This window comes from Chitinophaga sp. 10T418 (assembly GCF_056394125.1).
In genome coordinates this window covers 115344-173014 of record NZ_JBFTHG010000010.1, presented here as the reverse complement: position 1 = coordinate 173014, position 57671 = coordinate 115344, and the positions used below count along the sequence as shown (strand labels likewise).

Annotated in this window: 52 protein-coding genes (2 of these 52 cut by a window edge); 26 read left to right on the top strand and 26 right to left on the bottom strand. The window is 45.6% G+C overall.

Annotated features, from left to right (window positions below; translation table 11 throughout):
- Positions 1-678, top strand: partial view of an acetyl-CoA C-acyltransferase gene (locus tag AC1DCV_RS26180; protein WP_477025941.1) — the 3' portion only. It extends 495 nt beyond the left edge of the window; only the last 678 of its 1173 coding nucleotides appear in the window; its start codon lies off the left edge, out of view; it ends in the stop codon at positions 676-678.
- A gap of 105 nt (positions 679-783) precedes the next feature.
- Here AC1DCV_RS26180 and AC1DCV_RS26175 read toward each other — a convergent pair whose 3' ends face one another.
- A complete protein-coding gene (locus tag AC1DCV_RS26175) occupies positions 784-1395 on the bottom strand; it encodes a hypothetical protein (protein WP_477025940.1) in 612 nt (203 codons plus the stop codon).
- A 150-nt stretch (positions 1396-1545) separates the two neighbouring features.
- On the opposite strand from AC1DCV_RS26175, the gene AC1DCV_RS26170 reads away from it, so the two are divergent.
- Complete coding sequence (locus AC1DCV_RS26170) at positions 1546-2577, top strand: pyruvate dehydrogenase complex E1 component subunit beta (protein WP_331969309.1); 1032 nt, start codon at positions 1546-1548, stop codon at positions 2575-2577.
- 116 nt (positions 2578-2693) lie between these two features.
- Here AC1DCV_RS26170 and cysM read toward each other — a convergent pair whose 3' ends face one another.
- The 3 genes from cysM to AC1DCV_RS26155 all read right to left on the bottom strand — a co-directional run bounded on the left by cysM (position 2694) and on the right by AC1DCV_RS26155 (position 5306).
- Positions 2694-3575 carry a cysteine synthase CysM gene (gene cysM, locus AC1DCV_RS26165; RefSeq protein ID WP_477025939.1) on the bottom strand — a complete coding sequence of 294 codons (882 nt, stop codon included), beginning with the start codon at positions 3573-3575 and terminating at the stop codon, positions 2694-2696.
- A 9-nt stretch (positions 3576-3584) separates the two neighbouring features.
- Entirely contained in the window at positions 3585-4397 is an 813-nt protein-coding gene (locus tag AC1DCV_RS26160) for a serine O-acetyltransferase (RefSeq protein WP_477025938.1), read from the bottom strand.
- Positions 4398-4748: 351 nt separating this feature from the next.
- Entirely contained in the window at positions 4749-5306 is a 558-nt protein-coding gene (locus AC1DCV_RS26155; protein WP_477025937.1) for a GrpB family protein, read from the bottom strand.
- 104 nt (positions 5307-5410) lie between these two features.
- Between AC1DCV_RS26155 and AC1DCV_RS26150 the strand changes: the two genes are divergently transcribed.
- On the top strand, positions 5411-6595 hold the full coding sequence (locus tag AC1DCV_RS26150; protein ID WP_477025936.1) for a sigma-54-dependent transcriptional regulator: 1185 nt from the start codon (positions 5411-5413) through the stop codon (positions 6593-6595).
- Between the two features lie 8 nt (positions 6596-6603).
- A complete protein-coding gene (locus tag AC1DCV_RS26145; protein WP_477025935.1) occupies positions 6604-7251 on the top strand; it encodes an alpha/beta fold hydrolase in 648 nt (215 codons plus the stop codon).
- Here the strand turns inward: AC1DCV_RS26145 and AC1DCV_RS26140 are convergent.
- Entirely contained in the window at positions 7246-8124 is an 879-nt protein-coding gene (locus AC1DCV_RS26140; protein WP_477025934.1) for a MerR family transcriptional regulator, read from the bottom strand. The two genes, AC1DCV_RS26145 and AC1DCV_RS26140, sit on opposite strands and share 6 nt — an antisense overlap.
- Positions 8125-8301: 177 nt before the next feature.
- On the opposite strand from AC1DCV_RS26140, the gene lepB reads away from it, so the two are divergent.
- The 3 genes from lepB to AC1DCV_RS26125 all read left to right on the top strand — a co-directional run bounded on the left by lepB (position 8302) and on the right by AC1DCV_RS26125 (position 10581).
- Entirely contained in the window at positions 8302-9498 is a 1197-nt protein-coding gene (lepB, locus tag AC1DCV_RS26135; RefSeq protein ID WP_477025933.1) for a signal peptidase I, read from the top strand.
- A 112-nt stretch (positions 9499-9610) separates the two neighbouring features.
- Positions 9611-10099 carry a cytidine deaminase gene (locus AC1DCV_RS26130; RefSeq protein ID WP_441577485.1) on the top strand — a complete coding sequence of 163 codons (489 nt, stop codon included), beginning with the start codon at positions 9611-9613 and terminating at the stop codon, positions 10097-10099.
- An 80-nt stretch (positions 10100-10179) separates the two neighbouring features.
- Entirely contained in the window at positions 10180-10581 is a 402-nt protein-coding gene (locus tag AC1DCV_RS26125; protein ID WP_477025932.1) for a hypothetical protein, read from the top strand.
- 185 nt (positions 10582-10766) lie between these two features.
- On the opposite strand, the gene AC1DCV_RS26120 is transcribed toward AC1DCV_RS26125, so the two are convergent.
- From AC1DCV_RS26120 to AC1DCV_RS26105, 4 genes are all read right to left on the bottom strand, one after another.
- Positions 10767-12695, bottom strand: a complete 1929-nt coding sequence (locus tag AC1DCV_RS26120; protein WP_477025931.1) for an arginine--tRNA ligase — start codon at positions 12693-12695, stop codon at positions 10767-10769.
- Between the two features lie 138 nt (positions 12696-12833).
- Positions 12834-13415: a porin family protein gene (locus AC1DCV_RS26115; RefSeq protein ID WP_477025930.1), complete on the bottom strand. Its 582-nt coding sequence runs from the start codon at positions 13413-13415 to the stop codon at positions 12834-12836.
- Between the two features lie 83 nt (positions 13416-13498).
- Positions 13499-13984 (bottom strand): GNAT family N-acetyltransferase, encoded by a 486-nt coding sequence (locus AC1DCV_RS26110; protein WP_477025929.1) that lies wholly within the window; start codon positions 13982-13984, stop codon positions 13499-13501.
- Between the two features lie 81 nt (positions 13985-14065).
- On the bottom strand, positions 14066-15439 hold the full coding sequence (locus tag AC1DCV_RS26105) for an OmpA family protein (RefSeq protein ID WP_477025928.1): 1374 nt from the start codon (positions 15437-15439) through the stop codon (positions 14066-14068).
- Positions 15440-15719: 280 nt separating this feature from the next.
- Here AC1DCV_RS26105 and dnaK point away from each other — a divergent pair, with 280 nt between their 5' ends.
- The 4 genes from dnaK (at position 15720) to AC1DCV_RS26085 (ending at position 22909) form a co-directional block, all read left to right on the top strand.
- The gene (dnaK, locus tag AC1DCV_RS26100) at positions 15720-17627 is read left to right on the top strand and encodes a molecular chaperone DnaK (protein ID WP_477025927.1); all 1908 of its coding nucleotides are present in this window, start codon (positions 15720-15722) and stop codon (positions 17625-17627) included.
- Positions 17628-17999: 372 nt separating this feature from the next.
- Positions 18000-18743, top strand: coding sequence for a hypothetical protein (locus tag AC1DCV_RS26095; protein ID WP_477025926.1), 744 nt, complete (start codon positions 18000-18002; stop codon positions 18741-18743).
- A gap of 512 nt (positions 18744-19255) precedes the next feature.
- Positions 19256-21883, top strand: a complete 2628-nt coding sequence (locus AC1DCV_RS26090) for a 4-alpha-glucanotransferase (RefSeq protein WP_477025925.1) — start codon at positions 19256-19258, stop codon at positions 21881-21883.
- 12 nt (positions 21884-21895) lie between these two features.
- Positions 21896-22909 carry a dipeptide epimerase gene (locus tag AC1DCV_RS26085; protein WP_477025924.1) on the top strand — a complete coding sequence of 338 codons (1014 nt, stop codon included), beginning with the start codon at positions 21896-21898 and terminating at the stop codon, positions 22907-22909.
- Here AC1DCV_RS26085 and AC1DCV_RS26080 read toward each other — a convergent pair.
- From AC1DCV_RS26080 to AC1DCV_RS26050, 7 genes are all read right to left on the bottom strand, one after another.
- Positions 22898-25549, bottom strand: coding sequence for a hypothetical protein (locus tag AC1DCV_RS26080; protein ID WP_477025923.1), 2652 nt, complete (start codon positions 25547-25549; stop codon positions 22898-22900). The two genes, AC1DCV_RS26085 and AC1DCV_RS26080, sit on opposite strands and share 12 nt — an antisense overlap.
- Positions 25540-27921 (bottom strand): hypothetical protein, encoded by a 2382-nt coding sequence (locus AC1DCV_RS26075; protein ID WP_477025922.1) that lies wholly within the window; start codon positions 27919-27921, stop codon positions 25540-25542. Before AC1DCV_RS26075 ends, AC1DCV_RS26080 begins: the two co-directional genes overlap by 10 nt.
- On the bottom strand, positions 27914-28669 hold the full coding sequence (locus AC1DCV_RS26070; RefSeq protein WP_477025921.1) for a hypothetical protein: 756 nt from the start codon (positions 28667-28669) through the stop codon (positions 27914-27916). Before AC1DCV_RS26070 ends, AC1DCV_RS26075 begins: the two co-directional genes overlap by 8 nt.
- Positions 28642-29781 (bottom strand): AAA family ATPase, encoded by a 1140-nt coding sequence (locus tag AC1DCV_RS26065; RefSeq protein ID WP_477025920.1) that lies wholly within the window; start codon positions 29779-29781, stop codon positions 28642-28644. Before AC1DCV_RS26065 ends, AC1DCV_RS26070 begins: the two co-directional genes overlap by 28 nt.
- A gap of 75 nt (positions 29782-29856) precedes the next feature.
- The gene (locus AC1DCV_RS26060; RefSeq protein ID WP_477025919.1) at positions 29857-30471 is read right to left on the bottom strand and encodes a hypothetical protein; all 615 of its coding nucleotides are present in this window, start codon (positions 30469-30471) and stop codon (positions 29857-29859) included.
- A 339-nt stretch (positions 30472-30810) separates the two neighbouring features.
- Positions 30811-31086 carry a hypothetical protein gene (locus AC1DCV_RS26055; RefSeq protein ID WP_477025918.1) on the bottom strand — a complete coding sequence of 92 codons (276 nt, stop codon included), beginning with the start codon at positions 31084-31086 and terminating at the stop codon, positions 30811-30813.
- Positions 31067-32620 carry a C25 family cysteine peptidase gene (locus tag AC1DCV_RS26050; RefSeq protein ID WP_477025917.1) on the bottom strand — a complete coding sequence of 518 codons (1554 nt, stop codon included), beginning with the start codon at positions 32618-32620 and terminating at the stop codon, positions 31067-31069. The genes AC1DCV_RS26055 and AC1DCV_RS26050 overlap by 20 nt, the downstream gene beginning before the upstream one ends.
- Positions 32621-32762: 142 nt before the next feature.
- On the opposite strand from AC1DCV_RS26050, the gene AC1DCV_RS26045 reads away from it, so the two are divergent.
- The 9 genes from AC1DCV_RS26045 (at position 32763) to AC1DCV_RS26005 (ending at position 42855) form a co-directional block, all read left to right on the top strand.
- Entirely contained in the window at positions 32763-33986 is a 1224-nt protein-coding gene (locus AC1DCV_RS26045; RefSeq protein ID WP_477025916.1) for a DUF6807 domain-containing protein, read from the top strand.
- Positions 33987-34127: 141 nt separating this feature from the next.
- On the top strand, positions 34128-34436 hold the full coding sequence (locus tag AC1DCV_RS26040; RefSeq protein ID WP_477025915.1) for a hypothetical protein: 309 nt from the start codon (positions 34128-34130) through the stop codon (positions 34434-34436).
- Between the two features lie 34 nt (positions 34437-34470).
- Positions 34471-34998, top strand: coding sequence for a hypothetical protein (locus tag AC1DCV_RS26035; RefSeq protein ID WP_477025914.1), 528 nt, complete (start codon positions 34471-34473; stop codon positions 34996-34998).
- Positions 34999-35011: 13 nt separating this feature from the next.
- Positions 35012-36061: a DUF3137 domain-containing protein gene (locus AC1DCV_RS26030; protein ID WP_477025913.1), complete on the top strand. Its 1050-nt coding sequence runs from the start codon at positions 35012-35014 to the stop codon at positions 36059-36061.
- Between the two features lie 357 nt (positions 36062-36418).
- Positions 36419-38860, top strand: a complete 2442-nt coding sequence (locus tag AC1DCV_RS26025; protein ID WP_477025912.1) for an AAA family ATPase — start codon at positions 36419-36421, stop codon at positions 38858-38860.
- Positions 38861-38896: 36 nt separating this feature from the next.
- The gene (locus AC1DCV_RS26020) at positions 38897-39343 is read left to right on the top strand and encodes a hypothetical protein (RefSeq protein WP_441574626.1); all 447 of its coding nucleotides are present in this window, start codon (positions 38897-38899) and stop codon (positions 39341-39343) included.
- A 39-nt stretch (positions 39344-39382) separates the two neighbouring features.
- Positions 39383-40750 carry a DUF5458 family protein gene (locus AC1DCV_RS26015; RefSeq protein WP_477025911.1) on the top strand — a complete coding sequence of 456 codons (1368 nt, stop codon included), beginning with the start codon at positions 39383-39385 and terminating at the stop codon, positions 40748-40750.
- 114 nt (positions 40751-40864) lie between these two features.
- Positions 40865-41764 carry a hypothetical protein gene (locus AC1DCV_RS26010; RefSeq protein ID WP_477025910.1) on the top strand — a complete coding sequence of 300 codons (900 nt, stop codon included), beginning with the start codon at positions 40865-40867 and terminating at the stop codon, positions 41762-41764.
- Positions 41761-42855, top strand: coding sequence for a lytic transglycosylase domain-containing protein (locus AC1DCV_RS26005; RefSeq protein WP_477025909.1), 1095 nt, complete (start codon positions 41761-41763; stop codon positions 42853-42855). The genes AC1DCV_RS26010 and AC1DCV_RS26005 overlap by 4 nt, the downstream gene beginning before the upstream one ends.
- Before the next feature lie 147 nt (positions 42856-43002).
- Here AC1DCV_RS26005 and AC1DCV_RS26000 read toward each other — a convergent pair whose 3' ends face one another.
- From AC1DCV_RS26000 to AC1DCV_RS25990, 3 genes are read right to left on the bottom strand one after another with little or no spacing between them, the layout of a single operon-like run.
- A complete protein-coding gene (locus AC1DCV_RS26000) occupies positions 43003-44829 on the bottom strand; it encodes a hypothetical protein (protein WP_477025908.1) in 1827 nt (608 codons plus the stop codon).
- A gap of 23 nt (positions 44830-44852) precedes the next feature.
- Positions 44853-45284, bottom strand: coding sequence for a GPW/gp25 family protein (locus AC1DCV_RS25995; protein ID WP_441574621.1), 432 nt, complete (start codon positions 45282-45284; stop codon positions 44853-44855).
- Between the two features lie 9 nt (positions 45285-45293).
- The gene (locus tag AC1DCV_RS25990; RefSeq protein WP_477025907.1) at positions 45294-46349 is read right to left on the bottom strand and encodes a PKD domain-containing protein; all 1056 of its coding nucleotides are present in this window, start codon (positions 46347-46349) and stop codon (positions 45294-45296) included.
- Positions 46350-46562: 213 nt separating this feature from the next.
- Between AC1DCV_RS25990 and AC1DCV_RS25985 the strand changes: the two genes are divergently transcribed.
- The 5 genes from AC1DCV_RS25985 to tssD all read left to right on the top strand — a co-directional run bounded on the left by AC1DCV_RS25985 (position 46563) and on the right by tssD (position 50797).
- Positions 46563-47525: a hypothetical protein gene (locus AC1DCV_RS25985; protein WP_477025906.1), complete on the top strand. Its 963-nt coding sequence runs from the start codon at positions 46563-46565 to the stop codon at positions 47523-47525.
- 106 nt (positions 47526-47631) lie between these two features.
- A complete protein-coding gene (locus AC1DCV_RS25980; protein WP_477025905.1) occupies positions 47632-48486 on the top strand; it encodes a TssN family type VI secretion system protein in 855 nt (284 codons plus the stop codon).
- A gap of 10 nt (positions 48487-48496) precedes the next feature.
- Positions 48497-49672 carry a hypothetical protein gene (locus tag AC1DCV_RS25975; protein WP_441574617.1) on the top strand — a complete coding sequence of 392 codons (1176 nt, stop codon included), beginning with the start codon at positions 48497-48499 and terminating at the stop codon, positions 49670-49672.
- Between the two features lie 60 nt (positions 49673-49732).
- On the top strand, positions 49733-50257 hold the full coding sequence (gene tssO / locus AC1DCV_RS25970) for a type VI secretion system TssO (RefSeq protein WP_477025904.1): 525 nt from the start codon (positions 49733-49735) through the stop codon (positions 50255-50257).
- A 153-nt stretch (positions 50258-50410) separates the two neighbouring features.
- On the top strand, positions 50411-50797 hold the full coding sequence (gene tssD, locus AC1DCV_RS25965; protein ID WP_441574615.1) for a type VI secretion system tube protein TssD: 387 nt from the start codon (positions 50411-50413) through the stop codon (positions 50795-50797).
- Positions 50798-50890: 93 nt separating this feature from the next.
- On the opposite strand, the gene AC1DCV_RS25960 is transcribed toward tssD, so the two are convergent.
- From AC1DCV_RS25960 to AC1DCV_RS25935, 6 genes are all read right to left on the bottom strand, one after another.
- The gene (locus AC1DCV_RS25960) at positions 50891-51358 is read right to left on the bottom strand and encodes an ankyrin repeat domain-containing protein (RefSeq protein ID WP_477025903.1); all 468 of its coding nucleotides are present in this window, start codon (positions 51356-51358) and stop codon (positions 50891-50893) included.
- Positions 51359-51471: 113 nt separating this feature from the next.
- Positions 51472-52230, bottom strand: a complete 759-nt coding sequence (locus AC1DCV_RS25955) for an MBL fold metallo-hydrolase (RefSeq protein ID WP_477025902.1) — start codon at positions 52228-52230, stop codon at positions 51472-51474.
- A 34-nt stretch (positions 52231-52264) separates the two neighbouring features.
- The gene (locus AC1DCV_RS25950; protein WP_477025901.1) at positions 52265-52594 is read right to left on the bottom strand and encodes a DoxX family protein; all 330 of its coding nucleotides are present in this window, start codon (positions 52592-52594) and stop codon (positions 52265-52267) included.
- A 180-nt stretch (positions 52595-52774) separates the two neighbouring features.
- Complete coding sequence (locus tag AC1DCV_RS25945) at positions 52775-53359, bottom strand: Crp/Fnr family transcriptional regulator (RefSeq protein WP_477025900.1); 585 nt, start codon at positions 53357-53359, stop codon at positions 52775-52777.
- On the bottom strand, positions 53359-54315 hold the full coding sequence (gene coaA, locus AC1DCV_RS25940) for a type I pantothenate kinase (protein ID WP_441574610.1): 957 nt from the start codon (positions 54313-54315) through the stop codon (positions 53359-53361). The genes AC1DCV_RS25945 and coaA overlap by 1 nt, the downstream gene beginning before the upstream one ends.
- Positions 54316-54432: 117 nt before the next feature.
- A complete protein-coding gene (locus AC1DCV_RS25935) occupies positions 54433-55788 on the bottom strand; it encodes an NAD-dependent succinate-semialdehyde dehydrogenase (protein WP_477025899.1) in 1356 nt (451 codons plus the stop codon).
- 108 nt (positions 55789-55896) lie between these two features.
- Here AC1DCV_RS25935 and AC1DCV_RS25930 point away from each other — a divergent pair, with 108 nt between their 5' ends.
- Entirely contained in the window at positions 55897-57072 is a 1176-nt protein-coding gene (locus AC1DCV_RS25930; RefSeq protein ID WP_477025898.1) for an MFS transporter, read from the top strand.
- On the opposite strand, the gene AC1DCV_RS25925 is transcribed toward AC1DCV_RS25930, so the two are convergent.
- Positions 57062-57671, bottom strand: the 3' portion of a protein-coding gene (locus tag AC1DCV_RS25925) for an MFS transporter (RefSeq protein WP_477025897.1). It continues 797 nt past the right edge of the window; only the last 610 of its 1407 coding nucleotides appear in the window; its start codon lies off the right edge, out of view — the gene reads right to left on this strand; it ends in the stop codon at positions 57062-57064. The two genes, AC1DCV_RS25930 and AC1DCV_RS25925, sit on opposite strands and share 11 nt — an antisense overlap.

The window sequence follows — 57671 nt, the reverse complement described above, 5'->3', positions numbered from 1 at the left end:
ACAGAGTATCACATCACCCGGGAAGACCAGGACGCCTACGCTATTGAAAGCTACAAGCGTTCGGCAGCTGCGTGGGAAAAAGGTTATTTTAAGGAAGAAGTAGTACCGGTGCAGGTACCTGGTAAACAGGTGGTAACGGTGGCAGAAGATGAGGACTATAAAAAAGTCATCTTTGAAAAAGTGCCTACCCTGAAACCAAGTTTTCAGAAAGATGGTACCATTACCGCCGCCAATGCTTCCAATATCAATGATGGCGCAGCTGCTGTAGTTCTGGTAAGCGGTGAAAAGCTGAAAGCACTGGGATTGAAGCCACTGGCTAAAATCATCAGTTTTGCAGATGCTTCCCAGGCGCCGGAATGGTTTACCACTACACCAGTAAAAGCCATCAACAATGCCTTGGCCAAAGCCGGTTTGCAAATAGGGGATATGGATTATGCGGAAGTAAATGAAGCGTTTTCCTGCGTACCTATTGCCAATGCAAAAGACCTGGGTCTGCCACTGGATAAAGTAAATGTATGGGGCGGTGCCGTAGCCTTGGGACATCCTATTGGTTGCAGTGGTGCACGTATCGTGGTGACCCTCAATTCCATCCTGCATCAGCAGAATGCCCGTTACGGCGTAGCTGGTATCTGCAACGGCGGTGGTGGAGCAAGTGCGATTATTATTGAAAAAGTATAGTTTTTTAGCTTTTAGCCATTAGCTGTTAGCTTTTAGCAAAATGCAGCGGAGATAAACATATATTATGTTCTCCGCTGCATTTTGCTAAAAGCTAAAAGCTAACAGCTAATTGCTAAGCGCAATCACCGTATCCCGGTTGTTCAACCTGATCCAAACACTGTCCTGCCCGCGTTTCAACATCTTCAGGGAATGAAGGGTGGTCCTGGGCGTCACTACGTCAGGCGTTATCTTCTCAAAAAATAAATATTTGTCTTCTACCAGGCTATATGCCGGGTAGGTGGATAAGATGCTGGTGGTTTTTGTTTGCAGGGCATAATCATCATCAATATTATAGCGCTGAAACTCACTGTCGGAGAGCAGGGTTATAGCCGCCACCAGGGTAATGGTACGCAGGGGAGGAATCAATAATCCGAGTAGTAGCACAAAAGGAAAACCAAAGAAGCATAGCAGGTAGGCATACCTGGCATCATTGTCTGGTTTCGTTAAGCCATATAGCAGCATGCCGGTTCCGGCGTAGAGGGTAAAGAAAATCCTTTCTGTCTGGGTGCCCTTAAAACCGTAATTATTCAGCATCAGGAGCAGACATAGTCCGGCAAAACAACCAAAAACCAGGTGGAGATACCATAAAAGTACCTGGAGGACAGGAGAATGAGCCTTTTTGATTTTACAGGAAAGGGCTGCTAAAAAGCATAAGGTCAGGATAGTGATGGTAATCATGACAGCGGGAAATTGTTGGCAGGCTTCAATAATGTTATAAAATATAAATATATATAATTATTTTAATTAACTACCAACAATGTGTATGTCAGGGGCATAATAATTATTAATCGGGCGTTTACTTTGCTTTTTCGCTAACAAACAATATTTTTGCCCTGCCTTTCGATAAAGGCAATTAAACTTTCAATTAAGAATAGCATGCGTCAGATAGCTTTCAGACAAGCCTTAAGAGAAGCCCTGCAGGAGGAATTTCGCCGTGATGAACGGGTATTCCTTATGGGGGAGGAAGTAGCCGAATACAATGGTGCTTATAAAGTGAGCCAGGGAATGCTGGATGAGTTTGGTCCAAAACGCGTAATTGACACGCCGATCGCAGAACTTGGATTTACTGCCATTGGCGTAGGTGCTGCTCAGAACGGCCTGCGTCCGGTTCTTGAATTCATGACCTGGAACTTCGCTGTACTGGCGTTGGATCAGATCCTCAATACCGCTTCCAAAATGCTCGCGATGAGTGGTGGACAAGTGGGTTGCCCGATCGTTTTCCGTGGACCTAACGGTTCTGCAGGACAGCTCGGCGCTCAGCACTCTACTGCTTTCGAAAGCTACTATGCCAATATCCCCGGGCTGAAAGTAATATCCGTTTCTAACCCTTATGATGCAAAAGGCTTGCTTAAAGCGGCTATCCGCGATGACGATCCGGTTGTTTTCATGGAAAGTGAGTTAATGTACGGTGATATGGGCGAAGTTCCTGAAGAAGAGTACATCATCCCGATTGGTAAAGCAGATATTAAACGTGCAGGTAAAGATGTAACCATCGTTTCTTTCAACAAAATGATGAAAGTAGCACTGGGTGCAGCAGAAGAACTGGCAAAAGAAGGTATTGAAGCAGAAGTAATCGATTTGCGTACAATTCGTCCGTTGGATTGGTTTACCATCCTGGAATCTGTCAAGAAAACCAACCGCCTGGTAATCGTAGAAGAACAATGGCCTTTTGCGAGCATCTCTTCCGAAATCACTTACCGTATCCAGAAAGAAGGTTTCGACTATCTGGATGCACCTATCCGTCGTATTACTGCACAGGATGCTCCTATGCACTATGCGCCTAACCTGGTTAAACAGTACCTGCCTGATGTTGAGCGTACCGTGAAACTGGTGAAAGAAGTAATGTATATGAAGAAATAGTTGTTAGCTATTAGCATTTGGCTTTTAGATAAGAGCGAAGATTATAAAAAGAAAGGAGCGAAGATTTTCTTCGCTCCTTTCTTTTATGCTGATAGCTAACTGCTAAAAGCCAATAGCTAAGAAAATAAATCACTCGATAAATACCTGTCCCCGCGATCGCAGATGATACTAACGATAATGCCACTACGCAGTTCCTGAGATACCCGCACTGCCGCTGCTACAGCGCCTCCGCTGCTCATTCCACAGAAAACAGCTTCTTCTTTTGCCAGTCTTTTGGTCATGATCCTGGCTTCTTCTTCTGATATATCCATGATGCGGTCTACTCTTGGTCTTTCAAATATTTTAGGAAGATATGCCTCCGGCCATTTGCGGATGCCGGGAATTTTGGAACCATCTGTAGGCTGGCAACCTACTATCTGTACCTCCGGATTTTGTTCCTTTAAATAACGCGATACGCCCATAATTGTACCGGTAGTACCCATCGCGCTCACGAAATGAGTGATGGCGCCTTCCGTATCCTTCCATATTTCAGGTCCGGTAGTCTTGTAGTGCATGCCGTAGTTGTCAGGATTGGCAAACTGGTTCAGCATAAAATAACCACCCTGGGCTACTTTGTTGTTGGCATAGTCTATAGAGCCTTCCATTGATGACTCCTTCGGTGTGAGTGTTACTTTGGCGCCGTATACTTCCATCGTGAGTACACGCTCCCTGGTGGCATCAGACGGCATTACCAGTTCAATCTCCAGTCCAAACAGGCTGGCAATCATGGCCAATGCAATGCCGGTATTACCACTGGTAGCTTCAATCAGTTTCATGCCCGGCTTAATATCACCCCTGTCCAGCGCCCCTTTGATCATACCATAAGCAGCCCTGTCTTTCACGCTGCCCGCGGGGTTGTTGCCTTCCAGCTTGGCAAATATTTTCACCGCCGGATTCACCGAAATATTTTTTAATTCTACCATCGGCGTATTACCGATGAGATCTATGATGGAAGCCATTGTATTCTATTAATCCTGATTTGTGTCTGAAAATTTATGTTCTGCTTTGTAATAGATCCTGGAAAATGGTTCTACACTTTTAATGAGCCACACATTACCACCAATCACACTGTGATGGCCTATTATAGTATCTCCGCCCAGTATAGTGGCGCCGGCATAGATCACTACATGTTCTTCAATAGTAGGATGCCTTTTGCTGCGCGCCATGCTCTTTTCTATGCTCAGCGCTCCCAGGGTAACGCCCTGGTACAGCTTTACATGCGGTCCTATGACGGTTGTTTCCCCGATAACGATGCCGGTTCCGTGATCTATACAACACCAGGGCGCAATCACTGCTCCCGGATGAATATCCACACCGGTACGGGAATGTGCCAGTTCTGTAATCATACGCGGTAACACCGGTATTTTCAGGTTGTACAGGGCATGCGCAATGCGATAAAAAGCAATGGCATAAAAACCCGGATAAGCCCGGATCACTTCATATATACAGGATGCAGCCGGGTCACCCTGGTAAATGGCGCCTGCATCTTTGGTCAGTTCGTCATAAATAACCGGGACTTTACTCATAAAAGACCCACTCAAAGCAGCTGCATCTGTGGGCAACTGATGCACCATAGATTGCAATAACTGCTGTAACTGTGCTTCCAGCTGATGGCTGTATTGCTCCAGTACTACCGGATCGGCCATTACCTGACCTGTGTGCTCCGGAAAAAGCCAGTTGACCAGATTGCTGACGAAATCATCTACTGCACCGGTAGCCGGATAGGCATTCGCCGCTGCCAGTTGGTGCCGCCGCTTCAACTCTTCCAAAAAATCATTCATATGCGGATGGATATTACAGGTATTGGCACTTTATATATGATGAAATTACGCATAAATCCTGTAAAGGTAGTAGACTGTTTGCTGAATTTCAAGAGCTTTTAGCTTTTAGCTGCCAGCTGTTAGCACAATGCAGCGAAGATGAGCAATACCACTGTATTACACTAACAGTTATATCGCTATCTATCAACGTTAACCGCTATCCCAATCGGCAAAAGACCCAAAGCTAATGGCTGTTAGCATAATGCAGCGAAGATGAGCAATACCACTGTATTACACTAACAATTATATCGCTATCTATCAACGGTAACCGCTAAAATCCCCTCGCTATCCCCATTCGCTAAAGACTAACAGCTAACAGCTAATGGCTAACAGCTTCCTCCACTCATAGGCCCCTTCCATGATCAGATCAAATACCGGATCCTTGATATCGTAGTACGCATCTGCGTTATGCGGAAAATATTTAGAGAGTTGTTGTTTCACTACAGCATAGGCTTGGGCAGCATGTGGGTGTGTACGCAGATAATCCCGGCACAGCAATGCATACTGCTGATTAAACCTGCCGGCTACCCGCACATGCAGATTGATTCTCCTGTTATTCCTGAAATAATAATCTTTTTGTAGTTCTATGTCTGCCAGGTCATCCCTGCCTGGTGGCCGGTGATCTGTCAGGTGCGCCTTTCTCGTATATCCCAGCTGTTCCAGTGCCGGCTGTAATGGTAAGTCCAGTGAGGCTACGGTTACCTGTACGTCAATCACATCCTTCGCAGGCAAACCCGGCACACTGGTAGAACCAATATGATCAATGGCCAGCACATATTCCCCCAGGGCATTTTTCAGCTGCAGGGCAATCTCCCGGTACTCTTCCGGCCAAAGGGAATTATAGGACACAATCTCAATTGTTTCCGACATGTTAAATGATATTAGATATACTGCAATTTTAACTGATTAATCTTTATTTTTGCCCGTTGTATAAATGGCAGCTAATTGCTGGTAATACAAAATCAAACTCGATTATGGCTAACATTCTAATAATAGACGACGAAAAAAGTATTCGTAAAACGCTCACGGAAATTTTAAGTTATGAAGGGTATAAGGTAGATGAGGCCGCAGACGGCATGGAAGGATTTAAAATGTTCCAGGCAAAGCCATATGATGCCGTTTTGTGCGACATCAAAATGCCTAAAATGGATGGACTGGAATTTCTCGAGAAAGCACGGGAAGTGAACGGTGACATTCCTATTATCATGGTGTCTGGCCACGGCAACATTGATACTGCCGTAGATGCTGTGAAAAAAGGCGCCTACGACTATATTTCCAAACCACCGGATCTGAACCGCCTGCTCATTACCCTGCGTAATGCCATGGATAAAACCAACCTGGTCACCGAAACCAAAACCCTGCGCCGCAAGGTAAATAAGGTGCCGGAAATGATAGGCCAGTCAAGCCCGCTGCTGAAGATCAGGGAAACCATAGAAAAGGTAGCCCCTACAGATGCCCGGGTATTGGTGACGGGCGAAAACGGAGTAGGTAAGGAGCTGGTAGCCCGTTGGTTGCATGAACGCAGCAACCGCGCCGCCGGCCCTATGGTAGAAGTAAACTGCGCTGCTATTCCAAGTGAATTGATAGAAAGTGAATTGTTTGGTCACGAAAAGGGGTCCTTTACTTCCGCGGTTAAGCAACGCATTGGTAAATTTGAACAGGCCAGTGGTGGCACCCTTTTCCTCGATGAAATAGGGGATATGAGTCTCAGTGCTCAGGCAAAAGTATTACGCGCTTTACAGGAAGGGAAGATCACCCGCGTAGGTGGCGATAAAGAAATCAGTGTGGATGTTCGTGTAGTGGCAGCTACCAATAAAGACCTGCTGCAGGAAGTAGAAGGCAAAAATTTCCGCCTGGATTTGTATCACCGTTTAAGCGTGATCCTGATTCACGTACCTTCCCTGAACGATCGGAGAGATGATATTCCTTTACTGGTAGATAGTTTCCTGGACAGCGTTTGCAGTGAATATGGTATTTCCCGTAAAGCAATAGATAAAGAAGCGATGAAAGCCCTGCAAAATCACAACTGGACCGGTAATATCCGCGAACTCCGAAACGTGGTGGAAAGGTTGATCATCTTATCCGGTAAAACCATTACTGCAGATGATGTGGATGATTTCGTAGTACCTGCCCGCGATAAGAAAAAAGTAAGTTCTTAATCAGCTATATGCAAAAACACCTGTATCTGATCAGTGGACTTGGAGCGGATGAACGCATTTTTAATAACCTGCGTTTCCCTACCAACTACCAGGTGCATCACCTGCAGTGGATCGCTCCCCTGCAGGATGAACCCATCAGCCGGTATGCCGCCCGTATGGCAGAAGGCATTACGGCTGATGGGCCTGTTTCCCTGATGGGTGTATCCTTTGGAGGTATGATGAGCCTGGAAATAGCCCGGCATATCCCCGTAGAAAAGAATATCCTGCTTTCCAGTATTAAACTCAGCTCGGAAAAACCACCTTATTACAATTGGGTAAAACGACTCGGCCTGCACAAACTCCCCGATCAGATTCTTTACCAGCGCAGGAATGTCATCGTCAGAAAATTTCTCAATATAGAAACCGAAGCAGAGCGGACACTGGTAAATGAATATCTCGCGAAGCGGGATTATACCTATATGCGTTGGGCTGTAAATGCCATCCTGCATTGGGAAAATGACGAAGTGCCCGAAGGACTGGTCCATATTCATGGCGCCAAAGACCTGCCTTTCCCCGTTAAATACCTGAAACCGACCCACCTGATCCCCGATGGTGGCCACTTTATGGTGCTGAACCGCGCCCGCGAAATCAATGAGATATTAGCAGGCGTACTATAACTGATTACTAAAAGACAACAACTTTTCCAGGCTTTCCGCTATTACTACATTCGCCGGCAATGGGTGTGTCAGCAACTTCGTCTGCGGACCAGCCACCAACAACTTTATATCCGGATATTGCTGGCTGAGTTTTGTCGTCAGCTCAGTGATGGTAGAGGAAGAAAGATTGGTGAGTAAATGGGTATAAATATGGGTTACCTTCTTTACAGCCAGGTAAGCATGCAAATCGTCCAGTGGCACATTGGCCCCGAAGCTGGTCACCAGTTTACCCTGTTTTTTCAGCAGGTATTGTGCATATAACAGCGGAATCTCATGAAATTCCCCCTCCGGTAAAAACAACAGGAAATGTTCTGTAGCAGAAGGATTCATGGGCTGCCCGTCAATCGCTGTCATTATTTTGGTGCGGATAATGTTGGAGGAAAAATGTTCCTGCGCGGGTATTACGTTCCCTGTTAACCATAATACGCCTATCCTTTCAAGAAAAGGATACACCACCTGGGTAATACATTTTTCAAAGCCCAGGTGTAATACCTGGTTATAAAAAATGCGCTCAAACTGTTGATGGTCATAGTCGAGGGTGGCAGCAATCAGGTCATTTACGGGTAACAGGGTGGATTTGCCTTCCACCGCAATTTCCAATGACAATTTGTTTTGTTCCGTTGCCGACAAAGCAGCTATGCGCGAGATCTTTATCCCGTGATGGTATAAATAGGCTATGCGCAATAACGTTTTCAGATCATCGCTATCATATGTTCTATGATTAGTGTCCTTTCTCCTGGCCTGAAAAAGCGGATAACGTTGTTCCCAGATCCTTATTGTATGTGCCTTTATACCGGTAAAGTTTTCAATATCCTTAATGGTAAATGTATTCAACGCAGGTATAGTAAAAAGTCAAATTTAGGCAATTCATTTGTCGTGGCACCATATGGGCGAAAATTATAATAAACTATCTTTTAATCTATTTTTAAGAAAACTTTTGTAAAGTAATAGCTACTGGCTAACAACAGAATATTATATTTGCCTTTTTAAGCATCTAATAAGCGTAACTGAATGAACCTGGCATTTTGGAAAAAAAACAAAGACAGTCAGCCAAAGAAAAAGAAATCTGCGGTTAGAGAATGGTTAGACGCTGGTATCTTCGCTATCATAGCAGCCACGCTTATCCGCACCTTTATTTTTGAGGCCTATACGATCCCGACCCCCTCTATGGAAAAGACCTTACTTGTGAACGATTTTCTGTTTGTAAGCAAGATCAGTTACGGTCCACGTATCCCCATGACTCCCCTGGCAGTGCCTTTTGTGCACCATACCCTGCCCTTCACTAAATCTGCCAAAGCTTATTCTGAAGCGGTAAAATGGAAGTACAGACGCTTACCCGGCTTTTCCGACATTAAACGCTATGATGTAGTGGTATTTAACTTCCCGGAAGGTGATACCGTGGCCATAGATTCACCCGATCCCAGTTACTATAACATGGTAAGGGCAAATGGCTGGCAGGCAGTACAGAACTCATTCCAGATTATTCAACGCCCGGTAGATAAGCGCGAGAATTATATTAAACGTTGCATGGCACAAGCCGGCGATACCTTACAGATCATTCATAGCGCTGTATATATCAATGGTAAGGCAGCACCTGTTCCTGCCGGTAGTCAACATAAATACATTGTAGAAACCACCGGTGATCAGCTGAATTCCAGCAGACTGGAAGAATTAGGCATTGCTACTACACCGCCAGACTTCTACCAGATTGATGGTAACAAATTTCTGTATAACCTCACACCGGCAAATGTTACTGCGCTGAAACAATTCCCGATCGTTAAAAGCGTGACGACCTACGAGGAATCTAATTTCGCAGACTTTAATTACAACAGCGTTTTCCCGCATGATACCGCGCATTTCAAATGGACGGATGAAAACTTCGGTCCTATGTATGTGCCTAAAAAAGGAGCTACCGTTAAACTGGAAGAAAGCAATATTGCCTTATACGACCGTATTATACGTGTATACGAAGGCAATACATTGGAAAGAAAGGATGGTAAATTCATTATCAATGGTCAACCTGCTGATTCCTATACTTTCAAAATGAACTATTACTGGATGATGGGTGATAACCGGAATAACTCCCTGGATTCCCGCTTCTGGGGTTTTGTACCGGAAGATCACGTAGTAGGTAAGGCGTGGCTGATCTGGATGAGTTACGGAGAAGGCGGTATCCGCTGGAGCCGTATCTTCAGAAATATTAAGTAAGTAATTGTACCTAAATATAATTTAAAGTAAATTACGGACCGGCATATCGCCGGTCCGTAGTTGTCTTACCCCGACAAGCCCACGGCCGTAAGTACTACCCAAAAACGCTGATATGGAAAAACAATCGCTGCATATTGAATACCTGGTTTACGATGAAATTACTGGCCTTGATGATGCGGATGCATGGCTGCTCAAGGAAGCCCGCGAAGTAACAGCATATGCCTACGCGCCTTATTCACATTTCCAGGTGGGAGCCGTCATCAGACTGGCTAATGGTGAAATAGTAGCTGGTTCTAACCAGGAAAATGCATCTTTTCCGATTGGTTTATGTGCAGAAAGAGTAGCGCTGGCTTCTGCAGCTTCTGTATATCCCAATATTGATATTGACACCATTGCTATCAGCTATCATAATATCAATGGTGATAGTTCGCATCCCATTTCACCCTGTGGCATGTGCCGGCAGGCGATATCTGAATATGAAGCGAAACAGGATGCCCCTATCCGGCTTATTTTGGGAGGCCTGAGTGGTAAAATATATGTTATTAACCGTGCAAATGACCTGTTACCGCTGTCTTTCAGTGGAGATGAACTTAACGGCTAGAAAATAGTATATATAATTTATTGCATATAAACTATATATACTCTATATTTGTCCGGCACCCACTTTAAGTGCCGCGATTCATGAAACCCTGCCAGCTCATAATCAGTATAGGTACCATTATACTATTTACTGCAATCTATAGTGAACCGGCAGCGGGTTACTTTGATAAGAAACAGCGGATAACGGTAAACTATCGGCCAGGTCTATACGTTGTTAAGGATACGCTGGTAATAGCAGCCCGTTATCAACAGCAGGCGCACGACCTGTACGACAAACGTCTTTTTAAACAGGCAATTGTGCAATGGAAAAAAGTGTTGCACTTGCAACCTGCCAATGCTTTTGCTATGTTTATGCTCGGAAAATCGTATATGGGTGCAGGTGAGCAGGAGAAAGGGGAAGCCCTCTGTGATAAAGCTATCCTGATAGGAGAAAAAGAAGTGACTACTGATAAAATTATTTGCCACAGTGTAGAAGGGTTTTAAACAGCGCATAAAGGATAGGCAAGCTCCTTTTTTCGTTGCTGCTTACTGTGGTATTTTCTTCGGCAGTTTCGGCCACGGCGGCCGCAAGCTGCTAACGCTGTGATTCGTAAGGCTTGCAGCGTTTATTTAAAAAAAGAAAAGGAAGGCAAATCGCCTTCCTTTTTCTATTATATAAAAAATGCTTTTTACATCCGTTCTGGTACCCTGATCCCCATTAATTTCATACCCTGCTGAATGATGTTGGCAGTGAGCATGATAATTTGCAGGCGCAGTTTTTTCTTTTCTTCTGTAGCCGCTCTTACAATGGAATAGGTAGGTACCCCATCTACTCTTTCTCCATAGAAGGAATTGAATAACTGTGCAATGGAGAAAATATAATTGGCAATAACAGAAGGACTCAACTCACGATAAGCTTCTGCTAGCACGCCTGGGAATTGTTCGTTCAGTATGATCAGTTCTTTTTCCAGCGGTAACAATTCACCGGTATAACTGAATGTAGCCAGATCTGCTACCGGACCTGCTTCCCTGATAATGGATTTAATACGCGCATGTGCATACTGGATGAACGTGGCGGTGAATCCATGCAGGTCAATAGATTCTTTAGGATCAAAGATCATTTTCTTTTTTGGATCTACACGCAGCAGGAAGAATTTCAAACCACCCATACCTACAGTATCGTATAGTTCATGGAGTTCTTCTTCAGAAAAAGTATCCAGTTTTTTACCGAGTTCTTTGGCATTTTCTTCCGCAGTCTGTATCATTTCAGTGATCATGTCATCTGCATCCACTACAGTGCCTTCCCTGCTTTTCATACGACCATGTGGTAACTCTACCATGCCATAGCTGAGGTGCAGGAGACCCGGAGCTGAGGGCTCGCCCAGTTTTTCCAGGATCAGTTGCAGTACTTTGAAATGGTAGTTCTGTTCATCTGCTACTACAATCACACTCTGGTCCATATGGTAATCCTCGTATTTCAAACGGGCAGTACCCAGATCCTGTGTCATATATACAGAGGTGCCATCTCCACGAAGCAGCAGTTTCTGATCAAGTCCATCGGCAGTGAGGTCTATCCATACAGAATTGTCTTCTTTTCTGAATAAAACGCCTTTCTCCAGTCCTTCTGCTACGAGGTTTTTACCTAACAGGTAGGTTTCACTCTCATAGTACATCTTGTCGAAATTAATGCCCAGGCGATGGTAGGTTTCTGCAAAGCCTTCATACACCCAGCTGTTCATGGTAGCCCACAGTTCCCTCACTTCAGGGTTACCGGCTTCCCATTGCTGCAGCATAATTTTGGCCTGCTGCATGATCTCTGTCTTATTCCGCGACATCTCTTTGATGTCGTCCATAATCTTGGCCGTTTTTTCTTTATCTTCTTTTACTTCCGGCTTGTGCAGCGCAGTAACGAGTTTCTCCAGTTTTTCCACTTCAGCACCTTCAAAATCGGAAAAGTCGTTTTCCAGTACCCGGTCGATAATAGGTTCGGCCTGTTCTTTTACCACAGACTCAAACTTCACATAGTAGTCACCTACCAGGTGATCGCCCTTAATACCGCTGGATTTCGGTGTATCACCGTGTGCAAAAAGTTGCCATGCCAGCATAGATTTGCAGATGTGAATACCGCGGTCATTTACCAGGTTGGCCTTGATCACTTCAAAGCCATTTGCTTTCATAATTTCAGCAATGGAAAAGCCCAGGAAATTATTACGCAGGTGCCCCAGGTGCAAAGGTTTGTTGGTATTGGGAGATGAATACTCCACCATGATCTTTTTACCATTGGCGGGCTGTATCCCGATGTTTGCGTTACTATAATTTGTATGCAGAAATTTAGTCCAGTAGGCATCGTTGATGCTCAGGTTCAGAAAGCCCTTTACTACGTTGAAACGGGAAACCAGTTCCGGGTTATGAGCCGTCAGGTATTCGCCGATGCGTTGCGCTGTTTCTTCCGGTTTTTGTCGGCTGAATTTTGTGAAAGAGAAAACTACAATGGTATACTCACCTTCGAATTCAGGTTTGGTCGTATTGATTGAAATGTCTGCTTCAACTAACGGCTGATCGTAAAGTGATTTAATGGCGGCCACGGCGGCCGTTCTGATGGTTTGTACAACACTCATGCTGAAAATGATTAATGCGAGGGGCAAAGATAGTCAATTAGCAGAAAGCATAAGGCATAAAGCAAAAAGCTATTGTGTAGAATATCTGCTGATATCTGCTACACAATAGCTTTTTGCTGTATGCTTTTCGCCTTATGCTTAGAATTGGTAAGACAGGCCGACCTGTGCTACTGAATTTTTGTGATTGAAATTGTCGGAATCAAATACATTGGTCAGGCCAAAATTATACCGGGCATTCACACCCAGTCCCATATCAAATGTATAACCGCAACCAAAGCCCAGTCCGAAATCGATAGATTTCACATCGTCTTTAACATCTGTAGTGTTGTTATTGACTCTGTACTTTGCACTGGCAAGGATGCCAAGCTGCGGACCCGCTTCTACATAAAATGCGTCTGCGATCGTGTATTGAACCATTACCGGCACATTCACATAGTTCAGCTTCACAGTGCTGGGAATATGGCCCAATCCAAAAAATACACTGGAATTCAGTTTTGTTCCCTGGGCAGAATATACTACCTCAGGTTGTATGGCCCAGCTTTTATTCAGTCCAATGTTGATGAAACCACCTGCATTAAAACCTGCCAGGGTTTTAGACTCATCAAAGGCGGTGAGTTTGGAAATATTCAAACCCCCTTTAATACCAAATTTTACGTTTTGTGCTTGTACTGCCAGCATAGTTCCGATGGCTAACACGCCAGACAGAATAAGTTTTTTCATGATATGTTCTTTTATGTACGGCCCAGTTTGCAATAAGTATGCCGTTTTTATACAGTAGCAGCCACATCTCTCCTTGTAGAAAACTACAAATCTTTCAACATCCAGCTGTCACAGCCAAAATGGCCGGTGTTACCCATCGGTCCTGTCAGGTACCTGAAACCGAATTGTTCATAAACTTTTCTTGCACGGGCTAATTCGGGGCTGGTTTCAAGGTAGCACTGCGTATAGCCATTTTGTTTAGCATAGTCGAGGCACAAGGTAATAAGCTTGCCTGCGAGGCCCTTACCGCGGGATTCCGGAAGCAGATACATTTTTTGCAATTCGCATATATGTGCTTCTCCGCCATCCAGTGGATGAATACCAGCGCCTCCAATAACGCGGCCTTCCATTTCTGCTACGTAATAAATGGCGCGGGGAATATCGAAGAGTACAGATAAGTGGTCGGTGGTAGGATCTGAAAATGCGGTACCGGCCTTGTTCATACCGAATTCTGTCAGGGTGGTTTTTACTATGCTGGCTACCACCGGATCATCTGATGCCACTATCGTTCTGATTGTTATTGGTTCCATAAAATGAAAGTAGGGATTTTTTTAGTTTTCAGAAACCTTACTGAAAATTAAAAAAATCCCTACCATTTTATAGTATTATTCCTAGAATATGGTAAACTCTACTCTTCTGTTCTTTTGTCGGCCTGCGGCGGTTTTATTGCTGGCAATAGGCTGTGACATGCCATAACCTACGGCTTCAATTTTGGAGGCATTGACGCCTTTTTCCACCATGTAAGCTTTAACGGATTCCGCTCTTTCTCTTGACAGGGCAAGGTTCCGGTCCTTACTACCTACATTGTCGGTATGTCCGCTCAGTTTCAGGTTAAGGTTTTTGCGTTTCAGCAGATCTGCGACTCTGTCCAGTGCAGGATAGGAGTGCGGCTTGATGCTGGCTTTGGCAAAATCGAATTCCAGGTTGCGGATCGCTTCTTTTACAATACGGGTATCTTCTTCGGTAATTACTATTTTTTCTTCTTTCTTTTCTATTACCGGTACTGGCAGCGGGCAACCGGAGCCATCTACCTTGGTATTGGCAGGAGTTCCCGGGCATTTATCGAAGAAGTCAGAAACGCCATCTCCATCACTGTCTTTTGTCAGTTTATCTACATCAGCCGTCAACCTGGCATTGTTTTGATTGGCAGCATCCAGTGAGGCGGCAAGGGTGGCTTTTTGTGCCTCCAGCTCATCGTACATGGCGCTGGCAGGGTTATGAAATTGCAGTTGTTTCTTTCCTTTCTTACCCAGTGCGAATTCCAGCCCGGCGTAGCCATAGGAGTATTTATCCTTGTTGGGGCCATGTGGATAGCCATCCAGGTTATCCCCATCCGTATAATACATCGTGTATCCCAGATCCAGGTTGATCACCTCTGACAATTTGAACTTCAGCCCGGCCCCTACAGGAATAATCAGTTCCTTAATAGCTTTATCGTCTGATTTATAATTTACCTGGGTACCATTGTTTAACTCCATTGTTGGCTTGTATCCAGCCAATCCGCCACCCACAGAGGCATACAGCGAAACGAAGTTTTGCCTGAATAACCAGTTGACGGTAGTAATATTAAACACGGCATTTAACGTGGCAGACCAGGGAAGTTTGGTTTCAAAAGATTTGTAAGGGCTCACAAGCGGCTTTCCATTCCCCAGGCTTTTACTGTTGTCGGCCTGCAACTTACCACCCACATAATCAGCCCTTAGAGCCAGAAAGTGGAGTATCTGGTATTTTACATAACCGCCATAACCGGCAGCTCCCTTCCATTTAGTGAAGTCATTACTGCCACCAGTGGGGACTACAGGTGCCAATACGCCGCCATTGATGCCAATGGACCAGACTTTGTAGTCACCGGGGCCACGGAATAATCGTACAGATGGAGTAGCACTAACGGCAGAAGTGGCGGATGGTTGATCCTGAGCCTGGCTCATCATCGGGGTGGTTGCTAACAACAGGCATGCAACCCTCCATAGAATGGATTTGTTCATAAGAATAACGGTTAGGTTATACAATTTTATACCAATAAAAACCGGTAGGACAGGAATGAAATAGCTTAAAGGAAGGCGAGGCTATGAACAATTTTGTGTTTTGGGTTATTTAGTTATTAACGTCTTTGGGAATAGCTGACAGGCTTAATAACTAAATACTATCATCAAATATAGGGTACCTGACTGACATAATTTCATATTTTTTTGCTTGGCATAATCATTGACAAACCAACGACAAACACGAAAACATACTTACAACTAAAGGATAATCTTTAATACTATGGGAAAAATAATAGGCATTGACTTAGGAACTACCAATTCATGCGTTGCCGTAATGGAAGGTAACGAACCGGTAGTGATTGCCAATGATGAGGGCAGGAGAACAACCCCATCTGTAGTGGCTTTTTTGAAGAACGGAGAAAGGAAAGTAGGTGACCCTGCAAAGCGTCAGGCTATTACCAACCCCGTAAACACTATTATGTCAGTGAAGCGTTTTATGGGCCGTCATTTTGACGAAGTTGCCAGTGAAGTGAGTCACGTTACATATAAAGTGGTAAAAGGTGATAACAACACCACACGTATCGATATTGACGGCAGATTATATACGCCGCAGGAGATTTCAGCGATGATCCTGCAGAAAATGAAGAAAACAGCTGAAGACTATTTGGGTCAGGAAGTAACAGAAGCGGTGATCACCGTGCCTGCTTACTTTAATGATGCACAACGTCAGGCAACCAAAGAAGCCGGTGAAATTGCCGGTCTGACGGTTCGTCGTATTATCAATGAGCCTACTGCTGCTGCACTGGCTTATGGTATGGACAAAAAGCACGTTGATAGCAAAATCGCTGTATTTGACCTTGGTGGTGGTACCTTTGATATCTCCATCCTGGAATTAGGTGATGGCGTATTTGAAGTAAAATCTACCAATGGTGATACCCACCTGGGTGGTGATGACTTCGATAAAGTGATCATGGACTGGCTGGCTGACGAATTCAAAAAAGATGAAGCAGTAGATTTACACAAAGATCCAATGTCATGGCAGCGTTTGAAAGAGGCTGCTGAGAAAGCAAAGATCGAATTGTCTTCTTCTCAGGAAACTGAAATCAACCTTCCTTATATCACTGCAGTGGATGGCGTTCCTAAACACTTAGTGAAAAAATTAACCCGCGCTAAATTTGAGCAGCTGAGCGATAGCCTGGTGGAAAGAACACTGGAGCCTTGCCGCAAAGCACTGAAAGATGCCGGTATGAATACTTCTGAAATTGATGAAATAATATTGGTAGGTGGTTCTACCCGTATTCCTAAAATCCAGGAAGTAGTTGAAAAATTCTTCGGTAAAAAACCTAATAAAGGTGTAAACCCGGATGAAGTAGTAGCTGTAGGTGCTGCTATTCAGGGTGGTGTACTGACAGGTGAAGTGAAAGACGTACTGTTACTGGACGTTACGCCACTGTCACTGGGTATCGAAACAATGGGCGGTGTAATGACCAAACTGATCGAATCCAATACCACTATTCCTACCAAGAAATCTGAAACTTTCTCTACCGCAGCAGATAGCCAGCCTAGCGTGGAAATCCATGTACTGCAGGGCGAAAGACCAATGGCCAACCAGAACAGAACACTGGGCCGCTTTATCTTAGGTGATATTCCTCCGGCTCCGCGTGGCGTTCCTCAGATCGAAGTAATCTTCGATATTGATGCCAACGGTATCCTGCACGTAACTGCAAAAGATAAAGGCACTGGTAAAACACAGAACATCAAAATTGAAGCTGGTAGCGGCTTGAACAAGGACGAAATCGAAAAGATGAAAGCCGAAGCCAAAGCCAACGAATCTGCAGATAAAGAACAACGTGAGCAGATCGAAAAGCTGAATAAAGCGGATAGCCTGATATTCCAGACTGAAAAACAGATCAAGGAGTACGGTGATAAACTGCCTGCTGACAAGAAAGAAACCATCGAAAACGCACTGAATAAGTTGAAAGAAGCACACAAATCTCAGGACGGTGCACAGCTGGATACAGCTACTGCTGAACTGGAAGCTGCGTGGACTGCTGCTTCTGAAGAGCTGTACAAAGCTTCTCAGGGTCAACCGGAAGGTGCTCAACAGCCTAACGGCGGTCAGCAACAGGGTCAACCTAACGCTGCTAACGATGGCGTAACTGATGCTGAATTCGAAGAAGTAAAATAAGCGTAGTTTGTCTTACTCAGCATGACGCTGATTAAGATGATTACCCGGATTTTCTGATATAATTGGCGAAGATGGAAACAGATGTATCTGTTTTGTCTTCGCCAATTTTTTTATGACTTATTAAGAATCAGGATAATCATCTAGTCCTGAGTAAGACAAGCTATTTTTGGATTAAGTTGAAAACGGGGGGAATATCTTTTTCAATATGCTCTAAATGCCAATACACTCACGTTTGCCATTCTCAAATCCCTCCCGAACTATCGTTGAATATTAAACAATACCCATTACACTCCCTTTAGCTAATCTTCCATCTGTCCCGTAAACAGCTTCCCCGGGATTATCTTATATTTATAGTAATCAAAATTATCTCTCATGGCAAAACAAATGTCTATCATTCCCTTTACGGGAAAACTCGGTCCTCTCATTGGGTATAAGCGCAATGGCAACTACTTCCTGCGCTCCATGCCTGAAAGCGTGCAGCAAACGGCTGCTACCCGCCGCGCATCCCGGCGCTTTGGCATCGCCAGCAGGAAAGGCGCTTTTATCCGTCATGCTTTCTACGGTCACCTGGATATCCCCTGTGACAGCGGCCACATCAATCGGCTAAACAGACTGCTCATTGCTGCCGGCGATCATCACGCCGCCATAACAGGCTTCCGCTTCCATCAGCATACCGGGGTAGATCGTTTTTTTCCGGTGCCTCCCCGGCTTTTGAGTAACGGAGTATTACATATTCCCGCACAAACCATCGCCGGGTATAAAGGTATGGCTGCCCTGGAAGTAAAAGTGATCGCAACGCGCATTGATTTTAGATCACGTCAGGTGGTGGGTAGCGAAACGGTTACACTCATGATAGAATCGGATACCACTTTCCAGGAAACAAATGTTTCGCTCGACGTACCCGGGGAAGGTTCACTGGTAGTAGTTTTCCAGGTAAGAGCGATGTACAAAGACGGCCAATCGGGCAACAGGCAATACATGGCCGCCGATATTATTGCGGTGACAGCGCCACAAGCACCCAAATATGCTAATAAACGTACCTACCCAAAGCGGACGAAATTGCTTCCCAAACTTGCCTATACATACGCACATCCAGCCGTCATTCAACTGGAATAAAGCTATTTTGCCTCCCGGAGATATTTTGATAAATAATCCCTTTATACCTGCTTCCTTTCAATAGTATATTTCTTTCCGCAGCTACCCCTGGTAGGGAAGCGGCCCTGCTATGGCCAGTTCTGACCTCCATCCTTCTTCTGATGCAATTTCATCCCGGTTATACATCCGAAACTCACCCCCGCATCAAGTCCACCTCTGCTCCACTGCTTCTATAGGTACTTAGCGGGTGTTAAGCATAGGATCAACGGAGCCAACATCATCACAATACACTTCTGCAGGTAATGATGGGTGTTCTGAATACCCTATATCTTAAAAGCGTATTTAGCGACAACGAAATAAAATTCCTGCTAAAATATCCATGATGCAGGCTTTCGGGCAGTTGGCAGGCTTAGATCTGCAGCATTCCTCCTTTATAGATTGACTAAACTTTATGCTTGAAATTTACACTATCCCTCAGGTTTTCAACTTGATCCCTATTTTTTCTTACTTTGTTCCGGTTTAGCCGGGACAAAATGAATTATAGACTACGTTTTTATCTCCGTTACCATACTTATTACGGGCAGGAACTTTATCTACTGGGTAATATACCTGCACTGGGCAGTGATGTGCCCAGGCATGCACACCGTATGCAATGGTTGAATGCAGATTGGTGGTATACCGATATTCAGCTGGCTCCCGGAGAAGTGTTTACCCTCCAATACCAGTATATTTTAAGAGAACTGGAAGACGTAGTATACGAAGGCGCCGTACGGGAATTTGCCTTCATCCCCGGAGAGCATACTGAAGTGGTTTTTACAGATACCTGGAATGATGCAGCCCGCCCGGAAAATGCCTGGCTCACTGCCCCATTCTCCCGCGTATTTTATCCCAGACCCTCCGCTGCTATCAGCGGGCTACTAACGGCCACGCATATATTCCGCGTACAGGCGCCCCTGTTAGATCGTCATAAAACCATTTGTTTACTGGGTAGCAACGCACCAACCGGTAACTGGAATATTTTACAGCCATTATTGCTGCAATACGATGCCCAGGGCTGGTTTTCTGTGGCACTGGATCTCTCCGGATCACCGATGCCGCTTTATTATAAGTACGGTATTTATGACCTGGAAATACAAGAGTTTGTACAGTACGAAAATGGAGATAACAGGGAACTACATACGGTAGCGGTAACAGGCAGACAGGTAATTCTGCACGATGGCCTCCTGCGCATAGAGTATACCCCCTGGAAAGGCGCCGGCATTGCGGTGCCGGTATTCAGTCTGCGCAGTACGGAAGGATTTGGCACCGGGGAATTTGCAGACCTGCCTCAACTGGCGCAATGGGCTCACCACAAAGGTTTTCAACTCATACAGGTACTGCCCGTAAATGATACCATTCAAACCAATACCTGGAAAGATTCCTATCCCTACGCAGCTATTTCCTCTTTCGCATTGCATCCACTATACATAAGATTGCAGGAGGTAGGTAGCCTGCCGGATACGCATCCGTTGCAACGGCAATTCGGTCGGTTACGGCAATGGCTGAACGAAAAGGAAACAGTGGACTATGAAACGGTCATGTCTTTTAAACTGGCCTATCTCAGAGCATTATACGAAGCAGAAGGAGAGAAGCTGCAAACACGCGATTACTGGCAGTGGTTTGCTTCCAATGAACACTGGCTGCTGCCTTATGCAGTATATTGTTACCTGCGCGATCGCTATCAAACAGGGGATTTTACCCAATGGCCGCTCCATAACGTTTACGACTACACAGCTATCAACAAGCTTATTATAGCAGATGAAGCTGCTGCTGCGGCATCACATTATCACTTTTTTGTTCAATATCATCTCCACAAGCAATTAGCGGCTGCCACAGCAGCGGTACACCAGTACGGCGTAGCCCTGAAAGGAGATATTCCTATTGGCGTAGCCCGTCATAGCGCAGATACCTGGATGAATCCCGGATGCTATCACCTGGATATGCAGGCAGGTGCTCCTCCGGATAGTTTTACCACAACAGGACAAAACTGGGGCTTTCCTACTTACAACTGGAAACAAATGGCGGTCAATGGCCTGGAGTGGTGGCAGCAAAGGCTCCGGCATATGTCCGTTTACTTCGATGCCTTTCGTATCGATCATATTCTCGGCTTTTTCCGCATCTGGCAAATACCAGGAGATGCTATACAGGGAATACTCGGTTATTTTCATCCAGCCGTTCCCGTTAGCCGGGAAGAAATGCGGCTGCGTGGAATAGATTTTGAAGAAGACCGGTTCTGTCAGCCCTACATTACCAACGCCATCCTGGAAGATATTTTTGGTAATTATGCCGGTATGATGAAAGAGCAGCTGATGGAACCCCTCACAGATGGTCGTTATAAGCTGCTCCCTGCATTTGATACCCAGCGAAAAGTGTTGGAATCTACCCTATCGGAAGCGGTGAAAAATATGCTGTATACCCTCCTGGCAGATGTACTGTTTATAAAAGTGACAGACCATAGCAGAATGTTGTATCATCCCCGTTATGATATGGCAGCTACCTATTCTTTTGCTGCGTTGGATAGCAGTACCCGTAAGCATCTGCAGGCATTGTATCACGACTACTTCTACGTACGGCAGGAGAGTTGCTGGCGCAAAGAGGCGATTCATAAACTGCCGCTGATCAAAAGAGCTACCAACATGCTTATTTGTGGAGAAGACCTGGGCATGGTACCAGCATGTGTTCCCGGCGTAATGCAGGCACAAGGTATTTTAAGCCTGGAAATAGAACGCATGCCTAAAGCAGGAGACGTCACCTTTACAGCCATATCAAAAGCGCCGTATCTTTCTGTATTAACGCCTTCTACGCACGACATGAGCACCTTGAGAGGATGGTGGCAGGAAGACGTTCACATCACCCGAAAATATTACCAGCAGGAACTACGCCATAAAGGCCCTGTACCTGCGGAAGCCAGCCCGGCGCTGATCCGGGAAATTATCGCCCGCCATATGAAGGCACCTGCCATGTGGCGTATTTTCCAGATACAGGATCTGCTGGCCGCTGAAGGACGCTCAACGGGCCATCCGGACACGGAAAGGATCAATATTCCTGCGGTAGCATCGCACTATTGGCGATATCGTATTCCACAAAATGGTCTTAATCGTGCACAAGAAAAAAAATCGTAGTATTTTCAGGATATGAAGCTCACCCTTTACCCCTTTGAACTGAAATTTCGTCACACCTTTACGATTTCCCGTAAATCGAAAGACGTGCAACCTTTGCTGGTAGCGAAGCTGGAACAGGATGGCTACAGTGGATTGGGAGAAACAGCAGATAATTCCTACTACAATATGACGGTGCCACGTCTAATAGAAGCGATAGAACAACATCGTTCTTTTATCGAAAATTATCAGCTCAGCACACCAGCCGCTTTCTGGCAGGAGATGTATCCTTTGCTGCAGGACAATATGTTTGCACTCTGCGCACTGGATATAGCTGCATGGGACCTTTACGCTAAACAACAGCATCAAAAGCTGTACGAAGTATGGGGCCTGGATATTACACATAATCCGCTGACAGATTACACCATTGGCATTGACACCGTGGAAAATATGGTGCGCAAACTGAAAGAATTTCCGTGGCCTATTTATAAAATTAAGCTGGGGACCAAAGAAGATATTGCCATCATTACTGAGCTGAGAAAGCACACCGCCGCAGTTTTTAGGGTAGACGCCAACTGTGCCTGGGGTGTTGATGAAACATTGCGCAACGCCATTGCATTAAAAAAACTTGGCGTGGAATTCATCGAACAACCCATGCCGGCAGCCGATAAAGAAGGAATGAAAAAGGTGTATGAGCAGGTGGTACTGCCGGTAATAGCAGATGAAAGCTGTATTGTGGAACAGGATGTAGCCCAATGTCAGGGCTATTTCCATGGCATTAATATCAAACTCACCAAATGCGGGGGTATTACACCCGCCCTGCGCATGATCGCTACTGCAAAGCAAGCCGGCATGAAGGTGATGACGGGTAGCATGAATGAAAGCACGGTGGGTACCTCTGCGGTAGCACACCTGCTGCCGCTGCTGGACTATGTGGATATGGACGGACCGCTACTGCTGGCAGAAGATACTGCTACCGGTATTAAAATGGAAGACGGACGTATAATCTACGCCAATGGTCCCGGAACCGGTGCCGTATTACTCCGCTGATCTGTTATCGTGCAGGTCATACACCGCCAGATCCCCATTCTCCGACATGATCGCAATATGATCCTTTTTAGGTATGGACTCAACAGCACATATCACGGCATTGGTCACGATCCGGTGGCTGTGCACGAGTTCTTCATTATCAATTATTTTATAGATCTGCGCCACATTTTCATTATAGGTGATGATGAATTGGTGCGGTAAATATTTAACTTTTGTTCCTGCCTCATTATCAGCAATACTGCCATGCACTTTGGGTGCACTATCGCCATAGGTATAAGTCAGCCAAAGGATGCTATCCTCTGTAGCCGCTACAATACCCAGTTTATCTCCATCATAACCAGCTCTTAGCTCATGGATATGATCGGTTTCCAACATGGCCTGCAGTCTGCTATGGAAATCCAGTTTATAAATACAGTGCCCAAGGAAGAGATAAAAAGCGCCATACCAGTATACCAGTTCCTGCACATCCTGCCGGAAGCCGGGAGGTAGTTTAAAAGGATGATTAGTACCATATTCACTACAGTGCTGATTGCTCTTTAGGGCACCTTCATGCGTGTAACGACTGAATATCAGTTCGGTGCCTGCCAGGTGCAGGGCAACAATATCCTGTTCTGTGAAGCAATAGCCTATCAGCCCTGCTGGTAGCCAGCCAGCTCCTCCTGCTAACAATTCCTGCTCAAATCTTGCTGTCTTACCCTGGGGACTTGCCAGCACTTTATCTTTCATCTCAAAGGGAAGATGGTGATGTATAAGCAGGCGATTGCTGTACCGGGCATCACTCATGAGTGTAAATAGTGGTTGCGTAGGTACATTTCCGGGCCATAGGGCATACTCCCAATGGTTAACGAGGTTATAGCGCAACAGATAGATGCCATTAGCTTTATAGCCTATCATCAGCAACTCTTCATTTAGCAGCGTACCTTTTAACCACCTGACATCGGCAGCAAAACGGAGGGATGACAATGCGCCGCTACTGATACTTAGTTGCTTCGGCATATTGTTGATGAAGCGGTTACAATCGCCGGATAGTAAGCGGTCTTCCGGAACAAAGGTGTTGAGTAATTTTAAATTTTCTGTATTCCCACTCAATGATTGATGACTGATAATTTCATAGGCGATTTCAGTGGCAATAGCTGTTACCGCTTCCTGTTGGAATTGCTTACCTGCCGTGCTTAACACCTGGAGAAAATTATTTTCAAGTGCGGGTGGGAGATGATTTTTATAGATGAAATGAATTTCCTGTTCCAGGTTGCCAGTAGATAATTCCAGGTATTTCTGTAAACAGGTGGTGGTTTGTATGTGTTGATCCCAGCCATGTAACAGCGTTTGCCTGGCTTGCGGGGTATCTTCCAGTTTGCCCTGCATAATCCTGGCGGCTTCCAGTATGTCGTTATTATGAAGGGCAGCCTGTGCGGCTTTGTTGTATAAAGTGAAAGCTTCTTCCCGCTGATCGAGGACCATATGCAGGTCTGCTGCTTTTTCAAACTGTTGCAGCGAAGTATATATTTCAACAGCTTCCAGCAACAGACCACCTTTTTCCAGGCAGCGGGCAGCGGCGCCGGGATTTTTCAGGTGAGATTTATGCATCACAGCAGCATCACGGTAATAGCCTCCCTGTTCCAATACATTGGCAGCGGCGGAATAGTCGCCTAGCAGGTGTGCATAGATGTAAGCGGCTTTTTTAAATTCGCCTGCAGTGATGGCCGCTTTTGCAGACAGCTCATATTTTCTTCTCAATTCCTGCCGGTAGTTGCCGGCATCCCATATATCTCCGGTGGTACCACCGCCGAGTCCGGCCAGACTGAAGTTGGTATTATTTCTTTGCAGAAAAGAACTCTGATCTGCAGTACCACGGTGTTCATAAGGACTGCTCAATGGAAGTGCATATTGCAAAGCAGTAGCTTCATCTTCCTCAAACATGCGGAGTAGTTTCTCCAGTTCCCGCTTCCTTTTTTCTTCTATGTTATCCTCTTTCTTAGCATTGGTATAGCCGGTTTTGCTGGCAATGAAACCGAACAATAGTTGCCATATTTTCTGGAAGACAGATGTCCCTGAAGGCGGGGTGGTTGTTTTATCGGTTAATGCCGACAATGGCTGATGGCCAATAGCACTGCGGAGATCTGAAAAGATATCTGTGTCTGGGTTAATGATACTAATGCGATGAAGCTTTTTCCTGGGAGGATGGCCCATGCGGGCAAATTCCCAGTCGGATGTCAGTGGGGCTGTGAATGATAAGAGGTTGCTTAGATCGATCACATCCTTTTCTTCAAAACCGATAAAGCCCAATACAGGATGGAAAACCTGCCAGTCCCATATCAGGAGGCCGGATAATTCATAGGGAGTAACTGCCGGTGTTAATGTGGCTGTTACAGGGATGAAGAGTTTGCCACCCAGGAGCTGATAAGGGTGGCGGATGTTGTTGGTGGCTGTAGGAAGACCTGCCGGAAGGATCACAAATAACCCGGCTGTCTGAAGGGATTGTTTATTTTCTGGAATCAGTAATGCTTTCAACGGTTGCATTGGAATGCCCCAGCTGTTTATTTCAGATAGCCATGCTGCTACGGAATGCCCGTGAATAAAGGCGCCTGCAACGGTAGGTGGCTGTTGTTCACAATACTGTATGCCGAGCGTTATTTCCATTTCAATCGTTCTATATATGGTTGAATATAATCATTGTAAAAGGGTTCTCCCTCCATGATATTCGCTGCCGGATCATGGATAAAATAAGGGTTCCCGTAGCAGGTATTGTCCGATGCCCAGCAGGTAATCAACACATCGGTGACCAGTGTCATCGTAATTTCGGGAAGCGTTTTGTCATCTGTTTGCAGGTGCAGAAATCCCCGGGAATCTGCGATGGCGGTAATCTCCCCAAAACACTTAAACTGTGTGAATAGGATATTCGGATTAGCCGGATGGACAAAAGTGCTGCTCACATTGGCTTTTGATTTTTCGTAGTCTATTTCCACCGGGTTGGCAGATAATTTTAGCCGGTTATAATGATCTATATCTAACCGGCGGTTGCCGATAATCAGGCGCCCAGAATCGGTGACATAAATGCCAGTTATTTTGCTGAGTGTATTATAGCCTTTGTTGATAAAGCGGAATACATTATTCAGGTTTTGCTGTCCGGTGAGTGCGTGTGCCAGGTAATGCCTGTCAAAATCAGCCATAGAGAGCGGTGTGCCGGCTTCTCCTGTAGCACCGCAAATAGCATGTTGCCCGGCCGGATGCTGTATATGAAAATGCTTATCCAGGTAGATGATTTTACAGTCTGCTGTCCGGAGATGAGTATTATACATCGTATAATTTGCATCGGTTGTAGGGAAAATATGCAGGAAAATATGCTCCCTGCCAGGATCATTCACCACTAATAAAATCCGGCCAGGATCATCTGATCCAAAACAGTAGTCGCCCTTTTCAATAAATGAGCATAACTCAATAGCTCCTTTTGATTTTTCGGGCCAGTAAAGTATTCTTTGATCGGTAGTAATACATACTACCTGCTGAGGGGATAATACGGCGTTGTTGTTGATTTGCCGTTTTAAACGGGAGGCAGGGTAACGCAGTGGTAAAGGCTGTTTGCCGAGGATCTCCGGCAGGCACTCCGGCATGGAAACGTTCGTTCTGGTAGCTTTTGTGACGGGATTAAACAGGAGTTCTTCCGGATTTAATAAGGCAGCATTACATAGTTTCTTTTGGCCACGGCTGTACTGGTATAAACGAAACTGTCCATTCCGGTTAACGGTTACCAGGTAACTCAGTTTTGTTTGTAGCCGGACCACGGTTTGCAGAAATTCCGGTTGTTGCATTAGTTCTTCCGCAGTAATCAGATAACAGGTGGATTGTCCTGGTTCTTCGTTTTGCAAAACGGCTTCCAGTGCAACGCCGCTGTGCAGGTGACTATCCAGTACAGAGAGGGCGTTGATCACTCCTTTTTTGCTGCTCAGGTCTGCGCGTTTGGCGGTACTTCCCTGTAACGTATATGCTATAACGTTAGTGTGCCTTTCGTCATATTGTATACAGGCCAATGCGGCAGAAATGGCAAATACCCTGGGGATTCCCCACATTTTCAGAGAGGCATCCACGAGGATCACCCTGTCTTTTTCCGGTTGCACAGAAAGTGCTTCCCGTCTGAAATAGAGGGCTTCGTTATTGGCGACTCTGGCCATCAGCACGTGATCGTCCTGGGCGAGTTCACTGATAAGGAGCCGGTCGTAGCTGCCTTTGTTGCTGATATCTGATATGCCTCCCAAAGATTGATCGTTGCTATGTTGCGTATGCACCGGAATACGCAGGGTAGCCAGTATACGTTTTGCCATCCGGCTGATACCGGCAGTTTTGCTATCTGCCTCCAGCTGGGTGAACAGGTCCGGCTCCTGCAGATCTGTCAGTGGCAGAGGCAGTGGTTCGGGTATCACTTCCAGACTGGTGCGCAGCTGCAATTCCAGCGTATCAGCGTCTGTTATCTGTTGGGCAATAGTGGATAATGGCGTTAATTCCGCTATCAGCTGTGTATATGCGTTCTGTTTATTAACAAAGGTATCTTTATAAAAAAAATGAAGTAGTGTATGTGCTTTGGCACTGCTGATGACAGGTGGAATGTCTGTAAAAATGGTTTTCAGTAAAAGGTTTCTTTTCGTTCCTGAACGGTAATCTGCCGGGAGTGCCGCTATGACGTTCAATAGTTGGATCGTCTGTTGTATATGCGCCTGCACTTCAAGGTAAAAGGTGCCGTCTTCCCCCCTGAGACTACGCAGAAAATTGTCAAAGCTATATTTTAACGGGACAATATGTTTGCCATCTTCCTTACAGGCAATGAGTACCAGCAGGATGCTGCCTAACGGAGGCCATCCCTGATCGCTCATTTCTTTTAATATACTTATCAGTTCATCTGTATAGCAAACAGTCAGGTCGCGACCATATTCAATTACTTCACCGTTATCGCCCCATTGCCAGTAATAATTGTTGGGGGCGCCACAATAATCTGCTATACTATTTTTATTATCATCCATTGTCCAGTTCTATTTTTGTTAACCTGATAGCACTTCTGCCGGCCTTTACAAAAGCGGTTGCAGGAATAGATTCCCAGGTACCATCTATATGAAACAGCAGCAGGTCTGTTTGTGCCGGATTCAGCTGGCGGCTTACTATAGCAGCAATGCCCGCAGGGACAAAGGTGTAGCCTGCTGGTAACAGCAATTGCTCCTGCAGTATGTATTCTTTTCCGGGTACCGGCGGTAGTGGTGTTCCGGTGATCAGTACTTTATTGCTGCCTGAGGCAGCAAAGGAAAGCGGTTGTAGTCTCGCTTCCGGTGCTGTTTCCCCATAGTTAAACCATGCGGCGGCAGTAGTGAGCAAGGCATAACTGTTTTGTGGTGTGGCGCAAGGCGCCAGTTGTAACGGTAGCAGCGGAGGCAATGCCGCCGGCATAGCGGATACGGGTAATGTAACCGGTAAAAGTTCCGGCAACGGTTTCCATGGCAGTTTTTTTAGTGTAGCCACGGGCGTTAGTCCGCTCCGGGGAAAAAGCTGGTCCTTGTCATCCAGCCACCAGGTATGTAAAGCCGGTAGTTGCAGGAGCAACGGATCCTGTTTTTCAGTGAGGGAAATACCTCTCAGCCAGAGATGCTGTTCATCTATAGCAGCCATCAAACCAGGCAGGCAGCGTACCATCCCCAGGGCGGTATACTTTTCTGCCGGCAGCAGCATGACAATTTCTTTGAGATGGCGGCTCATCGTTCCTGCAGGATTTTCTTCCATAATTCATCCACGGGTTGCATTACATATTGACGTTGGGTAGGATTGTTGATCCATTCGCAGCGGCCATTCAGGTAGCGGAGCCGGTCTTTGATGGCTGCTTTTTCTGCATCGCTTACTTCCGGATCTTCCCATTGGGCAGTCATTTGCAGCAGTTCTTTGTAGATTTCATCTGCATCAGGGGTGTTACTGATATTGGCCCGGGGATGTTGAGCTACCACTATTTCATCTGTTGCTACCATCGCATTTACAATGCCTGCAATGATTTCCTGTTGTTCGGTGGTATCCCAGATATATCTTAATACCCACATATCGGAAGGAACGGCTACGAGGCGTTTGCAAAGCAATGCGCTGGCGGCGATTACCCGTTGTAATTTCACGGCTCTTCTGTCTGATATCATCAGGCCTGCATTACGCAGTTGTTGTATCAGTGTAATGTAGGCGGGTCGGATATCATCGAGGTTAACGAGACTGGTGAGTTGTTGTAATTGTTTTATTTCTGCTGCGCTGATGGAATTGCTGGCACCGGTGCCTGACTGTTCCAGTTTCCAGCCTGCATGGAGTACTTCACTTAATTGTGCCGGATCTACATTTTCGCAGGTGGCGCGAAGCAGGAATCGGTCGTACAATGCCTGCAGTGCTTCATCTTCCGGCAGGTGGTTACTGGCACCTACTATCATCAGGGCAGGCAGGGCACGGGTTTCACGGCCACGGCGGAAAACTCTTTCATTCAATACCATCAGCAGGCTATTCAGGATGGCGCTGTTGGCGTTCAATAATTCATCGAGGAAGATGAGCGATGCTTCCGGCAGCATGCCTTCGGTATTAGTCACCAGTTCTCCTTCCCGGAGTTTACGGATATCGAATGGTCCGAATAGCTCGTTAGGTTCTGTAAAGCGGGTGAGCAGATATTCAAAGGTTTGCCCATCCAGTATATTCGCCAGTCCACGTACCAGCGCGCTTTTAGCTGTGCCCGGAGGGCCCAGCAGGAACAGGTTTTCACGACCTGCCAGGCAGATGCCCATCAGGTCTATGATATCGTCTTTACCAACAAACGTTTTTTTCAATTGCAGTAGTGCATCATTGAGTTTGTCTACCAGTAGTAATTCTTTCATGTAACAGATTTTGTTGCTCATAGCAGGGAATGACGATGGTCATTTCCTTCAGTAGTATATCGGTGTTTAATTCGTTCATTTTTTATAATCCGGCCACAGTATGCTCGCGTAGTTACCAAGTGAGGCGGTGACCGTTTGTTGCACTGCAGGAATATCGCACCTGTTTGAATCGCGGGTAGCGATAATTCTGTCGGCGTAAGCCTGTAAGAGAGCGGGCGATGCGATTACTGTCGTAAGATCCCCGTTGGCAGGCAGGTTCATGCCGGTGGAAGAGAAAGGCCATTGCATGGCAGTTTCCCTGATTTGTTGCACCAGCGGATCATCCGGTGCGAGGCCTTTGCTAAGACTGAGCAGGTCTGGCAGGTACCGCAAACAGAGGTCTGCGCTGTAAATGCTGGAAGCTGTAGGTGGTACCGGGTAGGGGTTAAGCCAGTGCAGGATGTCCTGCTTTCCTGCTTCCCTGAGCATTGCCAGTTGTACTATTCTGTAAACATACCCGGCGGCCCAGAGGGCGGCATCGGCATCAAAAGCTGGTGCAGTACCAGGTATTTCCAGTATATCGTTTTGATAATATGCCTCCAGTATCGTTTGGGTGTCCTGTAATTCCTGCGTTGTAAAAGGGATAATTTGGTTGACTACAGCTACTTGTCCTTCGCGTACAAGGTGGTTAATAAACGCATCTAAATTCATAGGTAAACATTTGACCGTTCGCGTTCCCGCAACATCAGCGGATTCGTTGAAACGACAAAATAACAAAAAAACATATACATGTACTGTATAGTTATAGCATGCCTGTTATTGGCAGGCAGGGAAGCTGTTATGGTTACTCACCAGGCTTACTCCCGCTTTTCTTTCCAGAACAGGGTAGGGCGTGCATTATGACTATTGGTCATCGGCTTTGCTATCTCTTTTATCTACGGAACCGGATCGTTCAGATTTAACAACTGTTCGCCATCAGGCTTGCTATCTTTTTTTCAGGATCCGGGTAATGCACACATTGATAGCTGTTTTTACCGGAGTACCGGACTATTATTCTTCTTCTTTCCAGGTTTGGGCAAGAAATACATAATCTTCAATACAACCGGTGGCAACAATCGTTTTGCCGGCCAGTGGCATCAGGGGATTTTGCATAAAAGGGTTGGCGCCGGCAGGACGTATCAGGTAGTCTCCCTGATCCGTTACCAGGAATACGCCAAGGTGTTCACTTTTACTATGTTTGCCAAATGTGCGGAGCACCAGGCGTCCGGTGAGTGTAATGAAGGGATTGTTTTGGTCCCTGTTGGTTTTATCTGCTGACATATTCACGATACCCCAGTATTTGATTGTTTTTTTCTTTCACCACAATGACCTTTGTTAACGGTATTTCCCCGGTGGTGGCAGATTCCGAAAATACGTGAAATTTTACAGATGGCATGGAGCCGCTGACATCTTCTTTGCCTGCCTGGCTATTTTTCCTGTTTACAAAAATCTTAGGATCCCGTTCTTTGGCAAAGTTTTTTTCATCCAACAGTTGGTGCATAGCGGTGTGCAGCGCAGGATCTGTTGCATGGGAACCATCGGAAGGGTGCGGAACGGCGATAAAGTCGTCCAGCATTTTACCCCGGGCTTCCAGGTTGTCGCGGCGGTTTTGCACGGTATTTACGAAAGGCTGTTCCGCGCCGGTAGTACTGGGATCTTTGTCGTTGATCACTGGTTGCCACGAGGGGTCGCCGAGGAGGTAAAACTGTGCGGCTGTTTTAAGTTCGTAGGGATCCAGTGTGGGGCCCATTTCGTTCAGGAACCGCTGTCTTGCTTCCAGCAGGGCCCTGCCGGTAGAAGCGCCGTTCAACACATTGATCACAAAATACTGTGTCAGCAAGTCCGCCAATCCCTGTCCAGTAGGTGGCCCATAAGCAATGTTGGAGCTACCTACAAAGGCAAGTGCGTGATTCAGGAGGTAACTGTTGGCCATGCTGATTCTTTTGGCACTGTTCTTTTTCGGATCAAACAGTTGGCCACCGTAGCAGCATTCTGCCGCTACAATGGTACCATGCGTGATTTTATCTTTCAGTATGTCAGATCGCATGGCCAGCGGAAAATCCGTTGCTTTCTGACCGTAATAGGCAGGATTATAAATAGCGCCGTGACAGTTGATAAAATGCGTTTTTGCCTGCAATTGGGCTGCAGTCCAGTTGGTTCCTGTCATGGTTTCATCTCCCGGAAATACCAGCATGCTGGTATGATTCCCAAAAATATTCTGCAGGCTGTTCTGCGTAGAATCCTGCCAGTCAAAGGTGCTGATGGAAAAGTAAGGAAGATAATCACTCCGCTGTGCAGGTGCAGCTTCAATAATATTGGTAATCAGCGTATGCAGGTAGCTTGCATCTCCCATTGCGGGAATATCCGGCAGCCGGCCTGTTACCCGGGTAGGGGAAATGAATTTCCCCGGATCCGTGTCATAAGGCGTATCGCATGCATAAGGCAGATCACTGGGTATATTTCCATCCGGATCATTGTCGCCCGGTAATAAATTTTTTAAACGCTGGAATGGAATGATATCCTGTGCCCCCACCAGTAGTAAATATCCCGGAGAAAAGAAGCGGTATAAATCATCGATTGCTTTCTTGTTTTGTGCGTCGTCGGTGGCATCTGTTACAGCGGTAGCCTGGTAAGCCTGCATCTGCACGGTGTCGTCAATGAAAATAATGTGTGCATCCAGGTGTCTGCTGTTGTCATAAGTCTGCAACGCATTTAAATCATCCAGTATGAGCTGGTGACTATCGCCGTATTTCTGTTGTAAGGCGGTTTTATTGGTTATTATGAGTTTGGTAGTCAGCATATTCATATTTGGGGATGCCATAGTATCCTTATTAAGCGTTCAAAAATATTGATTTAAAAGATAATAAGCTACCCATACTGCAACAATATTATCATTTCCCTACGCAGAGTATTTGCATAGTGAAAAAGTAAACCGTATTTTTCTGAGAATCTATGAGCAGTTTATGAAAAAATTCCACGGGTTAACCGTTCTTCTGATACTCCTTGTTATCAACATCCATGCACAGGTAATTGCCGGCTTTATTGTAAAAGCAGGCAGCATCAGCAGAAATAACAGTATCGTATATACGACATTGCCAGCCGGTGTTGGTAATGCACCTGTTAGCCTGGAAGAAGTCAGCAACGGAAAGCGTACGCCCGTTGCCGTTAATGTATATAAGGGACAGTTATGCTGGATTATGCAGGGAACTACGCCTGCCGGTACTGAAAGGAAATACGAACTGAAAAAAGGTACAGTGGTGACTAATCCGGCTATGAAAACAGTGCTGCAGGGCGGTCATCTGTTGCTGCAGGAACAACAACAACCTATCCTGCAATATAATTTTGAAACGGTAGCTGCTCCGGCAGGCGCAGACACGATATATAACCGCAGCGCCTTTATTCATCCGCTCTGGGCTCCCAATGGCGTGGTGCTGACTAATATCTTCCCTAATGCCGGACACCTGCATCATATGGGTATCTGGAATCCCTGGACCCACACGCTGTTTGAAGGAAGAGAAACAGATTTCTGGAATGTGCAGAAGAAAGAAGGAAAAGTACGTTTCAATGGTCACCTGGAAACACTTTCAGGTAATGTATGGTGCGGATTCAGCGCTGGTCAGGATCATATTGCATTTCTGAAAGATGGCACTGAAAAAACGGCTATCCGGGAAACGTGGCTGGTACAGGCTTATCCCGCTACGGAACAAGGATCCCGCCGGGAATGGGATTTTACCTCCACTTTTGCGCCGGATACCCCCAATGGTATTACCCTGTTACAATACCGCTACGGCGGTGGTTTCGGGCTAAGAACAACAGCGGAGTTTACGGCTAAAACCAGCCAGGTACTGACATCAGATGGTAAGACCCGCAAAGATGCCGATAGCACCCGTGCCCGTTGGGTGAAAATATCAGGCACTACCGCACAGGGAAAGGCGGGAATGCTGATTATGAACTATCCTGATAATTTTGATTCCCCCGAACCTTTGCGTGTATGGCCGGAAGATATGGAAGGGGGGGAACTCATGTTTAACTATACACCTACGCGCATGAAACCATGGCAGCTTTACCCGGGAGCACACTACCAGCTGAAGTACAGAGTGATGGTGTATAGCGGTGATATCTCTGTTGCTGAAGCAGAGGCCGCCTGGGAAGAATATGTACATCCGCCGGAAGTAAGTATCATTTGATATTGCATTTTGTGTTTTCTCTCTTTTTCATTTATTTTAGCGCTGTGAATGATTCGGTTTCAATTCAGTTAACCTCTGAGAAACAGATCGGATGAGATGTGTGATATAACCCTGATTCAATAACCCTTAACCATCATCCTCATGAGCACTTTCAATGATTCTCAAAAAGAGGAAGAGATAGATAAATCTCCCGATGAGGAAGATGCGCCTTCCTGGGGAGGAGTGATCGTTGGCCTGTTACTCGGCATTGCAGGGATAGCACTTATCTTCTATCGTTATAAACAGTTTCATAGCACAGGAGATGATACGATCAGTATTACCAAAATTGAAATGCTGATTTATAAAGTAACGGGAGAAAGTATCTGGGCGCTGATTTCCGCTTATGCGTTGGTATCCGTAGCCGGTTTTTATCTTGCTATCAGTAATTTTTATAAACTGAAATCCAAATGAAGTAAATCCATATTCCTAAACGCAACATATCAGCATGAATAACCTCTCTGAACTGAAAACAACATTGCTTGAAATCCATGAGAAGGATAAAAAGCAAACCATTAATGCCCTTATTACCGCAGAAGTTTTTGCTGTGCTTGTTTTTGGGGGAATAGCCTATAGTATTTTTGCCGGAAAAAGCAGTCAAACACCCAATGGTGTACTGTTTATATTATTGTTTTTACCCGTAGGTGTTTTGATCCCCTATCTCTTTATGCTGCACCACGCGAAGAAACGTCCTGAGAAAATTCATGACTTTGTAAGCCGTCTTGAAAAGGGCGAATCAGTGAATAACGTAGATACCTACACGGATTATAAACTTACCCTGCCGCTGCGTATTATCAGATTGCGATTGTTTCCAATGGAATATGCGCATGTAAGAATTGGACAAAGCCGTTCTTTTTTCAAACTGCCTTTGTCTGCCGAAAACGTGCAGCCCTTTAAGGCGCTGATCAGTCAGCGGGTACCTGAGATGTCTCCCATTTCTATAGGTGGATCTTCTGCTCACTGGTCTTCTAACTGATAATGTACCATTCATGAAAACACTGGAAGAATTTAATACCTTCCTGGATCAGCAACTCAGCGATGAGCTGCTGGCCATGGAACAAAAACGCATTTCCGGCCGTAACTGGACGCGCTGGATGTGGGCTGCCTGCCTGGTTCCGTTTGCCATATTTATTTATTTCATGATCAGGTTTTCCACTCAGCAGGCGCGGGAAGCCACCACCAACAATGGTTTTGGTAACCAGGCATTTCTGATAGTGGGTATCGTATTGCTGTTTACGCTCGGCAGTTACGGGATCCGCTATTTTATGATGGGAAGAAAAGGAGTGGACGATGCGGTGGATTTTCAGCATGATTTTAAAACAAGAATTGTAAAGCCCATTATTGGTTTTATCAATCCTTCCTATACTTATCAGCCGCTCAACTATGCCAGCTATGAAGAATTTACCGAAAGCGGTTTGTTCGCAAAGAAAAATTATCGCATAAGTGGCAATGACCAGGTGTATGGTAAAACAGGGGACATGAATTTCCAGTTCTGCGATCTCCTGGTGACGCATATGCCTTTGGTGACGGTACGCGGGCAGGGGCCTGATACAGTCTTCTCCGGCAGCTATTTTATTGGACAGTTCCCGCGCTATTTCAGCACCCCTGTGTATATTCTTTCCCGTAATTCCGCAATGGAAAGCTTGTTTTCCAGCAATGCTGCTGACAATGGATTTATTCAAACCTGGGATCTTGGCAAAAAGGTGCTGCCCGCAGATGCAGCCTTCAATAAATTATTCATGGTATATGCCCAGGATCCAAACGAAGCGCAGCAATTGCTGACGCAGCTACTAATGGAAAAAATCATCCGCCTGCAGGAAAGGAGCACTGCCAGACTATTTATTTCTTTTTATAATAACCGCGTTTACATCGGTATTGGCCATGGGATGGACTATTTTGAAACAACCCTGAACAGATCGCTGCAGGACCGGCAGATACTGAAGAATTTCTATCTCGATTTTATGTCACTGCTGCAATTGGCCGAAGATCTGCAGGACAATAGAAGTATCTGGACAAGCAGGGCATTTTCCAGGTCTTAATTTTTTTAAGGAGATAGGGAAAATGTCTGTATCATATTTAATAGGTAGACATCCTCCCAATAATTTCCTTTTAAATTTTATTTTTCTGCCAGATTTTAGCATCAAAAATAAAATTTAAATAATATGTTGCGATATTTTTTATATTCGTTGTAACCCTTTATGGTATTGTGTTGTGAGGGACGTTAAATACGTATAATATCCGGTTAGGCATAGAATGGTATACCCCGAACGAGTTTTTTTTTAGATTGAATTCTATGTAAATGTTTTCGCTGTATCTTTACTTTGCCTCCTAAGAGGGGCGCCCAAATAGTAATTGTAATTGTTAACTTAATATTTGAAAAACCTGGTATCATCCAAATGACCCTGTCAACACTGACCATATTTGGACCTGCATTGCAATCCGCCATAAGGATAGCAACAGCCATTGCAAAAGATTATCATCATTCGCAGTATACACCTGCGCATTTATTGCGCGCCTGTTTACATAGAGAAACAGGACTGGCGCCTGCATTACATCAATTGAACCTGGATGTATACTACCTGGAAGAATGGGCGGAAGTACGATTAGATGAGATGCCCAGGGCATCGCGTATTCCGGATGAACCGGAACCGGATGAAGCGGCAACAACAGTACTGCAGGAAGCCATCAGTATAGCAACAGAAAACGATCTGGAAGAAGCGGATGCGTGGGCCTTGCTCATGGCACTGTGCACTCCAGGTGTGGGCTTTTCCTACGAACAACTGAAAACATTTCCTTTTACACGGGAGCAATTAAAAGCCGCCGGAAAAAGTGGAAAGGACATAGCATCGGATAATACCACCGCCAGCCGTATTAAACCCGGGGCATTGAAATATGTATATCGCATTACAGATCCACAACTGCTGAAAACGTTTCATCCGGTGATAGGCCGTGATGGAGAAATCAGGAGCATCACGGAAGTGCTTACACGTAAAGACCGCGCCAGTGTATTGGTGATCGGTGACGGCGGAGTAGGTAAAACCGCTTTGGTAGAGGGACTGGCCCGCGCTATTGTACAAAAACAGGTGCCACTGCAGTTGCAGTCGTCAGAAATGTATGCACTCGACTACGGTGCATTTATAGCTGGGGCCGCTTATAAAAATGAACTGGAAGACCGTTTGCTGCAAATTATTCAGCAACTTAAACAAACGGGTAAGCATATACTTTTTATCGATAATCTTCACAGCCTGCTGGACAAGCAATCCGGTGGCGGTATGGCCAATGTTATCAAAGCCGCATTGGGTCAGGGTGAAATTATTCTCATCGGCACCACCACACCGGAAGGGTTTCGTAAGCTCATAGAGCCGGATGCCATTCTGCGGCACCGGTTTGAAACCATTACACTGACAGAGCCCGATGAAATACTGGCCGGCCGCATGATGAGCGCGGTAGTACCGGTATATGAAAATTTCTACCAGCTCAAAGTATCACCCGAAAGCATACACGAATCTATCCGCCTGTCGCGGCGCTATCTGAAAGAAAGATCTTTGCCGGACAGTGCCATTAACCTGCTGGACCGTACCATGGCGGCTATACGCGCCATGCAGGACACCGGCACCGGCTTATTACAAACTTTACAATTGGAATTGGAATCGCTTAATGGTAAGGATTCCTCACAGATAACTGATTTTCAATGGTTTCACCGGCAAATGACGGAGCGTTTGGGTACCCTGTTAGCTGCCCGGTTGCATACCCCGCAGGATGTCAGTAAAATGACAGCGGTTGCGGACATACAACTTTACCTGCAACAGTTACTGGAACAACTTTCTGTTGTAACAACCACTCCGCACGAGGAAGTGACTCCGGTGGATCTGGCTACCATGATTGCTGCTATCACCGGCATTCCCCTGGGAAAAGTACAGTCTCAGGAAAGAGAGCGCCTGGTGAACATGGAGCAACAGTTAAGTAAGCGGGTAGTAGGACAGGACCATGCCCTCAAAGCAGTGGCAGATGCCATATTAGAATCCAGATCGGGCCTCAGCAGGCCCGGACAACCCATAGGTTCCTTCTTTTTTCTGGGGCCAACGGGTACCGGTAAAACGGAACTGGCAAAATCATTGGCCGACTTCCTGTTCCAGGATGAACGCTGCATGATCCGCTTTGATATGTCAGAGTTTAAAGAAGAACATGCTGCCGCCCTGTTGTATGGCGCTCCTCCCGGATATGTGGGTTACGAGGAAGGTGGGCTGCTGGTCAACAAAATACGGCAACAACCTTATGCCGTGGTATTGTTTGACGAAATTGAAAAAGCACATCCGTCTGTATTCGATATTTTTTTGCAGATCATGGATGAAGGAAAACTTCACGACCGGCTGGGAAAAACAGGCGATTTCTCCAATGCGCTGGTGTTGTTTACTTCCAACATTGGCAGTGAAGCGATTGCAAGGTCTTTCCAGGAGAATGTGATCCCTGCATCGCAGCAGCTGATGGAACTGATGGCCCGTCATTTCAGACCGGAGTTCCTGGGAAGACTTACAGAGATTGTTCCGTTTGGTCCTATTCAGCAGGCAAACGTGGAGAAAATCTTTGATATTCATTTACAACATTTACTGCAACTATTGCAGCAGCAGGAGATCAGCTTAACTGTATCTGCGGATGCCCGCCGGCATCTGGCACTGATGGGCTATTCTCCCCAGTATGGTGCCCGCCCGCTGCGGGAGGTGATCCGGGGTCAGTTGCGTAAACCATTGTCGCGCATGATCATAGGTGGTAGTCTGCGAAAAGATATGACCGTAACACTGGATATAAAAAATGATCAGCTAGACTGGACAATAAATTGATGATTGTCAGATTCCAAAATTCTAAATTTATCTCAAATGAATGACAACTACGGAATTGGCGGCACAGAAGTGAAGCTGGACGCCAACGAAGCCATCGCGGAAATTTCGCATAACCGTACCTTGTTTGCTGAAAAGTTAACCCAGCAAACACCTGTTAAACCTGAAATAGTGGAAGGGCTTACTTCCGTAGAAGCTGTTTTTGAACATTTCAAACCAGCCGTGAATGTAAGTTTCCATGATGCAGAAGGTCGTACTGTGCCGGAAAAATTACAATTCCATCACCTGGGTGATTTCGGTATAAAAGGCATTACAGAACAAAGTGCTTTCCTCAATGATCTGGCTACTGAAAAGGAGCAATACCTGAAAATTATGAAACAGCTGAAGACGAATAAAATCCTGAAATCAGCCCTGGCCGATCCGGATGCCCGCAAAGCGATACTAGGCGCAATTCGTGGCATGATGAAAGACCTTAATACCAAATAATTAACAGTTCCCCCATTCAGGAACATAACCTCACTGATTATGGCAGAATTACAGAAAAACCAGGAGCTGCAAAATGATGGCCTGTCTTCACAGCAGGAAGTTAACCTCAGCGGAAATATTGAAGATCTTGCAAAGTATGGCGGCTTTGACCTCCTGGAAGGTACCGTTGAAGGTGCACAAAACCTTAACCCCGAGCGTAAGGCACGCCGCAATATATTTTTGACAGAAGCCGGCAAAAAAACAGAAAGAGATAAACTCAAAAAAGTACTGTCCCTCTGGGAAAAAGTATTGTCTGAAACAACAGAGCTGCCTGAAATGGTGGACTACTGTGCTTCCCACGCGGAAGAAGCCGGAAAGGTATTGTCAACCAATCTGGGTGAAGCAGTAGACTCGACCCGTGAACTGGAGCAGTCCTACCGGAATGTGGCACTCTTCTTCAAGAATACAGAATCCGACAAGGTAAAGAACATCTCCTTTATCAACGTGGAACTGGAGCAGCTGAAAGACCTGGATAATACCCGTTTCATTGATGCTGTCAACAATGAGTTGGTGAGCAACTATGACCGGTTGGATCTGCGGACCAACTACAGTCTGCTTGTTGTTCCCGGCTACCTGGGCTCCAATAAAGTGATAGAGAAATGGGCGAAAATTGCCCATGAAAATAAAGCCATGCTGGTAACAGATTTCGCACACCTGGATGCGCCGGATGACGTGATGGAGATGTTTGAGCAGGCCAATCTTACCGGTGGCGAAATCCACCGCTCCAATGTAATCATGTCCTGCAACTGGCTGGTAGGCCGTGGCAAATTTGATGAAGTAGGAGAACAGGATCATCTGTATGTACCACCTTCCGGTGCATTGGCAGGTAAGATCTATAAAACCCTCATGTCGCAGGTAACTGCCGGTAAAAAATTCGGTGGTATGAACGAAGTGGACGGGGTGAAATTTGAATTGAAGAAAAGTGAAATTGCCAGCCTGGAAAAAATGGGACTGGTACCCATGGTGAAAGAATACGGAAAAGTAATGGCCTTCAGTGCTAAAACACTGTTTAACGGGGATAACCTGGGGCTGCAAACTTATTCTGTTGTGCGGGTATTCGATTTCGTGACCAAGGTGCTGATGGACTTCCTGAACCGCCGTGCATTCGAAAACTTCAATGCCAATACACGCAAGGACCTGATGAAGCAGATTATCCGCTTCCTGGATGGCATCACCGGTCCTGATAAGCTGATTGAAGACTTTAATATCCGCCGCTTTGAGCAGGATCCGATACAGAAAGACCGGATCCACCTTGATATCCATCTGAAGCCTTACTTCCCTGCCAAGAACTTCCTGATCAAAATGGAGGGTCAAAAAGGCGATGAAGCTACAGATTGGGATACTACCTACGAGCAGGATGGTAAATAACCCTCAGTGGTCAGCTTTTGGGCTTTAACGATGCTTTAAACAGCCCGTGTATATGCCCGAAAGCTGACAGCTGGAGAATCCCTACATTTTTTAAAGGTAAAAGCTGACCTAAAGATGAAACGAGTGTTGTGCAGTTTACTGCTTTGTTTGTTAATCACAAGTACCGGGTTATCCGTAAAAGCCCAAACAGGTACAGATAGTATTCTGACTACCAAAGGAGCGGTAACGCTCATTACTTCCGGCGCCCCCATCAGTACTTTTCAGATCGGCGACGGAAAGAATACAGATTATGATTATCGCATAGTGGATGGAAACATGGTATTCCTGCGTCCCATTACTGCGGCCCCACGCCCAACTAACCTGATTGTCCGGGAAGGCGAGAATATTCATTACATGATCATTGCATATCATGATAAGGCGGACCTGTCCCGCCTGAAATACACCTTATCCGGTAAGTCCAAGACCACCGGCGCCTTCACCACACCGGAAGCAACGCCACAGGCGCCGCGTCCCGGCAGGGGAGAAAGAAGCGGAGATGAACAGTTGGCTAATTTGCCGGAAGAAACCGGCAACCTTATCAGCGTAGATACCGTTACCGTTGGTAAAATTGCGGAAGACTTCGGGAAAGACCATAAAGTAAATCACCAGTACGAAGTGAAGGTAGATGGTATCAGTGTTGGATATGCACAGGCCATGACGCTGAGCAGCATGAATTACTTCTCCTTCCGCATCCGCAATAAAGGCAAAGAACCATTTGAAATTGTGAAGGCAAGTCTGATCCATAAAGAGAAAAAAGATACCTCACTACTGCATACTATGCCCATCCTTTATAAAAAAGGACCTACGATCATCGCCCCCAGAGAAGAAGCCAGCGAGGTATTTGTAGTGCCTTCCAAGCAATATAAGAAAGACGATGAGGTAATTATTGTGCTGCAAACAACAGAAGGGAAACAACAGGTGGTATTATATGTGCCGGTAACGGTACTTCCTAAATACATGTTGGCCAAACAATGAGGACACGTTTTGTTTTGACGTTACTTGTATTCCTGTTGTTCACCCGGTCCGGGATGGCACAACAGGTGGATTTCTGCGGGGAAGTTGTACCGATGGAAAGAGATTTTGTTTCCTATCGTCTCATGGATGTAATTAAGCGCAACCTACGCTACCAGGGTTATCTGCCTGCATTGCGCCTGAAAGCCGAACAGTATTTCCCCATTATAGAGCCCATTCTTCAACAATACAATGTACCGTTGGATTTTAAATACCTGCCCATTGTAGAAAGCGGTCTGAGTAATGCTACTTCACCGGTAGGTGCCCAGGGCGTATGGCAGATCATGCCTGGCACGGCTGCGGAACTGGGCCTGACAGTAAGCGCAGGTTATGATGAACGCAATCACCTGATTAAAGCAACACATGCCGCCTGTAAACTAATACGGCTGTTGCATGATCAGCTGAATTCCTGGACACTGGCCGCAGCAGCATATAATGCCGGATCGGGCAATATCTCCAAAAATGTAAAACGGCAGGGAAGCAGCGACTATTACCAACTGTTGCTCAATAATGAAACTGCCCAGTATATCTACAAGATCATTGCGATCAAACAGCTTTTTGAAAGCCCGGAATTATATATGCCAGGCTTTGGCTATAACGTATTCAGTAAAAATACCAACAACGGATCTGTATTCGCCACACCTGCCCCGGTTAGTAAAACCGGAGACAAGGATTTTAATACGATCCGTATCGCATTGGGTAAAACAACACCCGCGAAACACGCAGTGGTCGTATACGCCGCCCGCCTGAAAAATAACGACGCCTTCGAAGATGGACAGCTGGTCAGCATTCAATTGCTGGATGACCTGCAGGCTAACGGCGTGTATATACGTAAAAATTCCAGTCTCTCTGGTAAAGGATGGTTGGTCAGCAGCCGCATATACGTAGACCTCGGCTTTGGTAATACTGTGGTGCTTTACGCTGCAGACGGGAAAAAAGGAATACCTGCCGGTTTGTTGAAAACAGGCGGAGAGGTGCAGTTGCGAAATGTAGGTGATAACAGGAGTAATGCGTTTGCTGGTGGGGTGCCGGTTACTACTGTAGCCGCCAGGTAGACAGGATATAGCAGGGATGCCGGATATTGCATCACTTTTTTTATACACCATACTGGTTATCGGCGCCTCGCCGGCGTAAACCAGGCGAAACATATGTAAATACCATCATTTATCAGCATTCGCTGATGAATGATGGTTAAAGAAATATTATACCAACGCCTCATTTACAAATACCCGATAGGGAAATGTATTACTGGATTTCTCTTCCAGCTGCAACAGCAACTCCTCTTTCATATAATGAAGATTGGCAACAGGATAACGTTCCGTAGTCTGATGCAGGGTGATACGGATATCCAGTGTGCGGCTGTAGCTGGCGCCGCTACCCGGTTGCAGGGCAATGCCTTTGGCTACAACAGCCGCCTTCATCTCTTTTCCAAAGATAGTTTTGCAGAGTGCTTTGATATCTTCCGGTGTTACAATACGGTTATGAGATAACAAATGCGAGCGGTACAAATTTATCTTTTCATCAATATTCAGCCGGTCCTTTCCTCCCTGTGTATTGGTGAGTAAAGTAATACTGTTGGGGCGGGTGTTGATGCTGCCATATTCCAGCAGCCGTGTACCCATACGTATGTTATTGGCTGCTGTGCCGTTGGTGGAATAAAATTCTATGAAGATATATTCTGCATTTTCTTTAGGCTTCACCATAACGTAGGGGATATTTCCTTTGTTGGTGCCCGGTTGCAACTGCTCCTCCAGAGACGCAATCAACTGATGCAGTTCCCGCATCCGGTTAGTCACATAGTCATTCTTCACTTCTTCAAACAGGGAGCTTTCATCCCGGATCACTTCCACCAGGTAGGCGATTACTTCTTTGGCTTCGCGGGTATCGAACCGGCCGATACCGCTGCTGCGGATCACCAGCTCGCCTTCCTGCATTTGTCCGGCGGTGGAGAAATTACGTACATAGTAATCGGTGCCTTCCAGGTCATATACCCGTTTGATATCAAAAAAGATATCGGGTGTTTGCATGGGGATGATATTCAGATAACGATTCAGCTTCATCGACTGCTCGTTATTTTTTTTGTTGATCACCGGGAAGCAGTTAATGCTGCAGTACAAATCTTCCAGCAATGTGTGATGCAATGCTTCAGGAAATTCAATACGCAGCCATTGTACGTCTTTGTTGATCCGGTTACTGTCAGTGCCGAAAATGCGGAGCAGTGCTTCCGGAATACCAGGACTGTTGGCATTAGGGGCATCGGTAACGGTGAGGAAATGGCGGCGGAAACGGTGTAGTATATGCTGACTGTAACGTGCATTATTATTCACGGCCACCTGGATCATACTGTCTACTTCTTCTTCTGCTGCACTGCGGCTATGATGGTACCCGGCTTTTATGGAGATCTCTTTATTGTTAATAAATACCCTCGCCAGTGGCAGGTAATGGTAAAACATTTCCTGTTGGTGTACATTGCGGAGGTCAAAGAAAAACGACATACCTTCCCAGGAATGTGCTACATCTTCCATAGACAGGCCTATCCATAAATGATTGGGGGCCATGTCGGGAAAGGTTTGTCCCTGCAGTATCTGTTCCTTGAACCAGTTGTCACGTGTTTCATAAAGCTTGTTACCAATAGCGAGGTATTGGACATGGCCTCGGAAAAGGCGATGGCTGGTGACAGGAGAAAAGAAAAGATCGCGGCTATGTGTACCTGTTTTAGTGTGATGATAGAACTGATGATCGGCGTGAATATCCGCAACAGGTTCCGTGGCCAGGGCATGCAGGATACCATAGGCAGGCTGACTGCTGGTGATGGGCTCCGGCATCATGATCTGAGCCAGTCGTTCCACCAGTCGCGCATGTGAAACATCCACTTCGCCGGAGATTTTTTCAAGCTCACTGGCGCAGGCTTCCAGCAGGAGTTGTACTACCGGGTCAAAGGAGGTTTCCACTTCCGCATCCGGATATCCCCAGAGGCGGGCGGCGGTTTTCAGCATCCTGTCTTTTATGCGTTCTTTTTTTTCTTTCATGGGTGGTGTTAATAAACAAATGATCAATCATACGACAACGGGCTGATGTAGAAGAAACTACTGTATTGGAACGGGTTATTGTTTTTGGCGATGGTTCCTGATACCGTGACGCGGATTTTCTTCTTCATCTTGCGTGTTGCCGGCAGTAACAGTTCTTCCTGGTTTACAGCGGCCACGACCCTTATTTGTGCTATTCTTTTTTCATAGCGAACAATAGATGTTTTGACAGCGCTTTCTATCTGTTCTTTTACTTCATTGTTGGAGGCTTTGATATCAAAGTCGCTGTCCCACCACTGGCAGCCATACTGGGCATCATCTTTATTTTCCCCCAGCACGGTGGTGATGAGCAGGTGGATATGTTGCTCTATCGACTCTTCCAGTGCGATAGCTGGCATATCTTTTTTTTGCAGCAACTGAGAAAAGTCTATGGGTAGTTTATAATATTTTCCTTTCATGATAGCAGCTTAAAATATGCCCAACACTTTTTTACGGTCGTACATGATCAGGATCTCATTTATGCACCCATTCGGTGTTTTGGTGAGATTAACCCTTTCTATTTTGAATTTTTTCTTGCCATAAATGCGGGAGCAGAAATGTGTGAAATTATCTACATCATTCGCATTCAGTACCACTCTGGCATTGAGATTATTACAGAGATACTGGGAGAAGTCTGCCGCTGTTTTCTGTTTCAGCGTTACCTGGATGAGGAGGTATTTAAATTCCTCGTCAGAAATAGATGGCTTCTTTTCAGGTACCGGTGCCGGGGCGGGTGCAGGTGCTGGTGCCGGATTCAGGTCAATAACGGGTTGAGGTGTTTCCTGACGTTCCACTGGACGTGCCGGGAATACGGTAATATGTTTGAGCACCATATGGCTGCTGTCGCCATTGATAATAAGTGACAATGTTCTTTCGCCGGGAGAGGAGAAAGTATAGGTAACTGATGAATTGCTATGTATTTCAGCGTTGTCCTGCAGCAGGTGCCAGCTCCATTTGGTGGCAGAGGGTGTTTTGTTGCTGAAGGTAACGGGGCGGCCTGCAAAGGCTTCAGAAGGACCATCAATAACAGGGAATACATCTGCGCTATTGGTGGCGGCGGCAACGGGGGTATTCATGATTACCAGCACTTCCTTATTCCAGCTGCATTTACCGGAGGTCAGCGTCACAATATAGCTGCCTGCTTTATTAAAAGAGTGGTATACCTGTCTGCCGGTGGCTTTAGCACTGGAGTCACCGAACTCCCAGGTGTAGCTGCCTGTTTTTTTGTCGTGATTCTCTGCATTAAAAGTAATGACTTCACCTACAGAATAAGCTTTACTGTTACTGTTCTGGATATGACTGAGTGCTATATCCGTATTGCTGCAATCTTCCCTGCCATCCATCTGAAAGGCAAGCAGCGCCGCGCTGATGAGGAACAGGCCAAGAAATGTCCAGAGCACCATGGGGTCAACATGACTGGCTATTTTACCAAAAGGTCGGAATGAGTTAACCTTACGTTCATTTTCGGGTTTACGGGGGGCCATCGGTTTTTCAGGTTTTTACAATTTTAGTATAAATTTAGACAAATAACCAGAGTTAATTCACGTAAAAAAGATTTTTTCCACGGATCAAAATTTAAGCCATAATAATTAAATCAAACCCCTATTTTTGTTACTGAGTTGTTAGCCCGGAACCATAGATGAAAGATAGTTATGCTAACAGTAATAGCAGAATAAGAAAAACCTAAATATTACCTTATGGTAAACAATGCAGAGAAGGCTGCGGTGCTGGAGGAAGTAATTGATCACGTCAATGCTTTACCCTATGATGTCAGGGCAGAAGTAGTGGTGGGAGAATTACTGGATAATCATGTGCGGGAGGAAGAAGTGGTAGTACAGATGAAAAATGTATTTACCCGCTCGTTTACTACAGATATTACTCATGTAAAACTGGATGATAGTCAGCCTTATCAGCCTTTTATCAATTTCTCTCTTTCACGGGATGGTATTTATGACCGTTTGCCGCAGGGTATGTTTCATGAGTTTAAGCAGGAGACTTCTTCCCGGCAAAGCGGGGTGACTGAAATGGTGGCCCGTTATAAAAAGCAGCAGCAGCAACAGCAGCAGGCCCGTAAATTTTTTCAGCCCCTGGAGAATGAATTTTTTCTGCAACGGGTATACCTGGAACAGCGGGAAAAGCATTTGTTGTTTGATGTATTTGGTAAAGATGCAGACCAGCTATTCCACGCGTTCTGGGAACTGCCGGCAGGTCTTCCTGCAGCGGCAGCCAACAGACTGGTGAAGCTGCTGCCTTATATGCATCATATTGCGGGTAATATGTCGCTGGTGAAATTATGCCTGGAGCAGGTATTGGAAGAAACCGTTGATATTTCCTGGAACCGCGAACCGCAGTTGGTAACAACCGGTAGCGGCATTCCCCTGGGAGAATGTTTGCTGGGGGTAGATGCCATGGTAGGCACGCAGTGTTATACAGATATGCCCGTGTTAACGGTCAGCATCGGCCCGGTTAAACGCCAACGTATATACGATTATCTTCCCTGGCGGCCATTTGGCAAATTGCTGGAAACCTGCTACGGCTATTTTCTGCCGGCAGATGTGGAAATTAACACGTTACTGTTGCCGCCTCCGGGAGATAAGAGGGTAGTGATGTCTGATAAGCAACCTGATCAGGGTATCATGGGATATAATTTTTATCTCTGATAGCAGGCTGTTGTTTATTATGGAATTATTTTTGCTGTTACCGGGCATCTGAAAACCAAAGAAATGTTAGTACCCAAACCCGAAAAACCTTGACATCAACAGAACTATGAGATACACTGCTAAGTTTTATTTTATGCTGGCCGGCGTACTGGCCGTAGGATCTTTCATAGTGGCTTTGCTCAGCAGATACATTAAAAATTTCAGCCTTTATAAAAAGAAAGCACTGTTGTATTTAGTGTGTATGACGCTGGTATTTGCCGTTATCAGTTCCATCCCTTTCCTGTTTACCCATCAAAACCTGATGAACCAGTATTTTTTCTATGAAGTATGGTTTCTGGGCCTGGGCGTAGTGCATTGCCATTTCATGTATACCCGTTTCTGGGCCAATGAAACAACACTGGTATCCGAACTGGCTTTTATATTGGCCATCTGGCTGTTTGGCGGCGTAGGCTTTGTGCTGGTCAACCGTTTCCTGGATAAGGATACCTTGTTGTATTATCCTATGCTTACCAGTATGTTTTCCTTTGTGTTGCCCACATTTGTTTATAAAACTTTTGAGAAGATGATGGCCATTCCGGTGAAGGTGCATAAGTGGTGGCAATATCCGATGTATAAAGATATGCCGGAAGTAAATGAAGAGGAGATGAAAGACCTGATCGTTATTGGCCTGGAAATGGAGAAAGGCCCACAGGATAATAGTCGTACTTACTTCAGGGCACGTACCCCGATTAAAATGGATCTGGGTGATTTGTTCTATCATTTTATCAATGACTATAACGACCGTTATCCCAATACCCCCATTGATTTTGTAGATAACACAGGGCAGCCTTATGGCTGGGTATTTCACCTGAAGCCACGTTGGTTTGGCGGAGCTAAAACACTGGACCCGCACAAGGCGGTGTTTATGAATGGTATCAAAGAAAACAGTGTGATTATTTGCAACAGAATTATGTTATCCTAAAAGCAGCATTATGGCAGAACCGCTAAAGCATTTTCCCGTCAACTGGGTCGATGGCATGAAGATAAAGAAGCAGCATTTTATTGATACCGAAAATGCACTGCTGGATCAGATCAGGGATGCACTTTCCTGCAGCATACATGCGCTCAACTATGGCCTCCTACCTCCCAAGGCAGAAAATAAAGAATCTCTGCGTTGCTGGTTTATCAGTGATAATCAACAGCAGTGGCGTATTAAATTAACAGAGTGCCGGGCAGTAACTCCCGGTGGTGGCAGAATAGAAGTACCGGAGCATACCGTACACTCGCTGAAATATGCCACTACTTTTCCGGAAGCTACTTATACCTGGGATCCGCAGCATACAGAAAGCACCTATTATGTGATCATACAGGTGAACCCTTTTAACCGGCAACCCAGTGGAGAGCCTTTGCTGGATGAAGATCCTCCAAGACTGCCTTATGCTACCCCGGAATATAGTTTGTATGTAGCACCCGCTTCTCAGTTGCCATCGGGTCAGCTGGGGAGTTACCAGATGGTGCTGGCCCGCATTAGTGTGGCGGATGGCCGTCCGCAGATGGATGATGACTACATCCCTCCATGTAGCATCGTTAGCGCGCATCCTGCTTTAATAGATCTCCACCATGAGCTGGATCAGTTTCTGGGACAAATGGAACTTTATGGCGTACACATCGTACAAAAAATTTACGGCAGGAATCAGAATAATGACCTGGCGCTGGTAGTATTGTATATCACCGAAAAAATGGTTCAGTTCCTTGGCACCCGCATCACCCAATTCAGATGGCTGGCCCTGAACCAGGCGCCTGCACAGATGCTGGAAATTATTGCCGGCCTCGCCCGTACCATGAAAAACGCTATTGATCAACGCGCCGGCGCGGGTAAAGAAGAATTACTCAACTACTTATCTGAATGGTGCGAACTAAGGCAGGGTGAGCTGGAAAACCTGATGATCAACTGTGCCAATATCCGTTATAAACACCTTGATATAAGAGAGTGTCTGCAACCCATGATTCCTTTTGTACGGGCCGTCAATAAACTGTTTGAAAGCCTGAGCAGACTGGATTATATCGGACGCAAGCAGGACAGCAATATTTTTGTGAAAGAAGAATCAGCCGAAGATGCCGAATACCTGCGTAAGCACAAAACCAAGCGTTGGTTTTTTACCGACTAAGAAAATGAAACAACATATTTCGTATCCCGATAAATTCAATCAAAAAAATCATTTCGTAGTATGCAAGTATTAAACAGGCAGGAAAGAAGTATTTCCTTTATATGGTTCCTGTTATTTTTTATCATAACAGTCGCCTTGTTTGTGTTAGCCGTATTCTTTAATTACCAGGTACCTGCCAGGGAAAATGCTTCCCTGCGTAAAGAACTGAGTTCATTCAGACAGGAACAGGCCTTCCAGACTGAGTTCCTGCAGAAGCTGGAAAAGGTAAAACATAATCTCGATTCCATTAATCTGCCTAACCAGAACGCCAATTATATGGATCAGGTAATAGCCGCTTCCCTGGCTGATATGCGTAACTCCATTCCCAAAGATGCCGTAACGCATTATGGGCTTTATGATAATATTGTACAGAACTGTTTATCACTGCAACAAACCAAGCAACAACTGCGTGAATTACAAAATGCACAGCAAAGTATTGCTGACCTGAAAATGCAGGTGGCAGACCTGAATGCGAAGGTGGAAAGTAAGAGCAGGGATCTTGATAACTGCAGACAAATGATGTTGCTGAACAGTCGTTCACACTAACTTTGATGGGTATATTGATGATAGATATTTGAATTAAAATTATTTGTTAGGACTCTTGACTATTGAAAAATTTCATCCTATATTTGGGACTTATAAATACATAAATAAATCCTAATTATTTTTTCTTTATTGTAACCTTAAAAATTAACCCACATGTCCTTCAAGGCAAAATTCACAGCAGGCGGTGAAGAGTACAACGTACAGCATGTCGCCTACGATCTCACACAGGAAACAGATGCTACAGGACGCCCATCGGCAATTACCCGTGGCGGACGTATTAAGCTGACGGTAGAATCTACCGGAAAAACAGAACTCTTTGAGTGGATGGTAAACAACTTTGAACGCAAAGATGGTTCCATCACCTTCTACAAAAGAGACACTGATTCCAAACTGAAAACTTTGGAATTTAAAGAAGGTTACCTGGTTAAGTTTGAAGAGTCTTTCGACTACGAAAACAAAAACCCAATGGTCATCTCCTTTACCATTTCAGCCCGTGAAGTTAGCATGGGCAACGCAAAACATGTTAATGAATGGGTGTAATAACTCCTAACATTATTATGCAAAAAGGGCTGTCTCTGAAATTGAGACAGCCCCTTTTTTTTGAATTATTATGCTAATGCCGTTTTTAAACGGTTAGACGTCTGTTAATGAAATTCCGTAAAATTCAAGCATCGATCTGCCATCCCTGGTTTTGATGTCAGTATTTGCCCCGTGATCAATTAATAATTTTATCATTTCGAGGTATCCTTCCCGTTTGTCGCTTATCGCGTACGCCAAAGGCGTATTTCCTGACTGATCAGCTATATCTGTTGGTACGCCGGCATCGATCAGGGTTTGGGCGATATCAATAAATTTATACAAGGCAGCATAGTGAAGCGCTGTCATCCCTCTTCGATCTGCCTTGTTTACATCGACATGATGGGCTATTAGAAAATCGATTATAATCTTTTTGTTTTCAATCACAGCTCGTTGAAGGATGGGGCTACCATCCCGGGCATCGACTGAATTTACGTCGGCGCCATCGGTCACCAGCGTTTTCATTGCTTCAAAATCATCGAGTATAAAAGCCTCCTGCATTTTTTGACGAAATTTCTCACTCATGATGCAGGCATTTTGTTTTCAAAGAATTAAATTTTAACAGCATTTTTTGTGCAGTTTGATGATGGCAGATAAACAAATAGTTTTGGGATTCAACAGCAGCAGTGATACCTTTTCTACTCTGCACTAATCCACTCGCCCTGCTCCGGAATAAGTGCAGACAAGCCTGCAGCGCTTACTTCCGCTCTCAATGCTTCTCTGCTCAGAAAACAATGATTGATGGCGCCCATATGCACCGCCATCACTTTGCTCTGCGCAGGATGTTGAATGGTTTTAATCACATCATTGGCAGTCATCGTAATAGGATCTCCCTGCAGGAATTGTGCAGCGCCGGCATTTACAACTACATAATCCGGTTGGAAAGTATCCATAGCAGTATTCACTTCTTCACACCAGATAGTATCTCCGGCAATATATAAAGTAGTGTGTTCGTCTTGTAACACAAAGCCGGACACAGGCGCCATCATCTTACCGATTTCTCCGGTGCCATGCTGTCCGCCGGTGCGGCTGATAGTGGTATTTTCCCAGTTAACGGACGTGTGAACAGGTATTACCTGCATGAAACCTTGTTCTGTCAATGCTGTTACATCTTCCGGCTGACAAAATACCGGCAGTTGTTTCGGTAAAATAGCCTGCGCGGTAACATCCCAGTGATCCCTGTGACGATGGGTGAGAAGGATCGCATCTAAAGAAGACAGCAGTTGTTTCAGTTCGGATTCGTTCATAGGGAGTTCCGTCATCGGGTTGCGGATGGTATTTGCCGCATTGGGAACGGTATCCAGACTGTCTTTCGCGCCCAGCATAGGGTCAACCAGTATCCGCTTGTTATTCCATTCTAATAGCAATGTAGCGTTGCGTAAAAATTGTATGCGCATGGTGTAGCAAATTTTGAAGAATGGAATAAAGTTATTAATTAATTGCCCACCATATCCATAAAATGTAGAGTGGCTGAAATGCTAACCGGCTCCAGGTATACCAGGGTTTGGCAGGTAGTCCGCCGGGAGCAGGTAATTGTTGTACCGCCACGCGGATATTAGCGGGAAACATGCCCACCAGCAGTATCATTAATCCCCAGCCGGCATAGTATTGTGTGGCAGGAAATAATAAACCTGCTCCCAACAGCATTTCCAGTATGCCGGTAAACAAGATCAGAAAACGCGGGAAGGGAAACCATCCTTCAATCATATAAATGAGTTTGCCGGGCTTCAGCAAATGGAAGAAGCCGATCATCAGAAACATAACGGCAGCGGATATACGTGCATCGAATGACAGTAGCTGCAATGCCGAAACAGAAAAGATATAGCCTATAGCCAGCAGCAAAAGAGCGATACTGCATAAACCGGAAAAGAATGCMATGTGTGTATTTTTTAGAATACAAATGTCATCATCTTCTTCCCAAATGACACTAACAAATGTTAGTTAATCCGGTGTACTCATATTTTTACGGATGCGACTAAGACTTTCGGGCTCGATGCCCAGATAGGAAGCAATTTGTTTAATAGATATGTGCTGTACTACTTCCGGATGTTCCTGCAGTAGCTGCGCATATCTTTCCTGGGCAGTAAACTGAAGGAAGGACAGCTCCCGGTTGTATTTGCTCAGGTATTGGTATTCTGCCATAAGACGACCGATCCGCTCAGACTGATGAGAGCTGGCATATAAGCGGTGCAGGTCGTGATAATAAAAGGCGTAGCCGGTTACCGGTGTTATGGCCTGCAGATTTACCGCAGCCGGCTGCCTCGTAATGAAGGAGGCATAAGAAGTGGTAAAAGCGCCGGGAAAGGCAAAATCCATACTGATATCCTTGCCTTCATGAACAGTGTATACTCTGACAATACCCGTTTCAATAAAGAAAACGGCATTGGCGGTTTTTCCTGCTTCTGAAAGATAATCTCCAGCCAGGAAAGAGACGGGCTGCAGGATGGCCTCAAATTGTTCCCAATGAACCATGGGTTCTTTTAGCAATGCCTGCAGCTGCTCACGAATCTTAGTGGTACCTGACATTAAGTTTTTCTCAGTTGAATGGACTGAACAAAATGATGATGTCCTTTTTCCAGGATCAGGCTTGCGCGATAGCGGGTAGGCGCAATATTTTGTTCCAGGTTAGGTTTGTTGATATCATCCCATATCTGAGTGGCTAATTCCACTGTGGCGGTATCAGAGAGATGAGCATACCGGTGGAAAAAAGATTCGGGATTCTGAAAGGCCGTCATGCGGAGCGATTCAAAGCGGGCGATGTACCATTTGCGGATATCTTTTTCTGCGGCATCCACATAAATACTGAAGTCGAAGAAGTCGGATACGAAAACGGCAGGATCTTTCTGCTGTTGGCGATGACGTACCTGCAACACATTCACGCCCTCTACAATCACAATATCAGGCTGTTCTATCCACTGTAACTGCCCGGGTAATACATCGTACTCAAGATGCGAGTAAAGGGGCGCTGCTACCTTTTCTTTGCCTGATTTTACATCTGCCAGAAAATGGATCAATCTTTTGATATCATAGCTTTCGGGAAAGCCCTTGCGGTTCATGATATTATTGGCATCCAACACTTTGTTGGGATATAGAAAACCATCTGTGGTGACCAGGTCTACTCTTGGATGGTTAGGCCATGCCTGCAAGAGTTTTTGCAATACTCTGGCGGTGGTACTTTTTCCTACGGCCACACTTCCGGCAATGCCAATGATGTAAGGTACTTTGTGTACCTGGCTGCTGAGAAAATTACTGGTAGCGTTATGTAACTGTTGTGAGGCGGTTACATATAAATTCAACAGATGTGCGAGTGGAAGATATACCTGGGTAATTTCTTCCTGTGTGAGTGGTTCGTTCATGCCATGCAGCGCTTCCAGGTCATAGTCCTGCATTTGCAGCAAAGCATCACCGCTTCTTTCTGCCCATTCTTTCCGGGAGAAACTGATATAGGGAGTGTAGCGGTCGCGTTTCAGAGAAGTGGTCATTACAGTGCTTTTTAGCTTTTAGCAGTTAGCTTTTAGCTTTTAGAAAATGCAGCGGAGACTAACATATGATGATATCCGCTGCATTTTCTAAAAGCTAAAAGCTAATGGCTAACAGCTTTATTGTTGTATATAAACAGTCTTTACGTTCAAAAATTCGTGTGTGCCTTCCAGTGATAGTTCGCGTCCATAGCCCGATTGTTTTACGCCACCAAAGGGAAGGCGTGCATCTGAGCGAACCATGGCATTAATAAATACGTTGCCGCTTTCTATTTGTGTAGCCAGCCGGGCAGCTTTATCCAGGTCGCTGGTCCACAGTGCAGCGCCTAAACCAAATTCTGTTTCATTGGCAAGAGCAATGGCATGGGCTTCGTCAGCGGCTTCTATGATAACGGCCAGTGGCCCGAATGTTTCTTCTTTAAATGCTGTCATCTGATTAGTCACCCCTGTCAGCAGGGTGGGAGCAAAGTTACAGCCTTCATGCGTGCCCCCCAACTCTATTCTGGCGCCCTGACTGATACTTTCCTGCAGTTGTCTGGCCAGGTCGTCTGCCAGGTCCGGACGAGCCATAGGTCCCATGGTAGTACTTTCCTGGGTAGGATCACCCTGTTTCAGTTCCCCGATAATGCGTTTTACTGCTGATGTAAAAGCGGGTGCAATTTCTTTTTCCACAATCCAGCGCTTGGCGGCAATGCAGGATTGACCGGCGTTTTGCATGCGCCCCTGTACGGCGGTTTTGGCGGCAGCTTCCAGGTTAGCGTCTTTCAATACGATGAAAGGATCGCTGCCACCCAGTTCCAGCACCGTTTTTTTGATGTACTTGCCCGCCAGTGCTGCCACACTTTTGCCTGCCGGCGTACTGCCGGTGAGGGTAACACCCTGTACACGGGGATCTGCGATGATGGGTTCTATATCTTTGGAAGATACCAGTACAKACTGGAAAGTACCAGCCGGAAAATTGCTTTCCGAAAATAATTTTTCTATAGCGAGTGCGCAACCACTTACGTTACTTGCATGTTTCAGTAAGCCGGTATTGCCTGCGAGTATATTGGGAATAGCAAAACGGAATACCTGCCAATAAGGGAAATTCCATGGCATAATCGCCAGTACGATACCTTTCGATTCATAGGAAACATAGCTTTTATAGGCATCGGAACGGATGGGTTTATGCTGTAACATTTCGGCTATGTTTTCTGCATAATATTCAGCAGAGGTAGCACACTTTAATACTTCTGCTCTTGCTTCTTTCAGCGTTTTACCCATTTCCTGTGTAATCAGTGCTGCATGGATATCTACCTGATCCTTCATGGACTGTGCTACCTGCATCATCCACTGCCTGCGTTGCTCCAGCGGCACTTCCAGTAATTGCCGCCAGGCTTTGTGTCCCAGCTGTAATTTCTGCTCTATCTCTGATGGCGTGTGTGCTGTATATTCAGCAATGGTTTCCTGTGTAAATGGATTGATGCTTGTAAACATACTCTGTAGCTTTTAGTAAATAGTCACACAAATTTACCGTTTTCCACTAAAAGCAAAGTCCTAAAAGCGAATTGCTATCTTTGCATTGCTAAAAAATAAAAGGACTTTATGGCGCTCAGCAGATGGAATATATTGATTATGGCCCTTTGTACAGGGTTGATCGTTGCTAATATTTATTATAGCCAGCCTTTGCTGGTGTTGATGAGTGACGAATTTGGGGTGAGTGAAAGCAACGCAGGACAGGTAACTTTTTTTACGCAGGTAGGCTATGCGCTGGGGTTGTTGTTTTGTGTGCCTTTGGGAGATAAGCTGGAGAGAAAAGGCCAGATAGTAGTAATGACACTGGCTGCTGTGGTAGCCCTCATAGCTGCGGCAAAATCTGTCAATATTACGATGTTGAAAATTACCGGCCTGATGATTGGTTTTACCTCCGTAGTTCCTCAGCTGATATTGCCGCTGGCAGCCAATCTTTCAGATCCTGCCAGTCGTGGTAAAGTGATAGGAACGATCATGAGTGGCTTACTGGTAGGCATATTATTATCGCGTACCCTGAGCGGTGTGGTTGGTCATCACTTCGGCTGGCGTGCCATGTTCTGGATAGCAGCGGGTATCAGCGCACTGCTGGCAGTAATTATGATCACTTCTTTCCCTTCCAGTAAACCTAATTTTAGTGGTACTTACGGTGATCTGATGAAATCATTACTCACACTGATCAAAGAGCAGCCTATGTTAAGGGAGGCTTCTGCCATCAATGCATGTTGCTTTGCTATGTTCGGCATGTTCTGGACTACAGTGGTATTCCTGTTATCTGGTGCTCCCTTTAAGTATACGAGTGAGCAAATAGGACTCATGGGACTCGCTGCCGCTGCAGGTGCGCTGGGCGCTCCGCTGGTAGGACGGATTGCAGATAAAAAAAATCCACGTATAGCCATTGGGTATGGTATCATTTTTTTATTCCTGGGCTACTTCCTGTTTTATGCATTCCAAGCAAATATTATCGGTATCGTCATCGGTATCATTGCCATTGATCTTGGTTTACAGGGCATCCATGTATCCAATCAAACCCGTATCTACACCCTGTTACCGGAAGCAAGGAACCGTTTGAACACGGTGTTTATGACCGCCAGTTTTATTGGTACCTCGCTGGGCTCCGGTATTGGATTGTGGGTGTGGTCAGTAGCGCAATGGAATGGTGTATGCATAGCTGGTACCGCTTTGATTACAGTGGCACTGATCATTTATCTGACTACTTATAAAAAGGCAAAAGGAGTACTCAGCGCTTAACCCGGTTGAGCATCCATATTACGACTAACAGGTAGCCCATCATACAATATAGTGCTACTTTATAAGCCATATAATAGTTACCGGAAGTGCGGKCCAGGTAAAGAAAAATGCCGCCTAATATACTTACGCCCAAAGCAGAAGCAATTTGCTGGATCGTAGAATATACGCCGCTGGCTGCTCCTGCTTTGGTGGCTGGTATATCCCACATTGCTACCTTCAATAAAGACGGCATCAGCAAGCCGGAACCACTGCCATATATGATCAAACAGGGAATAATTTCCCAGGGCGTTATCTCATCTCCCCAAAATAATATTAACTGCCCGATAAAAGAGATGATCATCAACAAACAGGCGACCTGTAATAAGCGGATGCGAAAGCGTGCTGCATTTTTGATGGACCATAAAGAAGCCAGTAGGTAGGAAATGGTTTGCAGCACGAAGTATTTGCCTGCCGTGAAAGGAGATATGTGAAAGCCATTCTGGAAATAGATAGACACCGTAAAAATATAAGCGGTATTTACCCCAAAGAAAAATAATACACTAATGATGCCGGTATTAAAACTCCGGATACGAAAGAGTTCCATCGGGACCAGCGGATCG

Excerpts from the sequence above, each read along its gene's own strand:
- AC1DCV_RS26030 (WP_477025913.1), top strand. The coding sequence starts at position 35,012 with ATGAAAACACTGGAAGAATTTAATACCTTCCTGGATCAGCAACTCAGC.
- AC1DCV_RS26070 (WP_477025921.1), bottom strand. The coding sequence starts at position 28,669 with ATGGAAGAAAATCCTGCAGGAACGATGAGCCGCCATCTCAAAGAAATT.
- AC1DCV_RS26150 (WP_477025936.1), top strand. The coding sequence starts at position 5,411 with ATGGCTAACATTCTAATAATAGACGACGAAAAAAGTATTCGTAAAACG.
- AC1DCV_RS26095 (WP_477025926.1), top strand. The coding sequence starts at position 18,000 with ATGGCAAAACAAATGTCTATCATTCCCTTTACGGGAAAACTCGGTCCT.
- AC1DCV_RS26060 (WP_477025919.1), bottom strand. The coding sequence starts at position 30,471 with ATGAATTTAGATGCGTTTATTAACCACCTTGTACGCGAAGGACAAGTA.
- AC1DCV_RS26130 (WP_441577485.1), top strand. The coding sequence starts at position 9,611 with ATGGAAAAACAATCGCTGCATATTGAATACCTGGTTTACGATGAAATT.
- AC1DCV_RS26155 (WP_477025937.1), bottom strand. The coding sequence starts at position 5,306 with ATGTCGGAAACAATTGAGATTGTGTCCTATAATTCCCTTTGGCCGGAA.
- AC1DCV_RS26145 (WP_477025935.1), top strand. The coding sequence starts at position 6,604 with ATGCAAAAACACCTGTATCTGATCAGTGGACTTGGAGCGGATGAACGC.
- AC1DCV_RS25930 (WP_477025898.1), top strand. The coding sequence starts at position 55,897 with ATGGCGCTCAGCAGATGGAATATATTGATTATGGCCCTTTGTACAGGG.
- AC1DCV_RS25945 (WP_477025900.1), bottom strand. The coding sequence starts at position 53,359 with ATGTCAGGTACCACTAAGATTCGTGAGCAGCTGCAGGCATTGCTAAAA.
- AC1DCV_RS26000 (WP_477025908.1), bottom strand. The coding sequence starts at position 44,829 with ATGAAAGAAAAAAAAGAACGCATAAAAGACAGGATGCTGAAAACCGCC.
- AC1DCV_RS26015 (WP_477025911.1), top strand. The coding sequence starts at position 39,383 with ATGGCAGAATTACAGAAAAACCAGGAGCTGCAAAATGATGGCCTGTCT.
- lepB (WP_477025933.1), top strand. The coding sequence starts at position 8,302 with ATGAACCTGGCATTTTGGAAAAAAAACAAAGACAGTCAGCCAAAGAAA.
- AC1DCV_RS26090 (WP_477025925.1), top strand. The coding sequence starts at position 19,256 with ATGAATTATAGACTACGTTTTTATCTCCGTTACCATACTTATTACGGG.
- AC1DCV_RS26075 (WP_477025922.1), bottom strand. The coding sequence starts at position 27,921 with ATGGATGATAATAAAAATAGTATAGCAGATTATTGTGGCGCCCCCAAC.
- AC1DCV_RS26045 (WP_477025916.1), top strand. The coding sequence starts at position 32,763 with ATGAAAAAATTCCACGGGTTAACCGTTCTTCTGATACTCCTTGTTATC.
- AC1DCV_RS25985 (WP_477025906.1), top strand. The coding sequence starts at position 46,563 with ATGGTAAACAATGCAGAGAAGGCTGCGGTGCTGGAGGAAGTAATTGAT.
- AC1DCV_RS26085 (WP_477025924.1), top strand. The coding sequence starts at position 21,896 with ATGAAGCTCACCCTTTACCCCTTTGAACTGAAATTTCGTCACACCTTT.
- AC1DCV_RS26120 (WP_477025931.1), bottom strand. The coding sequence starts at position 12,695 with ATGAGTGTTGTACAAACCATCAGAACGGCCGCCGTGGCCGCCATTAAA.
- AC1DCV_RS26110 (WP_477025929.1), bottom strand. The coding sequence starts at position 13,984 with ATGGAACCAATAACAATCAGAACGATAGTGGCATCAGATGATCCGGTG.
- AC1DCV_RS26065 (WP_477025920.1), bottom strand. The coding sequence starts at position 29,781 with ATGAAAGAATTACTACTGGTAGACAAACTCAATGATGCACTACTGCAA.
- AC1DCV_RS25995 (WP_441574621.1), bottom strand. The coding sequence starts at position 45,284 with ATGAAAGGAAAATATTATAAACTACCCATAGACTTTTCTCAGTTGCTG.
- coaA (WP_441574610.1), bottom strand. The coding sequence starts at position 54,315 with ATGACCACTTCTCTGAAACGCGACCGCTACACTCCCTATATCAGTTTC.
- AC1DCV_RS26105 (WP_477025928.1), bottom strand. The coding sequence starts at position 15,439 with ATGAACAAATCCATTCTATGGAGGGTTGCATGCCTGTTGTTAGCAACC.
- AC1DCV_RS25960 (WP_477025903.1), bottom strand. The coding sequence starts at position 51,358 with ATGAGTGAGAAATTTCGTCAAAAAATGCAGGAGGCTTTTATACTCGAT.
- AC1DCV_RS26025 (WP_477025912.1), top strand. The coding sequence starts at position 36,419 with ATGACCCTGTCAACACTGACCATATTTGGACCTGCATTGCAATCCGCC.
- cysM (WP_477025939.1), bottom strand. The coding sequence starts at position 3,575 with ATGGCTTCCATCATAGATCTCATCGGTAATACGCCGATGGTAGAATTA.
- AC1DCV_RS25955 (WP_477025902.1), bottom strand. The coding sequence starts at position 52,230 with ATGCGCATACAATTTTTACGCAACGCTACATTGCTATTAGAATGGAAT.
- tssO (WP_477025904.1), top strand. The coding sequence starts at position 49,733 with ATGCAAGTATTAAACAGGCAGGAAAGAAGTATTTCCTTTATATGGTTC.
- AC1DCV_RS26035 (WP_477025914.1), top strand. The coding sequence starts at position 34,471 with ATGAATAACCTCTCTGAACTGAAAACAACATTGCTTGAAATCCATGAG.
- AC1DCV_RS26125 (WP_477025932.1), top strand. The coding sequence starts at position 10,180 with ATGAAACCCTGCCAGCTCATAATCAGTATAGGTACCATTATACTATTT.
- AC1DCV_RS25990 (WP_477025907.1), bottom strand. The coding sequence starts at position 46,349 with ATGGCCCCCCGTAAACCCGAAAATGAACGTAAGGTTAACTCATTCCGA.
- AC1DCV_RS26080 (WP_477025923.1), bottom strand. The coding sequence starts at position 25,549 with ATGGAAATAACGCTCGGCATACAGTATTGTGAACAACAGCCACCTACC.
- AC1DCV_RS26115 (WP_477025930.1), bottom strand. The coding sequence starts at position 13,415 with ATGAAAAAACTTATTCTGTCTGGCGTGTTAGCCATCGGAACTATGCTG.
- AC1DCV_RS26160 (WP_477025938.1), bottom strand. The coding sequence starts at position 4,397 with ATGAATGATTTTTTGGAAGAGTTGAAGCGGCGGCACCAACTGGCAGCG.
- AC1DCV_RS26010 (WP_477025910.1), top strand. The coding sequence starts at position 40,865 with ATGAAACGAGTGTTGTGCAGTTTACTGCTTTGTTTGTTAATCACAAGT.
- AC1DCV_RS25950 (WP_477025901.1), bottom strand. The coding sequence starts at position 52,594 with ATGTTTCTGATGATCGGCTTCTTCCATTTGCTGAAGCCCGGCAAACTC.
- AC1DCV_RS26050 (WP_477025917.1), bottom strand. The coding sequence starts at position 32,620 with ATGGCATCCCCAAATATGAATATGCTGACTACCAAACTCATAATAACC.
- AC1DCV_RS26175 (WP_477025940.1), bottom strand. The coding sequence starts at position 1,395 with ATGATTACCATCACTATCCTGACCTTATGCTTTTTAGCAGCCCTTTCC.
- AC1DCV_RS26020 (WP_441574626.1), top strand. The coding sequence starts at position 38,897 with ATGAATGACAACTACGGAATTGGCGGCACAGAAGTGAAGCTGGACGCC.
- dnaK (WP_477025927.1), top strand. The coding sequence starts at position 15,720 with ATGGGAAAAATAATAGGCATTGACTTAGGAACTACCAATTCATGCGTT.
- AC1DCV_RS26005 (WP_477025909.1), top strand. The coding sequence starts at position 41,761 with ATGAGGACACGTTTTGTTTTGACGTTACTTGTATTCCTGTTGTTCACC.
- tssD (WP_441574615.1), top strand. The coding sequence starts at position 50,411 with ATGTCCTTCAAGGCAAAATTCACAGCAGGCGGTGAAGAGTACAACGTA.
- AC1DCV_RS25975 (WP_441574617.1), top strand. The coding sequence starts at position 48,497 with ATGGCAGAACCGCTAAAGCATTTTCCCGTCAACTGGGTCGATGGCATG.
- AC1DCV_RS25980 (WP_477025905.1), top strand. The coding sequence starts at position 47,632 with ATGAGATACACTGCTAAGTTTTATTTTATGCTGGCCGGCGTACTGGCC.
- AC1DCV_RS26040 (WP_477025915.1), top strand. The coding sequence starts at position 34,128 with ATGAGCACTTTCAATGATTCTCAAAAAGAGGAAGAGATAGATAAATCT.